This is a genomic window from Marinibactrum halimedae (assembly GCF_021234875.1).
Taxonomy (GTDB): domain Bacteria; phylum Pseudomonadota; class Gammaproteobacteria; order Pseudomonadales; family Cellvibrionaceae; genus Marinibactrum; species Marinibactrum halimedae.
Window position 1 is genome coordinate 1 of the sequence record NZ_JAJQVM010000026.1, and the last position, 57,671, is coordinate 57,671.

Here is a 57,671-nt window from a genome sequence, read left to right on the forward strand (position 1 = left end):
CGTTGGAACCACCTGAACCCATCCCGAACTCAGAAGTGAAACGACGCATCGCCGATGGTAGTGTGGGGTTTCCCCATGTGAGAGTAGGACATCGTCAAGCTTCTAATACTAGCCCTCTGGATCTTTGGTCCAGAGGGCTTTTTAGTTTTAAATAGTAGAAAATTAAAGTAACAATAAAATACAGAGGCAAATATGGTTATTTACCTCGACTCCTTTTAGGTGGCAAGAGTCGAGGAGGGAGTTTAACTAGATAAATATCTTTTTCTTTTATTACTTTTCATTTTAGAAAGGTCTGCGAGAAATAACCCGTCAATACAATCAGAAAAGTCTGGATCTATATTAAAAGCTAGGAGCTGAAACCCTCCATGTTCAAAAAGAGCTGCATATTGTTTAAATAGGATTGGCATTTTGGTATTTTTATTTGAAAAGGCGTTTTGTAACTTTTTTAGGCCACTTTCGAAATTGTCATTTTCGTATTTTTGTTGAAGAATTAATTGGGTTTCTAGAGGCAATTCATACGGCATTTTTCCGGTAGCGTAATTCATGCTACCCGTATAAAAACGAGTATAGTAATAAACTAATTCATCTACCAACGACTTTTCGTAATCTGCGCTGATGGACACTGGCCCGATAAGATATCGGATTTCTGGGTGATGATTTAAATAAGCCCCGATACCTTGCCATAAATAGTCTAAGCTTGCCTTTCCCCAGTAATTCGGGTTGACAAAACTACGTCCAAGTTCGGCAGTGTTGGGTAAAATTTTTTTCAAGTTTTCACTGAAGTGAAAAAGAGACGTTGTGTACAGCCCTCGTAGTCCAGCGTAGCTTAGAATTTTAGCGCATTTTCCAATTCGGTAAGAGCCGGCGACCTCTAACTGATCATGATTCCATAAAATAAGATGTTCATAATATTGATCGTAACCATCAATATCTCGCCTTGATCCTGTTCCCTCTCCCACTTTTCGAAAAGTTAATTCTCTAAGGCGTCCTATCTCTCTCATAAGAACTTGGTGATTAAAGTCAGAAAGGAAAATGGAGTTGTGATCTCTGGTTTCACCTAAAAGAAAAGTGTTTTTGAGCTCGTTCTGAAGCTCTTTTCGGTCTTCTGGGTGAGCAACAGTGCGTAGTGTTTCAAAGTTATATTTTTTGTTTCTCCCCAGTTTATAAACGTGCTTTTTCAAACGCTTTATCAGAGATTTGTCGTTAAGCTCTTGACTTGCCAAAGCGTCTGAAGGGATAGGTTCTCCAATTTTAAATTCAATTAAAGCTGAGCGTTTATTGAACATTTCTCTAGCAAGCAGCATTGTTCCAAGTGGCTTGAATAACATAGAGGCACTGTAAAACAATAATGAATTCTTCGCTTTGATATGAATAGGTAAGACGGGGGCACTTGCTTTTCGAGCAAAACTTAAAAAGCCTGGTCTCCATCGTACATCTTTAACACCAATAGGACTGGCTCTAGAGACTTCTCCGGCGGGAAAAATAATGACGGCTTCTTCGTTATTAAGTGCGTTGAGTACACACTTATAGGACTTTCGTGGACTGCCGCCGGTCATGTTATCCAATGGAATCAAGAGGCTTTGGATATTCTCAAATGTCATTAGCATGTCGTTTGCAACAATTTTAACGTCACGACGAACTTCACTGATAAGGCGGAGGATGGCTAGGCCATCAAGAGAGCCAATAGGGTGGTTAGCGATGATAACGACTCTCCCTTGAGATGGGATATTTTGTCGGTCTCGTGCTGAAACACGATAACTGAAATTGAAATACTCAAAGACTTGATCAATAAAGTCGAGTCCATGTAAATGCCCATGAGCCTCAAGAAATCGATTGATTTCCTGTTCGTGGGTCAGTTTTCTTAAGATAGAAAGAGTGGGTCTGCGGATCAGGGGGGGTTGATGAGCAAATCCAGGAAACTTATTGGTAACAGCTTGTTCTATATCGATCATGATGGCCACACTTTTGATTGCTACCATCAGACTATGAGCATGTTATGACAATTGGATGAAGTGCTTTTGTCACCTCTGTGACAATATAACAATGGTTAATAAATAAGAGATATTAACGACTCAATAAATATCCTATCGAAATAATACCTCTATTTTTCGATAGGTTGAATAGAGGTAAGAGTTTCTTCTAGCCTAATCATCTGATTGTCCAATAGTCTCTGACATTGTTCAACTAAGCTGTCAATTTCACACCACTCTTTGGAATCATGACGTATATTAATTTTGTCGGATAGGTTGAATGCCAGTGCTTTGTCTAATACCAAACGAGTAGAGGCTGTTTTTTCAAGTGTGAGTCTGTGTTTGATGGCCTGTTGAAGTGCTTCTAAGCGTGGACTGGTTACAACTGCATTGATACCAAGAGCGGTTGGTGATTTTTGGGCGAGTGCAAGTATAAGTTGTCCGCAGCAAAGAGCTTGAAATGCGGCTGTTTCAAAGTCCACCTGCTTAATTTCCAGGGTGGGTAGGATGTTGTCAAAAAAGCGGAGTTGTCCATCATAAAGAGTGGCGATAGCATTCAAGCTTTTGACGAGAAATGAGAGTGTTTTCTGACACTCGTCACTATCAGGGTTTTTGGCAAGCTCTTCTAAGTGAAGACTGTATAAGGAAAGGTAGGCTACTTCTTCTGCAGGCTCATTATCGGGTTGGTTATTGGCCTCTTCATAGGGTTCAGGGAGGTTATCGTCTTGGGCATAAGTTGGTGACGTCGCGATGGATGAGCGTAATGGTCTAACGTTTGCTGAAATAAAATACAGTAAAATGAGTGCGCCCAGAATGGCAAACCCGGAAATCCAATGAGAAATAACAGTAATATTATTGTCATTACCGTGAGTTGTGACAGTAACATACCCAGCAATATTATTATTTTGAGTGATGGGAAGACTGTGATGTACAGAGTTTTTCGAAGGTGGAGTATTGATGCTTTCAGCCAGAAGCCGGTTTTCGACATCGTGTACTGTCAGACTGCTAATGTTGGTTGCTTTCGAAATTTGTGAGGTGGCAACTTGGAGACTAATTAAGTCGTTGGCAAATAGGGGTTCTGTTGAATAAAGGGCTGCCAAGCGAGCAATGGATTCTCCGTAATGCTTGTGTTGTATAGCCTCTTGATGGGTAAAGATAAATCGAAAAATCATAGTGGCAGAGGCAATGCCTACTAATAACGTCATCAACACACACGTGAGTGCAAATTTGAGTTGGTGACGACTGTAGGTTGTGGAATCAACGTGGGTATTCATAACATCTCTATCTAACACATAGGCCCACAGTTTAGCTCAAAAAAACCCGTACTTTATACTACTATGGCAAGTTGTTTCTGGCTCTGGGATAAACTTAAATTAAACGAAGATGTGTGCGCTTGTGAAAACAACTTTTTTATTTCGGTGCTATGGGCACCTTAAAAACCAGAATGTAACCGATATTCTTACCTCTCTATCGGGTTTGCTCGTCAGTGGCGAAGGGCATATTCTCGATATCAAGCAGTCGATAACTCATGATTTTCTGACGGTATCTATTTTGTTTACCAGTATGAATAAGTCCAATGGTTTGGGCGTGAAGCTCGAGACTATGGCACAGTCTTTATCGATGAAATCTGACTTGGAGCAAGTGGCTGAAGAGGCATTGGACAACATACACGGTGATGGAAGCGCCCGTTATGTTGTCACAGTGTTATCTCGTTATGTTTCAATGGAGCACCTGCATCAAGTATTGGTGTTGTCTCAAGAACGTCATTTAAAAGTCGATAGTATTCGACAGCTAGCGACCTTGCCCGATGCACAACAGGCAGTTCAAAAACGTTCTGCTATAGAAATTGTGTTGATTGGAAAAGGTAATGTAGAGTCGTTACACCGTGATTTTCTCAGTCTATCTTCTGAGCTTAATATCGATATCGCATTTCAATTGGAGACACCTTTTCGGCGGGCACATAGGTTGGTGTGTTTTGATATGGACTCAACGTTAATTGCCACAGAAGTTATCGATGAGCTTGCCGCTGCTGCCGGAGTGGGCGAACAAGTGGCAGAAATTACCGAATCTGCAATGCGAGGTGAAATTGATTTTACGGAGAGCTTTCATAAGCGGATGGGGCTTTTAAAGGGGCTTGACGAATCCGTGCTTGAATCGATTGCTGAGCAATTACCCATTATGGAAGGGGCAGAGCGCCTCTTTACTGCACTGAATGCACTGGGCTATAAAACCGCGATATTGTCTGGTGGTTTTATGTATTTTGCACAGCACCTACAAAAGAAACTGGGCATTGATTACATTCACGCTAATGAATTAGAAGTCGTTGAAGGTAAAGTGACTGGTCGAGTGACTGGTCGAGTTGTTGATGGCCAACGCAAAGCAGAGCTTCTAGAGCGCATTGCTCAAGATCATGGTATCCCTCTTTCGCAAGTAGTGGCAGTTGGAGACGGTGCAAATGATTTACCGATGCTCTCAAAAGCCGGATTAGGAGTGGCCTTCCGCGCGAAGCCTCTTGTGCGTGAAAAAGCAAAGTACACGCTCTCAACACTAGGGTTGGATGGGTTGTTGTATATGTTGGGAATCGAGGATTGATGAAAGAAGGTGAGAACTTGATATCCACAAGCCAATGTGCAGGCTTGTGGACAATGAGTATTTTATAGAGTGCTTTATCCGTCTGAATTGAAATCGTAGTCCATCTGTGAATGAGGTTCTTGTAAATAATGTCCTTGAATATAATGAACACCCGCTTGCCATAGTTTGGATAGTTCAGTGGCATTTTCTACGAATGGGACTATCGTAATCTTTTTCAGTTCATGCAGTTGCTTAACCAATGATGTTAGCCCAGTAGACTCTGTATTTTCTTGCAATTCACGAGTATACGACCCATCTACCTTGACGTAGTCAAATGGCACATGTTTTAGATTATTCATGGGGTTGAGTGTGCAGCCAAAATTGGTAACGGAAACCACTCCACCGTTATTTTGTATCGACTTGACAAAGTGCTTAGCATGATTGATGTGTGAGCTAACGTGAGATTCTTGGATTTGGAAAATGACGGCATCAGGAGGTAAGTCTGCCGCTTTTAATGCTACCTTTAGCCATCCAGGCAAAGTGTCATCCAACAGTGCTTGCTCGCTGAGGTTGATGATAAGTTTGGTTTGATTGCCCTTTTCTCGATGGTCAGATAGCACTTTTACCGATTCCAATACCACCCAGCGATCTACTTTATTGATCATTTCCATCTCGCGCGCAACATCAAGAAAGTCAGAGGGAGAGATTTCTTGTCCATTTTTGTCCACCATTCGCAGCAGTACTTCGTACTTTTCTTCTTCAGACCCGCGAAGGCTGATAATGGGTTGGAACAATAAGCGAAAACGATCTTCGTTTAATGCAGTTTTAAGTTTGAGAGCCATGGATTTGTCGTGGTCGTCATTGGACTCTTCGGGCTCGTAAAGCTTCACTCCACCGGTATTGTCACTGTCCCCTTCGCGCAGCAGCTTTTGTGCTTTGCGTGCATACTCTACTACTTGGTCAACTTTTGTAGTGGCTTCTGTAATTAGCCCTATGCCGATTTGGAAACGCAGTTGTACCGTTTTGCCTTTGACTTCAATAACTGAGTCATTGATAAATTGATTTAATGCTTCACCTCGCTCTAAGGCACTGTTGGCGTTGCAGTTGATCATGACCAGTGCAAGAGTGCTGTCATTAAAGCGGGCTAGAAGTTCTGACTTGTCTGAAAACTCATGAATTCTGTTGGCCAATTCTTTTATGGCCAGTTCGCTGTGTCGGATACCGAGCGTATCGACAATGCGATTGTCAAAATCTGCAATGCTCATCAATAGCAGTGCATGAGTATTATCTTTACTGGTGGCGTTATCCAGTGCCTTTTCCAAGCTTTCAAGGAGACTATTGCGATTGGCTAAGCCTGTGGTGGTGTCTTTGGTTCGGAAGTGTTCTAGGTGTTGACGAAGTTTTGTATCTTTTAACCCATCTACGGCAGTATTGGAGGTCAGTGCATTTTGTACTCCACCTTCGGTGACGAGCATTTGAATGCAAGGTTCCTCTTCGTACATCGCAAGAGAAATTTGAGTAGTGATGGAGACCGGGTCATTACTTTCGGTAATCGCAGAAAATTGCAAAGGCGCGGTTTCTGCACTGTCTTTTTGCAGGCTGAATTTCTTAAAAAAAGCTTTTATGTTTTCTTGATCGTCATCCGACACCATGTCGATGATGGGCATACACTCTACATCGTCTCTTTCTGTATACCCCATGCGCTCGGCAAACGACTGATTGGCATAGAGGAACATGCCGTCTTGTACGTAGGCGATGGCGTCGCGAGAATTATCCAAAAGTCGTTGTGCTCGACGCTCGGCCTCTAACATTTTTCGATCAGCCAGCCGACGGGTTTGCCGGTGCTCTCGATTGGCTAATTCTCTTTGGATTACCAATAAGAGGTGTTGGTCTTGATCCAATTCCACCACTTCGGTAGCTCCCGCTTTTAACCCTTTTACGACAGATTGAGACCCCTCTTCTTCTGTCATGGAGATGACCGGGACATCTTTATTTAAGCGTTTGATGGTACGGATGGCGGACACAATTGGAAGGTTGTTGGTGCTTTCGTGGCCGATCAATAAATCCCAAGATTGTTCTTGTAAGAGTTTAGATAGGGCTTCTTCACTTTCAACGTGTTGGGCGCGGTTAGGGACACCGGCATTACGTAGCATGCTCAGTAGGCGTTCCACTTCGCTTCGTGAATCGTTAACAATCAACAGACGAATGGTTTCGTTAGGGCTCATTTAAGACAGCTTAATATTTTAATTGTCGAGGGCTTAGTGACAGAACTCACCGAAGGTAGTCAGTCGGTTGCTCTGGTCTCGTAGACGTGATTGCTTACCCAATGAGGGCTTTACATCCATCGTCTTATTTGTTTTTGCTTATTGCTACAGTGTTTAGTCTAAAGTTGTTAGTGCAACTTAGTTAGAACCTATTTGTCAGGCTCAATGTGTCGGAACAATGTTATCGGTTACAAAGACGATCGTTATTTAACATTGTACTGGCGATCACTCATTGTAAACACCCTACCTTTTGAGCTTCTTTCCTTTATCAGTAATGATGTTAGCGTCGAGAATAGGTATCTTATAACCTGATGCCTGTTTTATGAATTTTTTTTATAGGAATGTCTTATATATAAGAATTTCTTATCCGAAAATTTTCATTTGGCTAATCACATTTTGCCTTGTCGTTATATTCTCTTCACTTTTAAACGTTGTGCGCCACTTCGACTTCCATTTGCAGATGTCGTTTCGCTGTGTAATTGATGCAAAGTGTAACCGAACACATTTGTTCACCGAAGTCGGCCCTTGTTTTTATATTGTGAATTGTGTCACATTGATTTGTGATAAATGGTAAAAATTTCAAGATTAATTGCAGTTTAGTTCAGCTTTTTTACATGAAACTGTGAAAAAGAGCCTGTTGAAAACAGTGTATGCCCCAATTGCAACTGTTGAGTATCTCCGCGAGCACGTAGGGTAATGGTGCTTTGTTCTTGGAAGGGCATGGTCGCGGTCAGAAAGCTAGGCCGTGCGCCGGGTGTGGGTTCTGTGATCATAATGGCACGCATGAAATCGGTTTCGCCGCCGTGAGGGCTGACGGTGGATGCACCATAAGCTTCAATGGTATTACCTAAAAGCTCAAACCCGAGATCCAGAGAGGCGTTGACACGATGTTTTATCCAGCGAATAACGCCAATACGCCACATACGCTTACCTACTTCCCGAATGGCCATTAATTCGCCTGATCGTAAATGATGGGGCACCTTGTCATGCCATGTAATGCAATAACCGTTAGCACTGCTATTGTTGGATTTCACGGTGTAGATATTATGTAATTTCTTGTCATCATTCGAATCAGGAGAATGTGCTTCCCAGTTAGTCTCAAAATGCGGGTTTTGCATGATATTGGACTCACCGTACAGAAAGCTGTCGAATTTTTTCCCTTTAATCAATTGATTATGAATGTGGGTGAGCCCAACGCAAACTTCAAAGGTTTGAGAGTCCAAAGCCCTGTTGGCTTGTCGTTGCTGTTTGTGACCCCAGTGTGAGCGCAGATGATCTCGTAGGCTTTTCGAGAAGCCATGGGGGATATGAATAATATCCCCTTGTCCAAATTGTTCTTGTTTACTGAAAGCTCCAAGTAAATCATCAAAGTTAATAGAAAGCCCGGTTTCTAATAACCGCTTATGCGAAAAGTTGGCGGTGTAATCTGGGCCCCTGTCACTGTGGGTGTCTGTGCTGAATAGGCAAGGGGATTTTTGGTCAAAGGGAGGCGTGTGTATCAAGGCCGCCCAGTGCTCAAGTGCTTCAAATAGCACATTCATTTCGGTTAAGCGCAACTGGTAGGGGGAGGCGCAGGCGAGACTGATGCTGCGTATATAAAGAGTCTGACAACTGCTGGCAGTCTTACTGATGGGGTCTTTGATGGTATTCGAGTCCAGCTCCCATAGGTGGGAGGCTAGATATAATGTGTGGATATGCAACCAAATATCGTCTGGTACAGGAGAGTAAAGCTGATAATTCCTTAGCAAGAGCAAGCCATAGCCATTGAGGGCTCGGTGCAAGCAAAGATTCAGTGCTGAGGCGTTGGGCTTGCGCTCCAAGCTCAAATCCAAGGCAGCTCTGGAATACGCCATACTCAAGTGCTTTTGCAAAGCTTGGGAAATAATGACCGATTTAAGTTCGGCCTCAGTCAATGAAAGTGGGTGTTGAATCAGTGCGCGAGTTAATGTGTGTATACTATTTTGAACTAATGGACGCAGATACTCTAATATCTCTAGGCGTGTTTGAGCAGGCATGATGACGCGGCTTAATTCGGGTAGCGTTTGGTAAAAAAGTGCGCCGATGCGTTGTGCTTGTGTTGCGGGTAGATGTTTTGCCCATTGTTCGACTTTACTGAGTTTATTGCCTGCACAGAAGCTTAATTTGGCTGTATTGCACTCTGGCAATTGAAGTCGTTGCAGAGGATTATTTGTAGAAGCATCCAGATTGGAGGCTTGATGACCAAGTTTGTTACGAAACTTATCCAGCATGAAGGTTCACTCATATTTCGAAGGGTGCCTATTCGCACCTCAAATTTCCATGTAAATGGCTTTAACTAGCCGATCCATACGTTCACTTATATCGTTACTACTACAATCTGTACTACTACAAACTCGGTATCGTTGATACTTGCAGTCCTGTTTTTGCGTACTAATTTGCGTACTAATTTACGTACTAAAAATTTTAACATTGGTTATTGAAGTTGGCGCTTAAATTTCCTTTATTTAAAAATGAAGCCTTTCATTCCATGCTCTCATTTGATAGATACTCTCGTCTAATAATAGGTGCTAATGCACTGTTTGGCTGATTATTAGTGATACCTTGTGTTAGCCGCATTTTTAGAAAACGGAAATTGGAGTCTTGGATTCCTTTCCGGCAATTTCTCGGACTAGCTTTGGAACGAGAAACCCCGGCAGTTCACCCAACAAGGTTTTATAGAGTGTCTGAGCCTGTTTTTCAGAAACTTCAAAATGGGCTGCACCGGAAACTCGGTCAAGTAGATGAAGATAATAAGGCATGACACCGGCAGCGAATAAGGCTTCACTGAGCTCAGATAAGACATCAGCACAATCATTAATGCCTTTTAACAGTACTGTCTGGTTCAACAATGTGATTCCCGCTTGTTGTGCTTTATGCAGGCGTTTAGCAAGCCGCGTATCCAGTTCATTGGGGTGATTGGTATGAATCACTAATAGTGTCTTAAGCGTTGAGTTCGCTAAAGCTTCAATCAATGGTGTATCCAGGCGTTCAGGGATGACCACAGGTAGGCGAGTGTGGAATCGAACTCGTTTGATATGGGCAATGGTTTCGATGTCGTTGAGCATGTTAATAAGGGCGCGGTTGCCGATACTGAGTGGGTCTCCTCCGCTGAAGATCACCTCATTAACTTGGGGGTGTTGCTGAAGATAATGCAGCATTTTTGACCAGTGATTACCCTGAGAACGATTGTCTTCGTAGGGAAAATGGCGCCGAAAACAATAACGGCAATGGATGGCGCATTGGCTCGAAGTGACGATGAGTACACGGGAGCGATACTTGTGAATCAGGCCAGGTACGGGGTTGCTTTCGCTTTCTTCTAGTGGATCATAGGTGAATCCTGGGATGGCATCCTGTTCTTGATGAATAGGTAGCACTTGTTTCAGGAGAGGGTCGTTCAAATCTCCCTTCTTCATTTTCTCAATAAACGGGCGTGGTACTTTCAGCGGGAAGTCTTTTGCAGAGGCGAGTGCCCCTTGGAGCGCTTCTTCTGGTAATTCCAGTAGCGTGATGAGTTCTCTCGGGTCTGTAATCAAAGTTTGTAATGCTTCTTGCCAGCGACGATCTATCACCGTTGATGTTTCTGTTTCCGTTTGTAGGGAGGTGGCGATGGTATGGGTGCTCATGGTCTTAGCAGTTCTGAGAGAAGAAATTTTGATCGACGAGGTGTTGAGGTTGGTGGTCATCGGATTTTGAATGAATTCTACGGAGATAAATGTGCATGCAGTCGTGATTTATGTCGAGATTGTCTGGCGTAAAGTGTAACAGTGAAAGTAGATATGTTGAATTTTCGATATAGGAATCGTCCCATAAGTTATGGCTTGGGCCATGAATTCGGTATAATCCGCCGTTAGATCGTCGCAAGGTGGGGGTGTAGCCCAGCCTTGATCGATATCGCAGATTGACTGCGACTATTTCTGATTGAGTAAATGAGATTACGATATGGCTAGCTTTTCAACGAATGATTTTCGGGGTGGATTAAAAGTAATGTTGGATGGAGATCCTTGCTCCATTCTGGAAAACGAATACGTTAAGCCGGGTAAAGGCCAGGCCTTTAACCGGGTGAAATTGCGTAACCTGGCAACTGGCCGTGTGTTAGAGCGTACTTTCAAGTCTGGTGACTCTTTGGAAGGTGCGGATGTGATGGATCAAGAAATGGAATACCTCTACAACGATGGTGAGTTCTGGCATTTCATGGATCCTGCCAGCTATGAACAACACGCCGCTGATGCCAAAGCGGTTGGTGATGCACACAAGTGGCTGAAAGAGCAAGATGTATGCACGGTGACTTTGTACAACGGTTCGCCACTTGCTATTGCCCCGCCTAACCATGTTGAGTTGGAAATTGTGGAAACCGACCCTGGTTTGAAGGGCGATACCGCACAAGGCGGTAACAAGCCGGCGACCTTATCCACAGGCGCTGTGGTGAAGGTGCCTTTATTTATGTCTGTCGGTGAAGTGATTCGTGTTGATACTCGTACCGGTGAATATTTGGGTCGTGCCAACAAGTAGGTCGTGCTAACAAGTAAGTAGCATCACAGACACAGTTTGATTGAGTACAGTGTGTTTGATTGAGTATGTTCTAGTAATGAAAACGCCGATAGAACTTTTTCTATCGGCGTTTTTTATGGTACGAGTGTTTGTAAATTTTTATGCTTTTTGATGGTGTAGGTTGATGTCGAAGACTTCTTCTTTCTCGGCGTGGGCACCCAGCGCAACGCTAGACACTTTAAAAGCTCGCGCGTTATTGATGCGTGAGTTGCGTGGTTTCTTTTTTGATCGAGACGTTTTGGAAGTGGATGTACCGTTATTAAGCCGAGCAACGGTCACCGACCCAAATATCGAATCGATTCAGGCCATATGTAATCAAGAACCCGTTTTCTTGCAAACTTCTCCAGAATTCTTTCTTAAGCGTTTGTTATCCGCAGGCGTAGGCTCACTGTATTATCTGGGTAAAGCATTTCGCGACGGAGAGGCTGGTCGACGACATAACCCTGAATTCACTATGTTGGAATGGTACCGGGTGGGGTGGACGGCAGAAGAATTGATGAATGAAGTGGCAGCGCTCTTGCGAGTGGTATTAGGAGCAATGCCGGTGACCACTAAGCGTTATGGTCAAGTGTTTTTGGAAGCGCTAGGGGTGAATCCACACGAGCAAGATTCGATTCGTCTCTTGGCATCCTTAAAAGCTGTGGCAAAGGAAAAGCTCTCAGTCAGTTTCGATGATAATGACCCAAATGTGTGGATGGAATTACTCTTTAGCCATTGCATTGAACCGAATTTAAAGGGTATCACCTTAATTTATGATTTCCCGGCGTCTCAGGCGGCATTGGCGAAAATCGATCGTAATGACCATGGTGAGCCGGTGGCGTGCCGATTTGAAGCCTATGTTGATGGCATTGAGTTAGCCAATGGGTACTGGGAGCTGACGGATTCACAAGAGCAAGCACGGCGTTTTGAGAAAGATTTGCACAGGCGACAATCCACAGGTGCATATTTACCTCCTGTGGATAAGCACTTGTTGCATGCACTGCAAGCCGGAATGCCTGAATGTGCAGGTGTGGCGCTAGGTGTTGATCGACTTCTGATGCTGAAGCGGGGGGTGAAAAATATTGCGGACGTTGTGGCGTTTGATTTCTCCCGCTGTTAAAACGCATTCTTAAAAACGCCGTTAAAAAAGAGTAAAGGTGCTTGAAGGACTTATCTATATGGGCCGCTTGAATTTTTTTCGGGCGGCGTCGACTTTTTCTCGAATTACACATCCTTCAACGTGATCGTTAATCATCCCCATGGCCTGTAAAAAGGAATACACGGTGGTGGGGCCAACAAATTTCCAACCTTTCTTTTTGAGTGTTTTCGAAATCAGTGCCGAGGTAGGAGATTGCGATAGCGATTGGGGCTCTGGTATTTCAGCGGGATCAGGTTCATGACGCCAAAAGAAAGTGGCTAATGAGCCTTCTTCCTCGATTAATTCTTGTGCGCGTTGGGCGTTGTTAATCACAGCTTCAATTTTTCCACGATGCCGAACAATACCAGCATTACTCAGTAACCTTTCAACGTGTTTATCGGTGTACTTTGCCATTTTGTTAAAATCAAAATGATCAAAGGCGGCCCGAAAATTGTCTCGTTTATCTAAAATGGTGCGCCAGCTTAGTCCCGATTGAAAGCTTTCTAGGCACAGCTTTTCAAACAAGCGTTGATCATCATCAACGGGAAAACCCCATTCATTATCGTGATAGTCAAGAAAATTGGGGGCGCCCCCACACCATTGGCATCGAGGTTTATTATCTGGGCCTATAAAATATTCAGTCATTGAGTATCTCTCAATATCGTTTCCATTTATGCTTTTTGTATTGGTATCCCGAATGCACAATGTAAGCGAAACACTGCAAAGTTAACAATGGTTTCAAAAAAATGGCATCTCGAATTTTCACCTCCCCTGTTTTTTCTTCCAGTGCGGCATTAACGGCCAGTGCAGCATCAATCAATTATCGTCGAATACTTTTGATTCGAGCGTTGTTGATTGTGACGTTGTCATTGCTGTTAGGGGCGGCCATTTTATGGTTGAAAGAGCCATTGCCGTATTTGACAATATTATTGTGTTTGATATTACTGACTGGTGTGAGCGTCGGTTCGATTTGGCGGTTTTATTGGCGTAGGCCGATTCACGATGGGGATATTCTCTTTCAATTATTAATTGATGTAATTCTACTGAGTGCGATTTTGTACTGTTCCGGTGGGGTGAGTAATCCTCTTGTTTCTTACTTCCTTGTACCTATTTGTATTGCCGCAGCGACATTGCGCTGGGCGTATACATGGGTAGTTGCGGGTATCTCCATTCTTAGTTATTCATTCTTGCTCTTTTTTTATGTACCAGTGGTGGCGCTTAATCCTCATGGAATACCTCATGGTGCTCTTCAACATAATACCGAGGGTCATATTGGTCAGCATCATCAGCATGCACAGAGTGAAATCTCACCGGCTGTAAGGGAAGACGGAGAGGTAATGAGTCAGGAGGTAATGAGTCATAGCGTAGTGATGGATAACTCCTCAATGGCGCTCAATGCTCACTTAGTTGGAATGTGGTTGAATTTTGCACTGAGCGCACTGTTAATTACCTATTTTGTTGTTCCTATGGCTCGCTCTATTCGTCAACAGGCGGAAACTATTAATGAACTTCGGGAAGCGGATTTGAGGCAGGAGCAGGTTCTGGCTGTCGCAACTTTAGCAGCGGGTACAGCGCATCATTTAGGTACGCCTTTGTCTACTATTAAAACATTAGTCAGTAACGCTCTGATTCGGCTCGCAGAGGATCAATCTGGTAAGGCTGATGAGCAAACTCGTCCAGCATCAAACGTATCAGGTAAATTAAGTAAAGATTTACAGACAATTCAACAGCAAGTTTATGCCTGTCAGTCCACGTTAAAGCATTTGGTACAACAAGCCGAGCAGCCAAGTTTGAATAGCCCGCCTACCGTTGCTCTCTACGATTTTTGTGATGAATTGATTGAGCAGTGGTTAGTGATTCGCCCGGATGTGGAGGCGGATGTGCGTTTACCGACACACAGCCTTAATCCACAGGTCGACTGGCACAATACATTGCGTTTAGCCTTAATGAATTTATTCAATAACAGTGCAGATGCCTCTCCTACGGAGGTAGAGATAATGTTTGACTGGGGGGAGCACGAGTTTCGTGTGGATATTTTGGATCGTGGCCCAGGCGTTGATGATCGAGTCAAAGCCAATCTGGGTAAAGTCCCTGTATCGACTAAAGACAGCGGTTTGGGAATCGGTATGATGATTTCACAATCAACGATTTCACGTCACTCTGGGAAAGTCATGTTATTTGAGCGCTCTGGAGGAGGGACGCATACACAGGTTATATTGCCTATCCGTAATCCGTGAAAACGTTTTCTAGTACCGAGAACACCACAAATCGACAGAGAATAACAATGAGTGCCATATTATTGGTGGATGATGATGTGATTTTTCTAGAGGCGATGGCACGGGCGCTCGCTGCGTTGGGTTACGACCCTATTATCGCCGAAGATGAGCCCACTGCCTTGGCCACACTCGCGGGTGCTCAAGAGCGAGGCATTTCGGTCACAAAAGCCGTGGTGGATTTGCGCTTGGCGGCGTCATCGGGCTTGCATTTGATACCACAACTTAAGGGAATTACACCTCAGCTGGATATTATTTTGTTAACGGGGTATTCGAGTATTGCCACTGCCGTAGAGGCAATCAAGCTTGGAGCGAAGGACTATTTGTGTAAACCCGCAGACGCGCACGATGTGATTGCCGCGTTCAAAAAAGGTGGGGCTAACCCCAATATTGATATCCCCGTCTCACCACCGTCCGTTAATCGCCTTGAGTGGGAGCATATTCAGAAAGTATTAACTGAGCATGAGGGTAATATTTCTGCTACCGCTCGAGCGCTGGGTATGCATCGCAGAACCTTGCAGAGAAAACTTCAAAAGCGACCTGTAAAGAGTTAAAACACGACAATAATTGAGTCATAATTCAATACAGTTTGCTTGCTTATTTTCAACGGGTGTTCATTTTTTATAAGAGCACCAGTATTAAGAGTGCCAATAATAAGAGTGCCATAAGCGGTTGGAATATCAAAAATTATTTGAGTACCGCAAAGTGGGGCAGAAGCTTGACGGCAGAATGTTTGCTGGTCGGCGTGGTATGCTTCACAGTCCTTTATGTCGAAAATTGCGGTTAATAGACCTGCTTGCTACATTCAGCTTTGGACGACAGTTTTTGATCAATGTGACTTGTGGTCAGCAAGCTTGTAATTAGGTTTTGTGGTAGTTGGATTTTATAGTCAGGTTAGTGATTAGAGTGGCAGTAGTGGTTAGCGCTAATTAACATAACGCATAAAATCGTAGCGAAAAGCGAACTTTTAGGGGCATAAATAAACTATATCCACGCCTGTTTTAAACTTTCATGATATCGGCGATAAATAGCTATGGCGCAACCTGTGAACAAGGAAACACCTGAAACCTTAGGCCACGACTTACCGTTTACGATTTTAAAAGCCACGGTGAGCGGAAACTGCGTACGCATCATATTGGATCATATGCTGGATTTGGATATGAAACCCAATCCAGAAGACTTCTCGGTGGCGCTTCCTATTTCTGAATACCCGGAGCACGGTGCTTTAGAGCCAGCAGCATTAGATATCCAAATTCAGCCAGAAAAACACCCCAATCGTGCAGCGATTGTTTTGGTTATGGATGAGGCAATCCCGCCTGTGACCGAAGTAGAGCTTCACTATCATCCTCAGCAATGGTTAATGTGGTCGGTGACGATTGATGAGCCACTTGAAGCATTTGTCTTAGCGGTTCCTGTCGATTTTGTAGAAAGCGCCGGTGGGAATAATGTCAGTAATAAACTGATTCACAGTTTAAAGCAGCAGTCCCCAGAGGCGACTCCAGTTAAGCAAGAGGTGGTTCCTCTTGAGCCGGAAGTTCGACGTATCACCCCAACCACTTTAGACATTAGTCTCAATAAAGATTTGATTCAACACCAAGGGGTTTCAGTCAATGATTTTCGTGCAGAGGCTGAAGATTATTGGTTAACGGTAGTCGGTGCGGCCTTGTATCAACCGGCACCGACGGAGCCTCATCAAATTCGGCTGCAATTGCGTGAAGAGTTGACCGAGGGCGAGACGATTCGTATCGCCTTTAAAGCCAAACGTTACCCAATTACCACCCTTGATGGCACTAACATTACCAACTTTGAAGTCACTACCAAGGTGCTGTTTGAAAAAGTCGATAAAAAATCGAATAAAGATGAAATTGAGGAAGCTCCTGAAAATCCGTGGGCCAATTTTGGTTTAGCGATTGATTCTGATATCGACGAAAGTACTCTTAAGTATAAAATTTTAAATGCGCTTGGGTTGGTCAAAGAAGAGGTCTCGGACGAAGACGAGTCACGCAAAGTGTTGGCTCCGGCATTCACATGGCAATTGAAAGCCGCTTTTGCCAGCATTGGTGTGTTTACAGTTTGGATCGTTGCGGCTTTATTGAATTTGGTGGTGTGGTTACCAGCCGAATTGGATGAGGAATCGGCTTTGGGTAACATGAGTGCAGCACCGGTGAGTATGGCCAAGCCAAGCGCTAATACGAGTGCCGCAGCGAATAGTTCTCAGGGTAGCAATGACAATATGGCTGCCGCTGCACAGAGCAATAAATGTAATTTGAAGTTTGCCAGTGGTAACAGTTACCAAGGTGAATGTAACGCCAAAAGTCGTCCTCATGGTAAAGGTACGTATAAATGGACTTCAGGCAGTATCTATGTCGGCTATTTTGATAATGGCGCTCGTTCTGGTAAGGGACGAATGGATTACAGTTCTGGTTCTCGTTATGACGGAGAATGGAAAGCCGATAAGAAAAATGGTCAGGGATCTTATTGGAATGCTACCGGTGATCGTTTTGTCGGTGAATTTAAAGCTGGGAAAATGACCGCAAACGGTACTTGCTTTAAAGTGGATGGCACTAGCCACCAAGGGTTTTGTAAGCAAAACTGATTGTTGTTAAAACTGACCTTGTTGTTAAAACCCCCGATTTGTTGCTTTTAATGCCTGACATTAAAAGTAAGGGTGCTTAGGAGCTGTCCATTGATTGAAAAATTGACTCCCCACCGTTTTTCTTTCACTGCCATGGCCAGCCCTTGTGCCTTGCATCTTTATTCCTCATCTCAAGAGTACGCTAAATCCGTCGCGGATAAAGTTATAGAAGAAATCCGTCGCTTCGAAAAAAAATATTCCCGTTATCAGCCCGATAGTGTTGTAACCAAGATAAATGAATCGGCGGGAAAACAGGCCATTACCGTTGATGTAGAAACCGCTGCATTGTTGAATTACGCGAATGTTACCTGGGCAGAGAGTGACGGATTATTTGATATTACTTCTGGGTGCTTGCGTCGTATCTGGAATTTCAAAGAAAAAATCATCCCAAGCCAAGAGATCATTGAGCAAACCTTAGCCAATATTGGGTGGGAACACATTCAGTGGAGTGGCTCTGAATTGTATTTACCCATTGTTGGAATGGAGCTGGATTTCGGTGGTTTTGGAAAAGAATATGCCGCCGATATTGCAGGGTCGTTGTGTCGAAAGGCAGGGATTGAGCATGGCTTAATTGATTTGGGAGGCGACCTTGTTGCCATTGGTCCACACCCCGATGGCTCAGCATGGAAAGTGGGTATCCGCAATCCGAATCAACCCGGCCAAGCCGCAACCATAGTGGAGTTGTATCAAGGTGGGCTGGCAACGAGTGGCGATTACGAAAGAGGTTTTTCGTTAAATGGGCGCTACTACAGTCATATTCTTAACCCTAAAACCGGTTGGCCAGTCGAAGGTTTTGCCAGTGTCACCGTGATTGCCGATCAGGCATTAATTGCTGGAACGGCCACAACAGTAGCGATGTTAAAAGGTATTGAAAAAGGTAAAGCCTGGTTGGAAGAATTAAAGGTTAAACACTTATGTATTGAGCGACGATGATTGATCTTCCCTGATCAACAACGCTGCTTTATTTTTGAGGCTTTTTAGCTTTTCTTATTTCCTTTCTTTTTTTTCGTAGATTTCTTTTTGGTGCTCACCACTTTTTTTGCCTCTGATTTTTTACTGGCGCTTTTCTTGGTTGAAGGCCCTTTATTGAATTTGGCAGACATTTTTTTCTTATTGCTGCTTTTCTTTTTGGGTTTTTTCTTAGGGTGAGTAAACGTTTCTTCTTTTTCAGGTTTGCTTGTCTCTTGCTGACGAGCAAGCTTTCCTTCAGCAACCGGGCGCTTACGGGGTGACTTTCTACCGGATTTTTTGGCTTGTTGTTCGGCGTGCATTTCTGCCATGAACCGGGCTTTGGCGCTGACTTTTGTTCGGCGTGGTTTGCGTTTATTGCCTACTAATTCGAAATCAATTTTACGCTCATCCAAATTAACACTCGCCACCTGCACGCGGAGTTCGTCACCTAGACGATAGACAGTCCGTGTTTTTTCTCCAATTAAATGGTGTTTGGCCGGTTCGAAGTGATAATAATCTCCTGGCAAATTAGTAACGTGAATTAATCCTTCCACGTAGTAATCAGATAACTCGACAAACACCCCGAAGCCCGTCACGCTGGAGATGACACCATCGAATTCTTCCCCAATACGATCACTTAAAAATTCGCACTTCAGCCAACTGACGACTTCACGAGTGGCATCGTCGGCGCGGCGTTCGGTGAGTGAACATCGCTCCCCTAAAGCGAGCATGGCCTCAGTGTTATAAGGATACATAGCCTCTTTTTTCAGTACTGGGGCATTCTCGATGGGGGCAAGATGTCGTGCGACTTTTTGGGCGTAAGGAGCGGCGGCTTCGCCCCCCCGCAATAAAAAGCGAATAGCTCGATGAACCAATAAATCTGGGTAGCGACGAATAGGCGAGGTAAAGTGTGTGTAGGCGGTATAGGCCAGCCCGAAATGTCCTTCGTTATCGGGTTGATACACCGCTTGCGACATACTTCTGAGCATTACAGTTTGAATTAAATGGGCATCAGGACGATCTTTAATTTGCTGTAATATGGTTTGGTATTCTGCTGGCGTGGGGGTGCCTCTACCGCGCATAGAGAGCCCCATTTCCCCTAAAAATTGACGCAAATTATCGAGCTTTTCATCACTAGGCCCTTCATGCACACGGTACAGTGCATCAATTTCGGCTTTATCTAATAGTTTTGCGGCACATACATTGGCGGCGAGCATACACTCTTCAATGAGTTTGTGAGCGTCATTGCGTTGCACAGGAACAATGCGGCTGATTTTTCGGCTGTCATCGAAAATAATTCGCGTTTCAACGGATTCAAAATCAATGGCACCACGGGTATCTCTTGCCGCACGAAGCGTTTTATAAAGGTCATGCAGCGTATCAATAGGCTTTAATAAAGAAGCGTAATTTTTTCGAATACCGCTATTAATGTCATCCCGTTCTTCGATTATTTTACCCACTTTGGTATACGTTAAACGGGCATGAGAGTGGATAATGCCTTCGTAAAATTTATACCCGCTGATTCGGCCTGCTGCGCTGATGGTCATTTCACACACCATACATAGGCGGTCTACCTTCGGGTTCAGTGAGCATAAACCGTTAGACAGTGCTTCAGGTAACATTGGCACAACGAAGTCTGGGAAATAAACCGAATTACCGCGCTCTATGGCTTCACGGTCTAATGGAGAGTGGCAAGGTACATAGTGAGAAACGTCAGCAATGGCCACGTACAAACGCCAGCCGCCGGAGCGTTTGGTTTCGCAATAAACGGCATCATCGAAATCGCGAGCGTCTTCCCCGTCGATGGTCACAAAGGGCAATTCTCGCAGGTCAACGCGATGGGTTTTATCGGATTCATCGACTTCAGTGGGTAATTGGCCGGCTTGAGCGGTGACATCGCCAGGCCAAAGGTGGGGTATACCATGGCTGCGAATGGCCACATCAATTTCCATCCCCGGCGCCATATGGTCGCCCATCACTTCAATAATTTCACCGGTAGGGAGGTTGTTTCGACCGGGCTGCTGGGTAATGGCAACAACAACAAATTGGCCCTTTTTCGCATCGGCTAATTTTTCTGGTGGAATCAATACATCGTGAGCGAGGCGGGGGTTATCGGGGCGAACAAAATGTATACCCGATTCACTGAATACTCTCCCCACAATTTGATGGGTATTGTGCTGGATAACTTCGACAACATTTCCTTCTTTTCTGCCTCTGGGGTCACGACCAGAGACTTGCACATAGACCTCATCGCCATCCATCACGCGGCGCATTTGTCGGTTCGGTAGGTAAATATCTTCGCTGCCATCGCTGGGAATTAAAAAACCAAACCCATCCTTATGGCCTTGAATGCGGCCTCTAACCATATCCATTTTACTGATGGCCCCAAAGGCACCTTTGCGATTACTGAAAATTTGCCCATCTCGGGCCATGGCGATAAGACGGCGGCGAACGGCTTCAACAGGATCTTCCTCGGTTACCCCGAGTAAATCACACATTTCCGGATGTGTGACAGGGCCTTCAGCGTCTTCCAATAGTTGGAGTAAGTATTCGCGGCTAGGGATCGGGTTGGCGTAGTTTTTTGCTTCCCGCTGAGAGTGGGGGTCGTTTTTGAGATGTGTGGCAGAGGAGGTATTGGATGGCTCTGCTGGATCGGTATGTTTCGTAGTAGAGTTATTTTGTGCCGTTTCTCGGCCTTTTTTTTGTCTTGGCAATGTTCTATTCCTAATAATTCAAGCCCTTTTCTTAAAAGTGAGTATATACCTCAAAAGAGGTATTCCCTATTAACTTCTATTCAATCTGAATAAATTCAGTACAAAAATAGTGACTCTGTGAGTGTGATAGGCAGTGATTGTCTCATTAATTCACATAAGAGCAGTAGGGGAGGAGGCAAAAGAGGATGGGGAGTCAAAATCGCATCGACTATGTGATTCCTTCAATAACGTCTGTCACTGGTTACGTTCTGTTAGCCAGTTGTTCAAAAAACAGTGCTCGCAATCCATTGGATGATTTGTACTCAAATTTGTTTTCATCGGAAACAGTGTTATTTAATAGTATGACATTTTAATGACACTTTTGTTGCAATTTTGTTTGCTGTAGACTCCCGAGCCCTTTTGAAAACAATGATGATTTAAGGAATTGAACGAAATGACATTTCGTACACTTTGCGGTGTGACAGCCGCTTTTGCTATCAGTGCTTCAGGTCTTGTGGGTGCGGCAGACTTTTCTGTACCGTCTTTATCGCGTTGCTTAGACGATATGGGGTCAAGTAACACCTCAGACCCAAAGGTTTTTAATTTAAATGTCGATGATATTTATTACGATGCAGAAGATGTGCGCGACTTTGCTGTGCAAGCGGTTGTTAACATGACAGAAAATTTTGCTTCAGAGGGTTCTGAATGTCGGACCTTTTCACAACCTATGAACCGTGAGACGGTAACGTGTGAAGAGATTGGTGGGGTAGACGCGTGTATCATTCCCAGTGATGCGGGAGAATTTATCGTCGTGCGCGATTATGTTGATTCTGCCAATATTGTATTGACTGAATACGATAGCGACTATCGCTATTTTCCAAAAATAGACGCTAAAAATGATCAAGAGTCACTGTGGTTGCCGAACCCTTCATCGTGTTACTCAGAGTTGTTAGAAGGGTTGGTTGAAAGTGAGTATTTCTCAGATAGTCAGGCGTATTCTGTTGATGTGAGTAATTACACCTATTTTGATGATTTTCGTTACGTATTAGCGCGTTCAACGCGAGATGTTGTTGGTAACGTGGCTGCACAGAATGAGGCTTGCCATGTTGTAACGGAAGCGCATCCTGCGACAGAAGCGGAATGTTTATATCGAGAAGGCAAGCCATCTTTGTGTGGTATTACCTCAACCGATAGTGGGTTCTTTGTTTATATTTCCGATGCGGAAACCCAAATGCACGTGTTATTTAATCGTTGGGATTAATGTTTTACTAATTGCAAAAAGGCAAGGTATTTTTCCTTGCCTTTTTGGGGGTTTTACAGGCATAGCATTATTAATGAAAGCATTGCACAGAATTGTTGTCGAGTAAAAAACAGCTTGTTAATTCCCCTAGTGCAATATCAATGATAGAGGTCTCTGGAAATTTAATGAAAATTCCAGGGGCGGGGACGAAATTTTCTTTTTCATTGAATTTAGTTAAGTTAACCCTATCTGAATCAAAGGGTAATGGCTCCAAGGCAACTTTGATTCCCCAGCAACTTGCAGCCCCATTATTCAGTGCAACACAGGCGTGTTTCTCTGACATAACGATATCTTTTGCACCTAATGCATCCGGTAATGTAATGCTCTTTGCAGAAATCGAATAATCATCTGGAAAAGCACTTGGAATCGTGCCACTCCAGCACGATAGACCATGATTTGAATTTATTTTACAAAGGCCAGAGGAATAGTAATAACGAAAATTCAGTATATCTGAACCCTGCGTGTCTGGTATTGGAGAGCTTTGAGAGGGCTCTTCTATTTGAAGATAAAATAAAGGCTTTTCATTGCTGCGCATATCGAAGCATTCAACTAGGTTGTCTAAGTTCTGAATGCAGCTTATTACTTCGCCGGAAATGAACTGTTTTACATCTGGGCTTCCGCTGAGAAAGCTGATATGTTGTTGTGGGCAATTCAGTGTATTACCTTCATCGATGCTGCATATCGTACCATGCTTAGTCTGTAATGATTTTATTTTCCCTAATTGATTTTGTGCAGACTTTTTTAAGGGTATGGCATTAATGCGACCCTCACTCATTTCTGAAGTGGTTTCTTTTGAAAAAAGATCATTAAAGTGCAAAAGAGTGTCTTCATTAAGATCTCCCCAGCACCAAACATCATTATTTTCCATTAAAGCACAGGCGTGGTAACCGGTGTCGAAGTGATCGGAATCTCCAGACTGGCCATAGATACTAATGGCTTTGTTTTTTGAAAAATCCACTTTCGTTAATTGAGATAAGGATTTAACGCCTTTGCTGTTATTTTTCCAGCAGTAAACATCGCCTTCAGACATCAAGCAGCTTATCTCGTTTAGAGATATAAGTTGTTTGATTTTTTTATCCGATACGATAGATAGGTGAGTTGATGCCTGGCTACGGTGATTCTTTTCTTTGAAGTTATTCGCTTGCTGTTGGTTTGAATTACTTGCTTCGGTTATTCCATTGCAAGCCATTAAAAAACACATTGAAAAGACAGCAGCGCATATAAATTTTACCTGCGATTGTAATGCCATTGTTGGTTTCTCAGTCTATCTTTAACATCAAATATAACGGGTATCCAGTGATACTTTACCGATTAATGCCATGAAGATACCAGGCAAAAGTCACCAAAACCTAAATTTGAATAATGTAAATCACAATCTCTATTCATGCTGATTTGCAAAGGGGCAGGTGTGTATAGTGATTTAACTGGCGAGAGTAGCCCGAAGCGCACAACAATATACTTCTGTTGTCGGCTCTGAGTTTTTGGTCCAACACCCTTGTATTGATTGCCGGTGTAACCAAACAGTACACCACTTTTTTCTTTAGCTCTATCGCCTTGATAACGTGTATTCTCATTAGGTGTTGTTTTGAGTTTTATTTCCCCACCGCCAGACGGGTCAATAGCGCTGACGGTGCCATCGGCATTAGCTCTCACGATAAGAATCCAATGGTCACCTGTAGCGCTTTTTTTGTAATCTACATGGGCAATCACTGGATAGCCTTTCCCTAAGTGGGTTTTCAATGATAGTAAGTCTTGTTTGGTTAAATTGTTGTTCCGGCCATACTCTTCATAAACCATGCCTAAAGCGGCAGCACCATCTTTTACTACCATTTCCCCACTATTTTTAGCAAAAGCACCTGCCTTTTTAAGTATGTCATTCGCTTTTACTGGAGTTAAATCTTTTGGGAGTAAGTCCTCTGGCCAGTGTTCATTAGAGCTGCCAACTGCGGTGGCTGCCATGGTGAGTGAAGTTAATGTACAACCAATAGAGTAGATGGTATAGCTGCTGGAATTTCCAATGGTGTGTTTAGGGTAATTGAATTGGCTAAACGAGGTGTAGGTGCCATCTTTTTTAACAATATGTTTAGCATCTTCAACGTTACCGTTAAGGGCTCGCCAAGTTTTACCACCCACATCGACTCTTCCGTCTGGGTTGTGCCATTTGAGAGCAATTCGTTGAAACGTTTTAATTGCCGTTATCGTGGCGTTACCACAGTCATTATCTACTTTTAGTGGTCTTCTTGGTGCGTATATTTTTATTGAATTATCAAGGGCGGCTTTAAATGCAGAGTTTTTATTGTATTGAATATTAATTTTCTTTTGTATGATTCCAACATCTGGGCCCTTTATCGTTGCGCCCACGCCGACAGCTGTTTGAATGCCCATTTGGATTTCCTATTTTTTTCTCGACTCGATTCTAAAATTTAGAGAATTTGTGTACCGTTTCATTTCAATCACTTCTATAACCTATCAAATACATTTGCTTGGTTCTACCTCAAGTTGATGAAGTAAAGGACGATTTGGGAGCTTATGATAAATACCGAAAGCGATCTCTCACAAGAATGGCATAGCTGGATTTTAAAGAATCTTTGTTCAGGTATTCCGGAAAGCCGTTTAATACAAGAGCTTGACCATTATGACATCTCAAACCGAGACGCTGTGATCGCTGCTATTGTACAAGCAAGGAGTAACCCTTATGTTAAGGCGGCATGTGAGATACAGAATCAACTCGAAAAACGTCATTGGTTAATGGAGACGCTTCATGAACTTGCTCAGTTAGATTCTCGGTATCTAAAAAAAATTGATAAAAAGCCAGCGCCCGCTTTCAGTGACTTTGTTGTGCAGTATTACAGTAAGCAAATACCTCTTATTATTACTGATGGCATAAATCATTGGCGCGCAAAAAAACATTGGACACCAAAATACATAAAAGCATGTTATGGTAACCGAGAAGTCGAAGTGCAAATGGGGCGAAATCATGATTCGCAGTATGAGCGAAATGCATGTCACTATAAATATCGACTGCCATTGGGGGATTTTTGCGACAAAATATTGCATGGAGGTGTAACCAATGATTATTATCTCACCGCCAACAATAATGGTGCTAATGCTGAATCTTTGTCCGATTTAATGTCGGATGTGGGAGATTTTGCCAATGGTTATCGTCGTGATCCATCAAATTACTCACAATGTTATTTCTGGCTAGGCCCCGAAAGTGCTACGACTCAATTTCATCATGATTTAACTAACAATATGCTAGTTCAAATTTATGGTCATAAAAAAGTAACATTAGTGCCAGCATTACAAGTGGCTTATTTGTATAACGATAAAAGTGTTTATAGTGCAACAAGCTATCCAAAAGCTAATGATAATGAATGTTTTCCATTACTCAAAAAAGTGAGCTCAATAGAGGTCGTACTAGAGCCGGGGGAGGCGTTGTTTATTCCCATAGGATGGTGGCATGAAGTGGAAAGCCTTGATGTCACCATTGGTGTTAGCTTTACCGATTTTAATGTGCCTAATGAGTTTGCTCATCGGTATCCACAAGATAAATTGTAATAGTTCTCATAATGCATAAAAATTGTCACTCTTTTCTTTTTTATTTTAGGATATTGAAAGTTAACTATTCTCTTTATGTGTTAGTTCAATTTAAATAGTGTTTCTAAAGTTCTTATCTTCTTTGTTGTGTGAGCCATATGAAAGTTATGAGTGGCATACTGTATTAAGGAGATCGTAGAAAATCTCAGTCTTTTTCCGGTATTTAGCGGTCGTTAGGGTTTTTTGTATTAGATATTAAGGTTTTTGGTGTGAGTAAAATTGCTATTGAAAAAGGGCAGCATCGAGTTGTAGTGGAAAATATCGGAACGGCGAATGCGGATTGTGTTGCTGCATTGAGTAAAGCATTACAAACTAAGCCAGAGGCAATCGCGACTTGCTTATACCAAGCGCCACGAGTGTTGTTTGATAACTTATCTGAAAAAATAGCCAATGAAGTGGCATCATTACTTCGTAATTTAGGATTGGCGGCACAAAGCTCAGATCAATCATCATCATTAACACCTGGAACACCGGATTATGATGTGTGCCTACAGATACAAGATTATCAAAGTGTCTTATCATTAATCCTAGAGGTTTCCCGATTTTTGGGTATCCCCCCAGAATCCGCAAAGAAGCTTGTCATGCATTCCCCCAGTATTTTGCTTGGACAGGTTTCTTGCGCCACTGCAGAAGCAATTGCTGAACGTTTTTCCCCATTAGGGGCAGTAGTGAACAAGAATAAAACTCGCGATTCTCATTATCTTGTATTGATAAAGGGGAAAGGAACAAAAGCAGAGTTGGACAAACTCTTGAAGCAAAGTCAAATCCAGTTGGATTATGAACATGATCATGTCAATTGGATACAAGGTGGTTATGGGCGGTGTGGGTATGCTCAAGCGCAGCAATTGTGGAAAATTTTTCAGCCTTTGTCTGATAAAGTCCTGATTGTTGCTGAGAATTTTGTTTTAGTGGATGTGGTCTGTGAATCGGTTACAGACGTAAGCGAATTTAAGAATGTGGCCAGTATGTTAAGCATGCCGGATTCTGTTTTTGTGAAGTTATGTAAACAACCTAAGTTTTTGTTGAAGAAATCAGCTACTCTATCAGAGGTTCACTCTATTGTCGCCGCAGGCCGGCGGAGCGTGAAATGCATAACAATATTGCCGCAGCTCTTACAGTCTTTTGATGTTCGCATTGGTGAGACTTCTCTTAGCGATGAAATTTTACAATCGTTGTCGATTATTATTGATAAGCCAACGGAAGAAGTAAAAAAGCATCTTTATGGAGGCGGGGCTCGTGAAGGGATGGTGTGTCGTTCATTGAACTATAACCAAGCGAATTGGCTTCGAGTAAAGTTAAAAGAATATCAAATATCCGCTAAAATCACTGCTGTAGCATAACGATAATAAAAGCAGATTAGTCTTAACAGTATTTCGGTTTTTAGGAAAAATAAAAAATGGATAATGTAACTTCGCTTGATGAGATTGAGCCTCAGCAATCTCCCCGCTATCATTTGGGTATTGCAGAACAGGGAAAGTTGTATGCGATAGCCGGAGATCATAAAACCGCATTAAAATATTATCGATATGCCATTAAGTTAACCTCGGCATTAGGCCATCCAGAGGTATTCTTTCGGCATTATCTTGAGTGTGTTTTAGAATCTTTAGAGCATATGCAAGCCTATGATGAATTACTGGAGTATTGTGATAAAGCGGTCGCCCTTTTTGAAGAAACAGGAAAAAATGAAGTCATAGAAAATGGTGCTAATGATTCAGAAGAAGTGGATCTGATGCGATTGGATGTGGCCAGTATTTATCTTCGAAAAGGCATTGTTTTTTATAAAAAGAAAGACATTGATCAGGCTTGTGACTGTTTTCAACTTTGCAAGAATCATTTGAAGCATAGTAAACATACACTTCCTTTGTTGAGTGTAATGGAGCGATGGATAAAAGGCGGTTGGCATGTGGATGAGCATCGTATCAAGCAAGAGCAAGTCCGCCACAAATATTTTACCGTTGTAAAAGAGAATATTAAGTCGGCGTTGGCGATTACTTTACCGAATGACGTTCTGGCTAGTGCCTTCTAGCACTATAAAGTCGATTACATAGATAGCATTATTATTTCATATCATTGTTTTAGCACCACTGTAATTTGTGTCGTATCAATTTAATGCGGTATCAACATAATTTGATGGGGTTCTCATGGCAGCAGAAATCGATAGCAAACTGGTAGGCCAAGCATTAGCGGAATTGCCGCTCCACACGATGATTAAAGATACCGTGATCAGCTTGGCGCAGGCTCAAAAAGAGTTGGATGCAAATTCCTTTGAACAACTTAAGCTTGTAGCGGAAGAGAAAGTTGTTGTGCCGACACAAGCTGGTGGTTTGCAAGAGGTATCCTTACTTTCATTGGGATTGGTGCCCTCTTTCTACCATATGGCAGAATTTAATATCAGTGCTACCGTTAGTATCCGTTATGAAGTGAGTGATGAGAAAAAAGTGGGCATAGGCGCAGGATTTGGGTTGAGTTATTCCAATGGACGCGAAGTACAAAAATCTTGGGAGCGTGACCGCTTTGATCAATACGCAGCTATCAAAAACACCTATGGTGAATATGCATATTCTGCCTATATCAGTAACTACAACGAGCAGACAGGGGAGTTTACGTTTATTTCAAACGAAGTGATATTTGAAAAAAACGGTGATGAATTAACTCTCTATCTTAGTAAAGAACAAGTTGAAAATTATCGGTATAAGCATGAAGGGTTGTTATGGCGTCCTCGTATTTACTTCTTGAATAATAATGAAAAAATATATATAGCTGCATTAAAATTGGATGGCAGCGAAGGAAAGATAGTTGGTGTCTCTGATGCAACTTTGCAAGGAAAAACAGTGCTCAAAGTCACTGATTTTACTGGTCTTGGCCTTCCACAAGTTAATAAAGCAAGTGTGGCAGCTAGCGAGTACTCAATACCGAATTCTCCAACATTATTTTTAGAAGACCCACAGCAAGCAACTACCCCTATTTCTGTTAAGTATTCAGTGCAAGTTTATAGCAATGAACAGGGAACCCAGGCTCAAACTCATTCAGGAGGAAAGAGCTTGGAAGCGTTTAAAGCTGAAATTCACTATGGCATGATTTATTTTGGTTTTAGTGATACAGCAGGGCAAAGCTTGGCGGATATGGAAAGTGAACTTGAACCCTACCCTGAGAATGATTCTTCCTCCGATCCGGATGAGAAAGGCGGTGTTTTAGATGTAGGGCGTGGTTACAAGCAAGAAAATGCTATTTTATTAGATTCCCCTGCTCCTACAAATATTGACCAGTGTCGTGATAATAATACAGACTTAAAAAATGAGGATGAAGATTTCATTAGAAATGTCTTAGAAACTAAACACAGATTGGTAGCTTTTTGCAAATCCAATTCAGCAGGTGAGCTAAATATCTACGCTGGAAAGTATAAAGATGATCCAGGTAATAATAGAGATGCCTCTGAAAAAGATCGTATTGGCCATGGTTGTTACTATGATAAACGAAGTATTATTTCAGAAGATTTTTTTAAAAATATACCCAGTCCAGTAGCGGTCGACCCTATTCCTGTTCCCCCAAAGCAGGGCATAAGTGAGCAGATTTATGCACAAAAAGCTAGTGGAGCAGCGGTTTCAGGTTATGATCGTGAATCGGCTTCACAAAGTTTAAAAGACTCCAATAAACGATTTGCGGTAGCGGTAGCTGCGAATGTAGATGTGCAAACGGCACGACGCTATGAATTTGATATGAGCATGTGTATGAAATTGGATGCAAGAGTGAATGCGGTGAGTGCACCTATGCCACTACTCGAAAAATTTTCTCAGATGGAAGCCGCCGATAACGGGGAAGGCTAAGTCGTTACCCTAAATACATAATTATCTTTATTGAGAGTAAATTATGGACGGCGATAAAACCGTTAACTATCTACTAGAGTCTGCGCCACTTCCACAAATGATTGAAGGTTTAGGCAAATCTATTGCAAATGCACAATTTGCGCTAGATAAGTATGCAATTGATATTATGCGTGAAGCGGGAAAAAAAGAAGGAGCGGGTGTAAAGATTAATGATAATGAGTATTCCTTGTTAGATTTAGGATTAACACCGAGCTTTTATCATTTTTCAGAAGCGCGCTTAAGTGCCAAAGTTGCTTTTTCCGTAGGAAAAACATCAGAAAAATCATTGGAGGTTGAGGCATCGCTTACAGTTGATACGAAAGTGGTTATGTTTGCTGCATCAGTGAATGCATATTACAGCAATAAATATTCATTTAAGTCTGAAGGCTCAAGTGAAATTAATACCAAGTTAATCTCAGTGCCTCCTCCTACTGTTTTGGTTGAGATTTTGAATGAGGCGAGAGCAAAAAGCTAAAAGAATTGAATCAGGAGATTACTATGTCAATTGGTGGAATTAATGTTGGACGAGAACTATTAAATGTTCCCATGGGGGAAATGATTCGTTCGATGGCGATGGCTATTGCCGATGCGCAATGGGAGTTGGATAAGTCCAGTACGGTGGTCACGGAGTTAATGAGTGGTCAACGTTTATTGCGTGATATTGATACTGGTGAATTAATCAATGCTGATGGTTCAATTGCCTGGTTTGATCCGGTTGAGAACACCTATAAGAAAAAAGATATCGGTGGTGTAGTCACTAATGTGAATAGTGAGGGTACAATTAATCCTGTAGTAGTAGATTCTAGGGTTTTTTTTGGTTATACCTACGAAACGGATGAGGATAGTCAAGTTACTAAAAGAATTCCTCAGCGTTTAAGTATGATGGAATTAGGGTTTACCCCAACTTTCTATCAGTTTGTGGACACAATTATAGAAGTCAAAATTGCCATTAAAATTACACAAAATAACGATTATGAGCGGAAGAATGCTTATAAAAGCAGCTATGTAAACAAGGATTATGGTTATCGTTATAATGGTTGGTTTTCTTACTATCGTTTTGGTAATCGAACGACAACGTCGACTTCTCAGGTCGATGCCAATTATTCTAATCGGTACAGCTACAGTGTTGATGGTGCGTCGTTGTTAAGAACTAAGCTCGTACCCATTCCTCCTCCTGCTATCTTAGAAGATCGAATTCGTCAGCTTATGGAGCAGGAGGAAGCTATTGCAGATCAAGCTCTTAATGCCGCTGTAAAAAAGAAAAATGATGGAGATGGTGGAGATAGTAATACTGTCGTAGAAGATAACAATAATGGACTTAGTAATGATGGTCAATCGTAATGACTATAATAGAAAATATTGTTATGTAGTATCTATTCTAAAGTTTGTTTGAATCTTTTCTCGATATATTTATTAAGTAGGAGTCAGGTATGCCTAGCGCCAGCACAATAGGTCGCGACCTCTTGAACGTTCCATTTCCTGAAATGGTGAAGAGCCTTGGTATTGGAATTGCCGAAGCTCAACTTGAATTAGATCGGGTTAGCATGGAAATTGCTCAATTGATGAGTGGGCAAGATGAAGGAGCTCGCCCTACGTTACCGAGCGATGACACAAAAAAGTTTTTTACATTTGATGAAGATGAAGATGATGATAATGCAGAGGAGAAAAGGTCTACCAAAATAAGGTTTGGAGGACAGTACTATTCATTATTAGAGCTTGGTTTTACGCCAACATTTTATCAGTTTGTGGACACCATTATAGAGGTGAAAATGTCTATCTCTATGTCCCGTACTAAAGAGAGAAAAACCGAAACAAATAAAAGAAAGCTTAGTGGGAAATTGAGGCTATTTCGACGTTCTGCAGGAGTGAGTGCGACTTCAGTGACCGCAAGTTATGCCAGTAAGTACAGTTATAGTGCCGAGGGTTCTAGTCTTTTGCGTACTAAATTAGTTCCAGTGCCGCCCCCACCGATTCTTGAAGATCGTATAAGACGATTGTTAGATGATACAGCCGAAAATTCAACAAGTTAAAGATCAAGGATATTAACCTTGGCTTATTCAACTAATATTGATGAAGCGCTGACTCTATGATTGAGGATGACTTTGATTACACAAGTTGGGAGGATGAGCTTGAAGATTTTAATAAAGAGGCTAAGGCAGAAGATAATAAATTCAGGAAGCTCAGGGAAAAACAATCTCCCGAATTAAGAAAGTTAATAAGAGAAAGAGAGCTGTTAGAGAGAAGACTTGCTCAGTTGACCAGCCATGCCGATGGTCATGGGGAGCAGAGAGAAGGCGATGCTCGTTTTCAAGCTATGTATCCCATTCAAACTCATACTGTAGAATCTCGCATAGAAGAGCGTCGATTGAAGCGGCGTGATGAGAGGAAGAAATTTCAAGAAAAACGTTTGCTAGAAGCTGATCATGTCAAAAAGATAAAAGAGAAACAAGAAAAATTGAAGCAAGACTTTCTTAAGAGAGAGTCAATGCGACGCAACCGAATAAAAAATAAATATGAACAAGCATTAGCTGAAAAAAGAGAGCAGATTGCTGCGTTGAGGCGCAAAATTCAAGCTGCTGAAAAAAAGAATTACGAGAAATGGGAAGAAAGACAAGCGTTATTTAAGCGCTTAAAAGGAAGGGAAGATAAGTTGAAGAGATTGGTTCAACAAAAAAGACTAAGATCTCTGGAGGATATGAAGCAACGGTTGCTGAAAAAAAAGCGTCTCAAAGATTCAGAATTGGGGAAAAGCTATAGTAAAGTTAAAGATAAATTTCAGAACTATAAAAATAGAGGTAAAGAATATAAAAGCCTAGCAAGAGAGGCGAAAAGTATTATTTCTAAGCCGAGCAAGGGTGGGCTGGAGCGTCAGTTGATCCAGCAGCTGGATAGAAAGCTTGCAAGCACAAGCGAAATTTCTCCTTCTGAAGCGGAAGCTATTAAACAAAATATTGCGAATGACCCAATGGTTGGGGAAATTTCTAAATACTATGATATGGCTGAAAAAGCCAATCAAGTGCAAGCTTTAATGGGCAAGGCAAAAGCCCTAGCTGACAAAAGAAAGAAATCGAATGAAGAGGCTCGTTTAGACAACCGAAGAAGACTGTCTGCGCAAAGTTTGAAAGAAAAGAATGATGCTGAAAAATCACAAGAAATGTGGGATCGACGACGAGAAGCTCAAAAGGGTGCGATTTTAGCCGAAAAAAAGAGAGAAAAGCGTTTAGAGGAAAGGCGAGAAGCACGTCGAAGAGAGAGGCAGGGTGGATAGAAAAACCAATAAATTAGTATAAATGGAGTAAACGGAGTAAAGTGTGAGCAGCACAAACGAAATTACCGCGAGTATTGAAGACTATTTGTTGAGCTTAGCAGATAGCTTGCAAGATGCTCAACAACAACTGTCGCAGCGACAGGTTGCCAGCTTACCTGGTCAGCCTGCCATGGCATATCAACTGCCTAAATTGGACTTTCAGTTAAAAATTGCTCTGAATATGGAACAGCAAGATGCCAATATCGTGGGGGATACGCTGTTTCTGCCCATTGGCGACAGTCCGAGTGTGTTACCGCCGGTGACCAATAAGAAGTTAGTCTCTCAATCGGGAACGCTACATGAATATAATGTGAGCACAATCAGTGGCAGTTTTGTGGCAGTACCAGTAAAAGAGGTTCAGCAGGCGTATGTTATTCAATTAAACCATGCTGTAGCAGGTAACATGCGCTATGAGCTTACTTTCTTGATTAATCGGCAGAATAATTTAGAACCTGTTGAACGTTTGGGTGTGGAAGTCAATGTTGAGAAAGAGCGATTAAAGAATTTTAATGAGGGACTCTTTGAACAACTTCAATCTTTACAGGATAAAACAGAATTGGAGTTGGCATCTGAAATATCGCGTTGGTTTAGTTTTTCAGATACTACATTGATTTCGGATTCTTCCGGTGAGGTCTCATTTGGGGTGTCATTAATTATACCACCAGATTTGTCTAAAGAGGTTCTGTCTTCCGGTGATATACAACTTCCGTTAGTTGTGAGTGTTCGTGGTAATAATCAGCGTTTTATTTTGCCTTTTTCAGATGGGCCGTTAGGTTCCAAGGGTGATCCAAAATCTAATCCAAAATCTAAGAAATAGATACAGTATGATTTCCCAACCGGTTATTTTTCTACAATCAGTACAACGTTCGATTTATCAATTGAGAGATACCCTCAATGAGTTGCCTGCAATTCGTGAGGTGAGTTACTTTGCACCAGAAGTTCAAACGACGCCCCCTAATGTACAGTCGGTTCGTGACTATATTGATGAGCAACATTTGGTGGATGTTGATCGTCGCACTCGTGTGGGGTTGTATCGTTTTTATTTAATGTTATTTGAGAAACTTTCTTTTTGCTCTTTGAACAAGCCAATGAGTGTTGTAGGGTTTTTCGAACAACATGTTCAAATCTCGTTACAAGAAGAAGAGCGTAAAGCGCTTGGTGCGTTTTATCATGATTTTTCTCAACAAGTGGCAAACCTTACATTAACGTTAGAAGGGTTTTTGGCTCAGCTTTTTCTTCCTCATATGGATGCGATGGATGTTGGTTTGCCGCAAGGCGGTGAAAGCTTACGAGCTCAAATTTTTCAGAATTTTTTTAGCAAGTTACCAGGGGGGCTAGGATTCATTCATACACAGTTGGCTCGTCTGGCTCAATTGCTGACGCAGCTAAAAGGTCAGGTCGATACCCTTCAGGCGCAGACCCCTCAATTTGATTTTCCTGAATTCAAACAAGGTGCTTTTATTCAGTTTGATGAAGAGGGTGAATTTCTTCGTCAATCTCAAGCGTGCTTGACAGATCTATTGGATTGGGTTGAGAAATTGAATCTTACGTTAAGAGATGTATCTATTCCGGATTCAGTACCAGATAAGACTTCGATGCTGTTAGAAGCGTACTATTCTTTGAGTTACCAATTGTTGAGTTCTCGCCTTGAAATAACCGATCAGTTACAGACTTTCTTTTCGAAGCATCAAGAATTGTTACACTTTTTGGATACGCTGTCTTCGATTGATAAAGCGGATTTCCGACCCCTCCCGGCGCCGGAAAAAACCAATGCCAATAGTATTATTAGTGAGACTGGTCAGGTGTTGTCCCGTGTGAATAACACTATCGCACTCTCTGGCTATCAGGTGGCGAATGTAGACATGGAATTAAAAGTGGTTACCAATCAGCTTGGTGAGCCCGTTAGCATTTCCAGTTTAAAAGAAAAAGATCAATACACCTCAGATCAAGTCGGGACGATGAAGTTTTCGCTAGTGAAAAGCGGTGTTAATAAAGGGGCGCAATCTGAGCAAAAAGTGCCAGATGTGGTTGGAGACACAGAAAACTATGCGCGTTCTAAATTAATCCAATATGGATTTAAACCCTTTGTTCAATACCGTTTAACAAGAGACGACAGTCAAGATGGTCGAGTTATAGAACAATCGCCAGAGCCTCTCAGCGCAGCCAGCAGCGGTGCGTCGGTGGGTATCGAAATTGGTCGTTATGTTAGCGGTGGTTTGGCTCACTTCTCGTCAGATGAATAATGGATGATACCCGTCGGTTTTAAAAGGCCATTCTATGAACGACATTACCAAAAAAACGACTGAAGTTTTATCCGCCCCGCTTGGGGAATTAATTGCCGCTGTGGGAAAAGGCGTGGCGGAAGCACAAGAGGCGCTGGATACCCAAGCATTGGAAACGTTTCGTAAATTGTATCTGGATGATTCAGAGTTGTATGCGGAATTAAAGAAAGTGGGGTATCAACCTACTTGGTATCGTATTCCTGAAGCCGATGCGGAAATAAAATTGGTATTAACCGCCACGGAAACACAAGCCTCGGTGGGTACAGGCGAATTAACGGGAAAAAACCCAGTGGGCTTAAATGCCATGCCGATTGATGCCACTGTGGCAAATCAGTATAACTTTTCGTTGGCGGCCAGTAGCAGTTTGAAATTTAAAGTAGTGCCTGTGCCACCGCCCGCCTCATTAGAAGATCAGAGGGTGGTGCCAGAAGTGTTGGGTAAAACGGTTGATGCCGCGACGGAACTATTAACTGCGAATAATTTATCGTTAATTATTAAGAATGCTGACGAGTTAGCGGTAGAGGATGTGGGGGCGCTTAAAGTGGTTGGCCAAGTTCCAAACTCTGGTGCGTTATTGTCAAATGGCGCTCAAGTGCAAGTTACCGTGGCGGTAAATAACACATCAACCTTATCTGAATAAGTGACGACAGAGTAATGTCTACTGATGCCAAGACCACCAGTGTGGCCGAACTGATATCCAATGTTGCCCATGCTCTGGCAGACGCTCAAATGGCATTCGATCAATCCAGCACGAAAGTAGCGGAATTGTTTTCAGGGCGTACTCGGTTAGAAGATGGCGCGGTTGTGGATACGAGAGTACCGTTTGGGTACACCTATGAAAACGGTAAACGAATACCACAGCGTTTGAGTATGTTTGAGTTGGGTTTTGTGCCTCACTTTTACCAGTTTGTGGAAAACGTAGTTGATCTTAAAGTATGCATGCGTATAGCTCCAAGCCGTAATGGAAAGACTGAGGGATTTAGATTGATCTCGACTCCGGTGGATGCGAGCTATCAAAATACCTACGGCATAAAATCAGAACAGTGCAGTCGGCTTGCTTTTCAAATTCGGCCCGTCCCCCCTCCCAGTGAGTTAGTAAACTCCGTTGATTTATTGAATTCGGAAGAAGAGACAAGAGAGTCCGAATATCATACTGTGGCGTCAGCCATTCAATCACGAGTGCCGGTCGCGTTGATAGAAAGTTTATCCACAGAAACATTAAAAGGATTAGGAAAAAAAGCGGGTGAATCTCTCAGTAAAATGGGCGTTGACACGATTGCTCAGCTTCGTGAGTGGATGTTTTCGTCTAAAGCCAATGCTTTACCCTTTACGCCATTGGAATATGCGGCAGTGCGAAGTCAATTGCTGAATATTTTGATGGAGTCAGAATTGTCCAATCAATCGCGTGTGCTAGAGAAAAGTGAAGCTGCTTTATTAAGTCGCGATGGGAATACGTTGATTAAGTCAGTGACGGAGTGGATCGTTTCCGCTGAGTCGATAGCAGAAGGCGTGATCGATGACGCACTCATTGCGTGGTGCCAGCAATTAACGTTATGCCTCGATAAAAGTATGTTAGATCGAGTCTATGTGCAGCAGATGGGCAACGTATAATTTCTTGAGCATAAGCCGTATTCCATACCTATTTAGTGAGTAAACAGCTATGGCGAATGTAGTAACGATTCCAATTACATTATCCACTGGGTCTGATGTCGAAAAATTACTGGATAATCCACAGGCCATTTTTCGTATTGAATCCATCTCAATCGCCAGTGAGGTTCGAGCCGCTTTTGGTGGTATCCGCCCCGCGTTTTCTGTACTCGTGGCGGATGAACCCAATAGCGAGACTCTCGATATGGCCGGAACGTCTGAAGATGGTACTCGTTTAGAGCCCGTATCGTTGAGTGATATCAACATGCCCACCATGGGAATGGCTCCTACGGCTGCGATTGAATCAGTATCATTGCAAAATGCATCAATTGCTCAGGATACGTCAAAAGAGCAGTTGAGTCGCTCTCTTGATTTTGAACCCATTTCAGACCCGATCTTTATTCCTCCAACACCGGCACCTAACCCACCGGAATTTATTGATGAAATTCCGATAACACCTGCACCGATTGATGAGCCAGATCCCATCCTTCCACCCACTCCTGCACCTCCAATAGAACAGCCTGATCCTATTATTCCTCCAACCCCACCGCCACCGCCTCCAACCCCAGGCCCGTCGGTATCTCAACAGGTAGTGCGTTACAGTGCGGCGGGTGTGATGCAAACGCGAGAAGGGGAAACAACAATATTGATTGCAGCAGACAAGAATAGCGAAGGCTCGATTTTTTCAAATGAGGTCCTTCGAGTGCTTTATATTGATGTTGAAATGAGACGGGTGACAAACACGTACAGTCACACAGAGTCATACAGCAATAATGAATTGACTGCCTTTTATCGTATCGAATTGGATATGGATGAAATGAGTTATCGGCAAAATTACGAGCACGGCAAGATTATTACCTTTGCATTACAGCTTAAACAGCATTTTAATGCTACTCTTTTTGTATTGCCATGTTCTGCAGTGGATCGCTAATCATGAAGTGACGATGGCATAGTTTTTGTTTATTCGTAATCTTCTGCTGAATCAGCTATTGGTGGGAGGAGGTTAGTGAAATATTACTACTGTCGCTCTCTTTTATGTGTTGCTCTATTCGTGGTTGTAGTTCACTCTCAAAGCAGTGACCATGTTGACGGTGAGCTCCTTATTGATCACCCTGTTTCTGATTTAACCGATTTATTTGCGTTTGTTAGCCCCCACCAATCTAACCGATTGGTGGTGGTATTAAACTCATACCCCTTTGTGCCAAGAAATGGCCATTTCTCAGAGGTGTTGATGTATTCCATTCGAATACGTCCAGCCTCCATTGCAGGTATCAGAGAGCATCCAAAATTTAAAATCCACGATCCAGAATATCGTTTCAATTGTACTTTTAATTTATCTGATGATGTAAAAGAATCTACTGTAGAATGTAAAACTCCATCCCATAAAAGAATTGTTGCTCTATTAGAGAATAAAAAAAATAGCGAAAAAGGGATTCAAATTTTTGCAGGGCAAAGGCAAGATCCTTTTTTATTTAATAGCCAGTGGTTTGGTCAAGTGGTATTCGAAAATTGCATACCGCCTGCAGCCGCTAAAAATGACTTGGCCAATCTCAATGTATTAAGTTTGGTATTGGAATTTGATATTTATTCTGAATTGAAAGGTTTAAAGCAGAGCTATATCGCGATAGCGGGGGAGTTGAGCCGTAAAACGGAAGATTGGGAAAAAAGGAAAATTTTAGATCGCGTTGGTCGACCTGAGATCAGTAATGCCAGCTTGGCGGCCAGTAATACCAATGAGGATTTACGTTTTCATTACAACCAAAAAGATACGTTTAATTTGGATGATGAGGCGATTTCTTTATATTCAGGTAGAATCAAGGAAAATATTCATTACTATGATGCCATTGATGGCGTTATCGATTGGAATGATGAAAGCCGTCAATCACTTGCTGAGCTTTTAGTGCAAGATTTTTTAGTGTTAGATTATCGTAAGCCATTCAGTACGGGCTCTTACTTTTCCATTGAAAGAGCAATGCTGCGCGGGCAAATAAACACAAGAGGCGGCGGGCGAGTGCCAGGAGAAAGAGTGATTAACACCCTAGCTTCATTATTTATCAACGGGGGTTATGGCTCGGCGATTGTTGATGGTATCCCGGCAAAAAATATTCGTCATTCTCATTTCCCGTATTTAGAAAAGCCGGGTAGAGGGCCTTGGCCCTATTTAAAACAACGTTTGGCACCCAGAGTGGTTAAAGCGTTGTCGTTACGGAGACGAGTTGCCGGTGAGACGTGTAAATAGGGTCGTTTAAATAAAGTTGTTTAAATAGGGTCGTTTAAATAAAGTCGTTTAAATAGGGCCGCTTAAATTGTATCAATAAATCAACTTCGGTTGAGGTACGGTGCAAGTCCCTGAAGTATTATTTTTATAGATATGATGATGAGTAATGAGCGATAGGGCTCAATCCTTATCTAACTGCTTTTCTAAATGCACTTCATTGCGCTTGCCTGTTAGAATACGTGTAAAACCATTGGCGTCAAAAACATGCAGCATTGGACTGTTTTCAGGTAATACATAGGCGACCATTTTCTTTATTTTTCGACATTTAGCGATACTGGTCATTTCTTTGAGCAAGCGTGTTGCTAAACCTTTACCCTGATACTCTTCTCTGGTTATGAAAGCAACTTCGCAGGTGTTGTCTCTATCATTAAAATAATAACGACCGACGGCCATAATTTTAACCACAGAGGCGTATTGGTAAGCAATACATAGGGCTAAATCTTTTGTTTGATCCACACTCACTAGGTGAAAGGAGTTTTCACGAGTGAGTTGTTTTCGATATTGATTGTATCTTAATCGAATGGATTCTTCGGTATGAGAATAAAAAAACTCTTGCAGTGGTCTCTCATCTGCTGGATTCAGTGGCCTTAAAAAATAGTCTTTGCCGCTCTCTAGAATGGGCTTCATTTGGCTGTGTCCAAATTCAGGCACATCTTTGGGTGCTCTTTGGGCGTAGTCGGGCACCCAATATTTTTTCCTGACTTCCTCTAAAAGTCGTTGCCTGAAATTAGGATGGGCAATGCGAATTAACTCCAGAGCCCGCTCTCGAATACTTAACCCCTTCAATGATGCGATGCCGTATTCTGTTACGACATAATGAACGCTTGAGCGAGTAGTGACGACCCCAGATCCTTCACTTAAATGTGAAACAATACGTGAGACTTTTCCGTTTTGGGAGGTGGATGACATGGCAATAATGGGCATACCGCCTTTACTCTTTGCGGCCCCATTAATAAAGTCAACCTGGCTGCCAATACCCTTCAGGAAATTATACCCTTTAGATTCAGTGACCACTTGCCCACTTAAATCTACTTCGAGTGCTGTATTGATGGCGACCATATTATCGTTTCTGGCAATATTTGTCGGCGACTCTAGGTACCCGCTTGGGTAAAATTCAATATGAGGGTTGTTGTGTACAAAATCATATAAGGCTTGGCTGCCATAACAATAACCGGCCAGCATCTTGCCGGGGTGAAATGTTTTATTTCGGTTATTAATAACGCCTTTCTTGAACAAATCCATTATCCCATCACACAGCATTTCACCGTGTACTCCGAGATTCTTATGATTGCGTAAATACTTGAGTACGGAACTTGGCGCTTTGCCTTTACCAATATGTAAGGTTGCTCCGTGTTGGACTAGCATCGCCAAATATTGACCAATACGTTCAATTGCATCACTGCGCTCTGGTATTGGCATTTCTGGTAAGGCTTGTTCATGCTTAATGCACGCTGCAAACTCACTTAAGTGAATGTGAGTGTATCCGTTTGTGCTTGGCATGGCGGGATTGATTTGAGCGATGATTGTTTTTGCTTGGCGTGTGGCGGCCATAGTGATATCGACGGCTGCGCCCAGTGAACAATAACCATACTCGTCAGGAGGGCTAACCATTACCAATGCGGCATCTAGTGGAAGTGTATCGTCTGTAAATAAGGATGATATTTCCGACTGTTTGGTTGGCGTATAGTCGGCCCAACCTGCAGCAACGGCTTGCCTGACAATATCGTCACTGATATAAAAAGTATTGATGCTGAAAAGATTGCGGTATTTTTGATCGAACCAGCGATGCGGAGAAACGGTATACCCCTGAATCACCTCAATGTCGTGGAATTTTTTCGAGTGTTGTAACAGATCGTCGATGAGGGCATTGGGAACACCAACGCCAGATCCAATATAGATACGACTACCAGAGCGGATTAACTCTGCCCATACGGGGTGGGCGGGCAGGTCATGCATCATATAACGTATCCTTCTCTTTGTAAGCGGGTTCTCTCTAGGCGGATTTTTTAAACGCTTGCCCCTGTCGTTATTGTTAATAATACGCTATTTCGCTTTTAATGCGCGTCTTTGTTGGCATTGTTAAGTGCCGCATTAGTAATATGATGATAAAGATGGGCAACCTGAGCCACGATACGTTTAAATTCTGGGTGAAGCTCTGCAAAATGTTCACTACCTCGGCTATGCTCAATGCAGTCGGATAAAAATTGAAGATCATAGGTGTCTAATGTTGCACCTTCATCGACTTGCTTTTTCATATCCAGTAAGCGTGGTAATCGGTTGTGGTTAAAATCCAGTAGCACCGATTCCACTGTACCTAATTCCTTCTTTGTTAGCGTTTGTTTCTTTTTCATTACTTCCAACCTTCCATAACTGCCATATCAGGTGATTGATGATTTAGCAATCTAGACATATTTTTCCCCTAGCTAATGCGGCGTTGTGCTGATCGCTGGCTCGGGGCTTTGTTGAATAAAATACAGGTTAATGAAATTATGATAGTTTCTGCATTCTAATAAGTCATGGTTTTTTAACCTGACTCATTTATATTGAGCCTTAATCAAAGGGGGCGTCAGTTTGTTCACATTCAATGGCCAGTGTTTGGCATAGCTCTTTAGCCATTGTGATCAGTTCTTTTGAGGGTGTTTGAACATCCCCAATAATTCGCTCTACCAACATAATTGCTTGATGACGCTCTTCTTGAGAAGGCAATAATTTAGGTAAAGAATGTATTGCCTTCTCTGCCTCAAAACTCGCGTTGATCGTTTGTTCGTGCAAAACACGTTGACGTTGCTCCACAGACATATTGGAAAAGGGTTTCTCATGAGTAAAAATATAAGCCCAGCGATCCAGTATTTCTGCGCGAAAACTCTGATGAGCATCTGCCAGTAAAACGAGCATCCGAACAACCGCTTCTGCTATCCCTCCTTGCTCTATATGAGAGAGTATTGCATTCACTTCAGGTAAATGTCGTAAACGATTCGGATTAAGTAATTTTCGGCTCTTAGTACTCTTATTGGCTAACCCTATCGTGAAAGGATTGCCCCAAAGCCAATAGAATGTTGCCTCATAACAGGCGTCTCTTATGTCACGCCAAGTATCAATGTTCTGCTCAAACCACTTGGCCATTAAGGTTTCTAATTGCACAAAAAAATTATCGTTTATAGTTTGATTATGTTGGTTTTTAACTTTTTCTGCCCAGTCTTTGATTCCAACTACAAACGGTGACTGTGAAGAAAAAGCCTTTCGCTGTGTACGTAAAGGGTGCATGGTCCGTACAATATTGGCCATTGAGGGTGTGACTAGAGAGCGAATAATTGGGCGAAGAGTCGCTTCATATATGCTCGTCTGAATATCGGAGACATAAGCCACCGCTGCAAAACTGTCTTCATCTTTTTGGCCATCATCTAATGCGGCGACATCTTCCAATGTACGTTCAATAAGGCGCACTTCAAATTGCTTCTCTATCCCCTCTCCCTCAATTTTTCCAATCTGCATCTCGTAGAGGCCTGGAGCCATAGCTTCGACAATCTCTAGAATGGATGTCAGACTTGTTGTTTCTTTTCTCGCTACTTTGGACGATACAAAAATACCTAAATGCCCGACATCATCGTGCAGCATGTAGATAATGCGTTGGCCACGTACACGAATCTCCTGCTCGCCGGAATAAGTAGCTGCAATCCAGTTGAGCGCTTGCTGTGGTGGCGTAATATTATCGCCATGGCTGGCAAACACAAAAACAGGAGCGGTAACCGCTTTAATATCTACTGGTATGCCTGGCTCAAGTTGAGCTGTATTTTTTACTAAGCAGTTTCCTACAAATAATTGTTCAACAATCCAATGAATTTCCGCTTCATTTAAAATAAAGAAGCCTCCCCACCAGCGTTCAAAATCAATAAAACGTTGTCTTCCACCTTCAGGGTCACGATAAAGGTCATAATATTTTCCAAAGTAATTTCGGCTGGGGTTTAACTGTTCGAAATTCATGACCAGATTAGCGCCATCGAATTGTCCCCCTCCGAGGTCAGACCAAAGCATTGGCTGCCAGGTTCCTCCCAAAACACCTGCGTTGTATCGCATTGGATTTTCCCCGACTTCGCCTGACCAGGGAGCAATAGGGGCGCCATTTAAAACCAGTGGGCCTTTAATATCAGGGTTACACGCTGCCATCAATAATATGGCCCACCCCCCCTGGCAATTGCCAATGACCACCGGTTGAGGGGAGTTTGGATGACGCTGGCACACCTCCCGCACAAACTCTGCTTCAGCATACATAACATCCGCAAGGGTTTGCTCTGGTAGAGGATCTCGTCCAAAACTTACAAAATACACTGGGTGAGACTTAGCCAGTGCAACACCAACTTGGCTATCGGGTTTAAACCCACCAATACCACCGCCATGACCTGCGCGAGGATCAACAATAATATAAGGTCGAAAAGAAGCGTTTACATCGACACCCTTAGGAGGCTTTATTCTCAGTAACTGATAATTGCAAGGTCGCTTTAGTTTTGCTCCATCTACAATGACTTCATAATCGTAAACCAGTACGGGTGGGCAACCTGCTGCTTCATGTTCAATAAAAACATCTCCACGCTCTCGTAGAACATCAATCGTTAAAATTATACGATCACTCGCATCTTTAAAGTACTCTACCCAAGAAGTTGTTATGTTTAAAAATGGTAAATAATTGGTTAAATTAAGGGTATTTTCTGTCAATTTTACAGAATGATGGGTATGCTCAGATCGTATTTTTTGTGATTGCAAAATAATGGAACGAAAAAATAATTTCCATTGTTCGCTAGATTGACTCACAAGATTATTAAAGGGTTTTGCCATGTGTCCATAGAACATTATTGAGTCGTTGAGAATATTCGTCCCAAAGAAAAATTGATTGGCTTGCATGTTTTTTGACATTATAAAAACCAAGCTAGGTTAAATGATCCAAAGTCGTCGGTGAACGGGCTTTGGGCCTCAAGCGTATCCGCTAAAAAAATGCTTCTTGGTCGCAAATGGGCTCTCAAGATAAGATGCTCTCATTAAGAGCATTCATCTTTCCACTTGTAAAAGTAAATTTTAACCTATTTCTATAATTGTTATCAGAGTGAGTGGTAGTATCATTATCATTTGTGGCAGCTAATATCTCTTTGTAGTTTTGTGTGCCGATACTAAAGTAGAAACGTAGAGCTAATGAGTTAAGCTAAATTGATTTTCGTCAAAAAGTATTTAAAAAATCAGTGTTTATTTTGATGGTGCCTGTGATGAATACTTTCATTTATTCTTTGGCATATAAATCCTTTTGGCTTTAGTTTGGTAGAGGCTGCATAACGCGAATAAAAATATGTCGCCAATAGAGTAGGAAAATCAGTTTAGAAAAGTGTCAGGTTTGAGTTGACCAGTACAATTTGCAGAACATTTTTAAAGAACTGCCCAATGTCAATGATGTTGAGCAGGTGGAGGCTTTGTTGCCTTGGAATATCAAGGTGTAATTGGTTTGGTGTTTACGTTGAAGTGAGTCCGAGTGGTAGACCTTCTGATGTCGTTGCCAAACTCGCATGAAGTAAAACTCCGCAGGATTTATAGTCTCGCCCCAACTCTTCTGACCATTTTTTATTGATTGGAAGGCGATTAATATAGCCAATCCTTAAAAACACACCCTGGTAGTTCATCATTAATCCAATCAGCCATAATACTCCCCTCAAAAGTATCATGAAAAGTTACGATCTCATTCTATGTGCAAAATTGCAATATTTGTGGGTAATTAAATGATTGATTTGGCTTGGCGCTTGTGAATGAGTCAGTATAAATTTAGTTGGTTTGCAGATATTCTCTGATATTATTTTTATTTGATATTTCATTATTTCTGTTTATATTTATTGGAAATTATAATCTCAAATAGGCGCAAAATGCCTCTTTTTGTCGCCATAAAAACTACCAATCTATAGTTGTTTGATTATTATACATCGCTATATTCATCATTCTTTCTAGACAAATTAAAAATATATGACTGATCAATAATGGATGCCGCTATTCTTTTTGATTTTTCATAGATTTTATTGGTGGCTGTCATTTAGTTGAAAATCATAGAGTTGTCTGAGTAAATCCTATGATCTGGTTGGGTAAGCTATCTCTATTCTAATTATAAAAAGTAATCCCAAGGAGGATGAGGATGCATTTTCAGTTTGCATTACTTACTTTCGGCATAATTTTTTTACCAGTTAAAGGTTACTCAGCAAGTATCATTAAGAGTGTCATTGGGCTTTATCCGGAAAGCGTAGAGGTGAATTTCTCAGAGAATCCTCATGATGATTATACCTTTCCTTTATCAGTCAATACTTATGACGAAATCGAAAAGTTTGATTCGCTACCGCTAGCAGGGAGTCGTTCGGTTGGCGTCTACGAGGCTAAGGGGGAGATAAATTCCACCACTGTTTTTAAATCTCTGGTGAGTGGCATGGAAGAAGTAGGCGTTGAAAAGAAGATGTCTTGTGATCATGATGCTTGTGGTTATTTTTTCGTACGACAATTCATTGCCTCATATGCATATGAGGCTTACTACGCCTCTAGTTTTAATGAATTTAATAATCTCAATGGTCGAAATATTCATATTTATTCAGGCGTGTATCGTGAAGTAGATCAAGAAATTTATATTGTTTTGACAGTTGCAAAATCTGATTATTCAGAATATGTACAATATGCCTTTGATCTTTTAGAACCGAAAAAAATAAAAACAAAAGCGTTGGTACTTACAACAGAGGGTATGACTAAAGATATAGAAAATACCGGTAAAGTAGTACTTGATGGACTTTTTTTTGAGGCAAACTCTATAAAACTTGCTGATAAGTCGCAAGAAGCACTTGTCACAATTAGCGAATATTTAAAAGCAAACCCCAAAAAACGATTTTTGGTAGTAGGGCATACAGATACAGACGGTGCGTATGAGTATAACTGTAAACTCTCAGAAGGTCGTGCTAAATCGGTAAAAAGAACTTTGGTTGAAAGTTTTAATATTGCTTCTAATCGTCTTAAATCAGTAGGGATTTCATTTGCATCCCCCATGACCAGTAATGCTTCAGAAAAAGGTAGACAGTTAAATCGTCGAGTTGAGCTTGTAGAGGTGTCATTATAACTTTGTGATCTTTTGTGGTGGTTGTTTTTTTAGGTTTTAATGGTGGTTGTGTTGCTTCTTTTACAGTTGTTTGTAAGTGGTAAAATAATAATTTATAGGGGTTTTTCTGATTTTCAATGATAAAAATGAATTTTGTTGTTTTCTTTAAAAGGCGACAGCAAAAAAATCTGACGCTAGAATTTTATTTTACTTTTTCCTGGGGTGTTAAACCATTTTGGGGGTTATTGGTGAAATGATTTTGTGGGTTGGATGGTATCGTTGTATTTTTTTAAAATATACAGTTATAGCAATTCATATAAACTTTATTAGGGACTAATAAAATGAAAAAAGAAATGCAAAAAATTGCTCCTCATAAAATTGTTAACAAGAAAAAATCGCTTGGTCAGGGTATGACAGAGTATATTATCATAGTCGCACTCATTGCTATTGCTGCAATTGCAGTATTCCGTCTCTTCGGAGATACAGCACGTAATCAAGTTGCAGGAATGGCCATGGAGCTTGGTGGTCAAAATGGCGCCAACGCTCAAAAAGCTGCGAAAACCGCTGCAAAAGCTGCAGAAACCAAAGCCGCGACAGCCCGCAACTTAAATAACTATACGGGTAACAATTAATCTGATACGCCTGTAATTAAAAGGCGTCGTGGTGTTATGCCCGTCGCCTTTTATCTCTCCTTAATTAGGGAATGACGAGCAGGAGCATAAAGCGGTGAATAAGTCCTTTAAGTTAAAACAAGATGGTCAGGCCTTAGTTTATATAATCGCTCTTTTAATACCGATTGCTCTTGGAGGTGCTATTGTTTTTAATTCATTTAGTCTCTCTAACGAAAAAACCAGATTGCAGAATGCTGCTGATGCAGTAGCTTATAGTGTCGCAACAATAGAAGCTAGAGATCTAAATTTCAAAGCCTATACCAATAGGGCGATGGTGGCGAATCAAGTCGCTGTGGCGCAGGTAGTTGGTTTTGTTTCTTGGGTGCGTTGGATGCAAAATGTATCAAGAAACTTGTCTTTAGTTACGTCTTGGATTCCTTATGTTAATGCTGTAACAAGAGCTATTAACCAGGTTATGACTCAGGTTAGAAATGGTGTAGAGCGTGCAGCACCGGCTATCGCATCCGGTTTAGATTTACAAAATACGTTACTAACCAACGCCCAAAATATTATGCATGTAGGAACTGTTGCTGTTGCAGGCGAAACCGCTAGAGAAGTGGCAAGAGCGAATGATAGAAGTATTGACACAGGACTATCATTTTCTAATGCAGCATTATTCTCCGATTATGCAAGAAATCATGCTCGATTTTCACGAAGGTTTTCTCCTAATACAGTAAGAAACTCAAGAAGATACACGAGTACCTATCGTCAGCACTTTGAGCGTGTTGAAGAACTTCGTGAAATCACCATGGAATCTCGTGATCCCTTTAGTCGAAGCAGGAACTACGTTTGGTTTTCGCTAAGGTTGTGGCCTGTTCAATTTGAAATGCGACGTGCAGGAGGTACTGACTTGACTGGTCAAGATCGCAGGCATCGCTATGGTGGGTGGGTTGCAATGGATACGATGTCTTGGCACACCCGTAGATGGCGATGCAGTTTTCGTGGATGTGGTTGGCGTGGTTGGGGTGAGAGAATTCCCATTGGTTGGGGCGCTGCTAAGACTTCAACAAATAACGAAAATGTCAGTCTATGGCACAGGCATAACCGAGAAAATAACTCCATGGGCAGGACTTGGCGAACAAATCGTCGGGCATCAAATTTGGCCTCAACCGAATACAATGGTGCGAGAGAGGTTAAGCAAGGTGCTAGAGGGTATGGTGGTTTACGCCCCTTTTATGATCTTGCGTTAAACGGGCTAATTCAAAAAGCGCCGGGGATTAAAATTATTTTAAGTAAACCGCAAGGGAGCGTGCGAACAGCAAGAGGTACGGGTTATAACTCTGGTGCAATGAATATTGAACAAAATGCACGCTTTGTTCAAAATCGTATGTCCGCAATGTCTGAAGCCGTTCCCTATTTTGCAAGAGCGAATGACCTTAATGGCTATCGTCGATTGGATAATCGGCGTGAATATGGAAATCTTTATAATCCTTATTGGCAAGCAAGATTGGATACTATTTCCGATAATGAGCGTAGAACAATGCAAGTTATAGCTGGTGTACTGTAACGGATGATCAAATATGAATATTGTAAATTGTTTAGGGCAATTTCAGCATGGACAGGGCATGGTGGGATTTATCGTAGCAACTGCCTTTTTCATAATTCCTGTAACAATCAGTGTAAACTATTTGGCAAGAATTGGTGATGCTAAACATAAAACGCTAGAAGCTGCACGGTATGCTGCTTGGGAAAGGACTGTTTGGCATCAAAGTAATAATAATTACAATATAAAATCAAATATAGACATTAGTCGTGAAATTAATCAGCGTGTTTTTGGTGAGCAGAATAAAAGAGTTGACTCAGTTGAAGATCGTAGACGAATAGCACCTCAAAATATCGAATACGATGTATTCTTATATAACTGGGAAAGCAGTAATAATCCCAGAGCTACGATTATTGAAACACCAAGTGTAAGAAATGCTGAGCCTAATAGGCTGACATTAACAGATAGTCGTGCACCAGGAAATGTATCTGGTTCAATCAATCGTATAATTCAAATGCTTCCAGGAATTGAATCAAATGGTTTTTACAATGCACAAGTTAATATTCAATTACACAGAGATGAAAATATTCAAGGTGAGCTTAATAATGCTTTAGGGCGCACTAATAATAATCAAAATATCCTAAATGCAACGAGTAATAATGCCATGCTTGTCGGTGCATGGAATGCTAACGGCCCCTCTGCTGCAAGACGAACAACTCAAGGTGCAGTCTTAACATCATTATTAACAGGCGGGTTTCTTGGTGGTGCACTGAATACAGTACAAAGGATTGCTGGCTTTGGCTTTGAAGAAGTACGTCCAAATTCTCTTATTTTTGGTCATACTGATGTTGAGCGAGTACCATGTCATCGACTTAGGGTGGCTCCAACTAACCAGGGGCGTGGATGTTAAGTTTAATGATTGATTGTAAAAGATTATCTATAAATATCGAGCGAATTTTATTATTTTTTATGGTGTTTAGCTTGGGTGTCAAGGTTTGTGCTGAAAATTGGCCAGATATTCCTGTGCATAAAAAAGCAAAATTAATTGTTGTTGCCGAAGAGATGAAAATGAATGGGGTGGAAATGGTGATGTGGAAGTTAGAGTCATTTCTCTCTAAAGAAGCGATGATGTCTTTTTACAAAGAAGAATGGAAAAAGTCATTCATTGAGAATACTCCGGGTTATATTGAGTATGAAATGGGGCATTGGCAAGTCATTAGTCGAATGGAGGGTGGTTATCAAATTACCGTTCAGTTTGATCGGGAAGTAACCAAAAGTACTGATGGATTGGTTGGCATTTCCAAATTGCCTACGGAGGACAACCAGATAAGTTTGGGAAAAGGTTTTCCATCTGTAGGTAATATGGAATTTCTTAATGATATATATGCTGTTGATCAAAATAAGAAGTCAAGAACTATCGTGGCCGTCACCGACTCCTCCTTTAATAATAGTGTAAATTTCTATCGAAGAACCTATAGAAGAAAGGGGTGGGAAGAGCTCACTCAAAATTTAACAGATGAAGGGGACGAGCGTATTGGCTTAATGTTTAATCGTCGTGGTAAGGAACTCAATCTCACCATTATGCGAAGCGAAGGAAAAACAAATGTTGTAGCGGTATTGGTTGACCACTAGCAAAGGAGAATACTTAAAGTGAGGCAGCTTAAGTGTAAGAACCGTGAAGCTGGCACTGCAATAATAGAGTACGTCGTTGTCAGTTTTTTTCTTATGGCCGCAATAATGTGGACGCCAGTGCCCAGATCAATCGGTGGTGATGGTCGAAGTACTGCAGGAGAAATGCTTATAGACGCCATAAAAGAGAATTACCGAGCGTATGCGTGGGCGATGTCGGTGCCTATTTGAGGGCAATACAGAAATATCCGATGGAGTTGGAAAGTAAAAATGAAAAAATATACCTCGATTGGGCTACTCATTGTTGCCTTGATTTTTTCCGGTTTGGCAGCGGTAGCATCGATTAAATATCTAGAGAAAAGAGAGCAAGACCTTATCTCGAAGCTTGATCAAAAAAATGATACAGAAGTGATTGTTCCTTCAAGAGACCTTGTTGTCGGTGATGTGATAAGTACCGAAACGGTATCGGTGCGGGCGGTTCCGTCAACCTTTCTACCCAGTGGTGCATTATATCCTTCAGATTTTGATGCTATTGCAGGTTTGTCCATCAAAGAGCCGGTATTTTCAGGAAAACCGGTATTGCGAAGTCAGTTGGAAGGGCTTAGTGGAGTAGAAACCTTTTCAGAGCTTTTACAAGAAGGACAAAGGGCTATAACACTTCCAATTGATGAATTGCAATCTAATGAGAATATGTTGGTTCCTGGTGATTATGTTGATCTGCTGATTAAAATCAAGCATGAGGCTAGTGATAAAACTGGTGATAAGGAGACCGTTTCGGTCAATAGTCTTCTTCATCGTGTACTTATCTTGGCGACCGGTCCAATAACCATTGCCGATCCTTCTTATTATTATTCTACAACTCAAATGGAGGGGCAGGGTTACGGTACGATTACAATTGGTGTGAATTCGAAAGAAGTCCCCAAAATATTGGCAGCCAGTGAAATGGGTGAACTTATATATCTCATGAGAAATCCAGAGGATAAATCAAAAGGAAGATTTAACGAGGTTGGTGATGCTTGGGGCGTGGGTTGGGGGGAAGGTAATACGAGAAAAATACGAGTTTTTTCTGCAGAGAGTACTTCAAATGGCCTTATGGTAGATGAATTTCGGTCTATAGGGGAAGATAATAAAAATAATTGGGGCAACCCAATAGACCCCGGCCGATTATATAAAAAGTACAATAAAGATTTTTTAAAAAAAATCTTGGAAAATGAAAAAAACTCGGTGGAAGTTGGGCAGTTATAGGTTTTAAATACATCGTAATAAACGGATATTGATAAACTCAATTGGAATAGAGCTATCTTGTGAAAATTAATCAATTATTTCTTGGATTCTTTTTTTTGCTTTTTGCATCGAGCGTCATTGGGGAAAAACATACGGCGGTTAATATTCAAGTGGGAGAGGTGCGTATTATTGAGGTGCCTGATGTTGAGCAGGTGGCAATTGGAAACGAAAAAGTTTTTTCTTATCGTCCATTAGAAAATGGTGAGTTTGTTTTAATTGGTAATATTCCAGGTCGTTCATCATTGCATATTTGGCAAAAAGGCGGTCGCCAGCGAACCTATACAGTTAATGTGATCAGCTCGGAATCATCCGGAAATTTTCAATTGGCACGCTATCTTGCTAGTACCATATCAGGATTAAATGCCTATGAAAATGATGGGAAAATAATTTTTTCAGGCGATATTTCTGTCGAGCATAAAGAAAATTTTCTTTCCATATTGTCACAATTTGATAGTCCAATATCTCTGGTGACTTATAGTAGTTTCGAGCTTGCTCCGGTTGTTCGGCTTGATGTTATGCTTTTAGAAATAAAGCAGCGAGCAGTTAAAGATCTTGGTATTGATTGGGATGACGCGATTTCTGGGCCCGTTCTAGGGGTGCGTAAAATCTTTACTCGAAATGATTATTTTTCTTTTGTTCGCGAAGGACCAAATGAAACGAATGGTGGATTTTCTTCACTTTTTGGTGAAGGATCTACAGTGCCTAACGATTATAACTTTTATAAATACTCTGCTTTCACTAGTCATATTGGATCCATTATTAACCTCCTGCAAGAGTCGGGTGATGCAAAGGTCATATCCGCACCGAAGCTTATGGCAAAAAGCGGGGAATCCGCCTCATTTCTTAGTGGTGGTGAATTTCCTGTCTCAGTAGTAAATACCTTGGGACAATCTGAAATTGAATTTAAAGAGTATGGAGTAAGGCTCGACATTGCGCCAACAGTGGACGACAGAGAAAATATCAACACCTTTATTTTTACAGAACTAAGTTCTATTGACTTTGCAAACGCGGTGAATGGTGTTCCCGGTTTAATTGCGAGAAATTCTGAGACAACGATTAATCTAAGAAGCGGTGAAACTTTCGCTATTTCAGGCTTGTCACTTGCAGAAAAAGCTAGTCAAGAACGAAAATTACCCTTGCTGGGTGATATCCCTGTGTTAGGGAATTTATTTAAAAATGATAGTAATAACTCTGACTCAACAGAGCTGGTTATTCTTGTTACGCCTTATATATTGACTCCAAAATCGAAAAGAAATGAAGCACTAATAGAGGCTGGTAGTCCATTAAGAGACGAATTTAAAAAATTTAATTGGCGTATGAAGCTATTGGAGTAGGTTATGTATCAGGTATATGTTCACACAAAAAGCGGAACTAAGGTAGTGGCCTATGCTTGGGGTGAAGATGAATGCCAAATTGGCCGCTCAAAAAGCAATAATATTGTTCTGTCGGGCTGGAGAGTTAGTGGCGTACATGCTGTTTTAAGAAGCCACTCAGATGGACCTTTTGTTCGTGCTAGTGTTGATTCGCGTAATATTGTGGTGAATAGTAAGAAATTTACTGAGTATGGACCCATCAATGAAGATGACGTAATCAAGATTGGAGATTATCACATTCGTGTCAAACTTCGATCTACAGATGAAAGTACAATGAATGAGATTGAAGCTAGAGGTGAATTGCAAGATGAAGACGAAAAAGGCACTAGGGTAGAAGAAAAAGAAAGAGTGATTCAACAACAGAATAATGATGATGACATGATTGTTACCATTGATGATGTATTTTCAGGTGAGGTGGCAAGAAAAACGCTCTCTCACGAATGGCGGGTAAAAGTTCATCGTCAATTATTCCAGATCATGGATCTTCGCCGTGTCAATATTAGCGAAATGAAAGACCATGAACTGCGTGAATTTACCAACAAAACAATCACTGAAATTCTTGAGAAGGAGCAAGAATTTCCTTCAGATCTGGATAAAGATCAACTAGGAAAAGAGGTGCTATCGGAAGCTGTAGGACTTGGCCCACTTGAAGATCTATTGGATAACGAAAAAGTCAGTGAAGTGATGGTTAATGCCTGTGATGAAATATTTTATGAGGAGTCGGGGCAACTGAAAAAATCCAAAGTCACTTTTACAGATGATCGGTCTGTTATCGGTGCGATAGAACGGATTGTTGCACCGCTCGGAAGACGAATTGATGAAAGTTCTCCTATGGTGGATGCAAGGTTAAAAGACGGTTCGCGTGTTAATGCGATCATTCCACCGCTTGCGCTTAAAGGCCCGAGTATAACAATCCGAAAATTTATGAAGAATCGTCTTGAGGCAAAAGATCTTGTCAAATTTAATTCAGTGAATGCTGATATGGTAAGTTTTTTAGAAACCGCCATTGTTAGAAAACGTAATGTCGTTATTTCTGGAGGTACGGGGTCTGGCAAAACAACGTTATTAAATGTGCTTTCGAATTTCATTCCAGAAGATGAGCGAATCGTTACAGTAGAAGATGCCGCTGAGTTAAAGCTATATCAGCCAAATCTTGTTGGACTGGAAGCAAGGCCGCCTAACCAAGAAGGTAAAGGTGCGGTTCACATTAGGGATTTGGTCAAAAATTGTCTTCGTATGCGACCGGATAGAATTGTGGTTGGAGAGTGCCGTGGAGGAGAGGCATTGGATATGTTACAAGCTATGAATACTGGCCACGACGGTTCACTGACAACCATTCACTCAAATTCACCACGCGATTGTATCTCACGTATGGAAGTATTGGTATTGATGTCTGGAATGGATTTACCCGTTCGAGCCATACGAGAGCAAATATCCTCTGCAGTGCATCTAATTGTTCAGCAAACTCGTTTTTCCTGTGGTAGCCGTAAGGTAACCAGTATCACCGAGGTTACAGGTGTCGAAGGTGAGACAGTTCAGCTGTCTGAAATATTTCGCTTTAAACAGGTGGGTTACAACGAAAAAGGTAAGGTCGAAGGCTATTTCGAGGCAACAGGTTTGGTGCCAGAGTTTTATGAAGATCTGAGGCGTCGTGGAATCAAAGTGGACATGAGTATTTTTAGAACGGATCGTGACTGAAATGATAACGCCTATTCTCATTGCTGCTTCCGCGTTTATTGGGTCAATAATACTCATGTACCTTGGTTTTACACAATTAGTTTCGGCAGGCAATAAATACCAAAAAAACTTTACCGAAAAAGCCAGTGCTAGTTTGACTGACATGTTTATATTTATAGATCCTAAAAAGCTCTATATTTTGAATGTTTGTGTTTTGTCTGGAAGTTTTTTCCTGATTTGGCTGATTTCAGGCGTATGGGTATTAGCCTTAATAGTCTCTATTATTTTGAGTTTTTTACCAAAATTTATTTTGAATCGATTAAAAGAAGCCAGAAGAAACCGATTTTTATTGGAATTACCAGACACTTTGACTTCTTTATCTACGATGATGAAAGCCGGTTCCAATCTTAATATGGCTTTGGAGACGGTTGTGGCAGAAACGCCTGGGCCGATTGCCGATGAATTTGGTTTGTTGATGAGAGAACTGCGTATTGGGGTTGACTACAATCAGGCGCTAGACAACCTAAAGGAAAGAATGTCGATTCAGGAATTAGAGTTAGTGGTTGCTGGGATGAAAATTAGTCGAGAAATTGGTGGGAGTTTAGCAGAAGTACTTTATCGACTCGCTGATACCTTAAGAAGGAAGCTTGAAATGGAAGGTAAGATTAGAGCCCTTACCGCTCAAGGAAAGGCACAGGGTTACGTTATGACGGGGCTGCCCATTTTGTTGGCTTTGATTTTAATGAAAATTGAACCTGTCGCTATGAGTATGCTTTTTACAGAAATTTTTGGCTGGGTGACATGTGGAGTGTTTTTTATTTTCTTGGCTATTGGTTATAAATTCATTCAAAAGATAGTAAATATTGATGTTTGACTTAATAAATGACGCAGAAATTAAAATCTTAATAGGTTTTTGCTGTTTTTTATCGCTTGTTATGCTGATTTTTTCTGTGCAAGGTATTAAGCAAGATATGCCAGAAGATGACCGATTGTATATGGATCCACTGCCTGGATCATTGAGGAGCATTTGGTTGCTTGTCAATTTTTTTGCTTTTTATGTCGGTGATCGTATGCCGGTTGAAAGCCTTGTCAAAATTGGTAAACAACTCCAACAAAGTGGTCTTTCTTATCTTATGACGCCTGAACAGTATGTTGGTCTTAAGGTAGCTGGTTTATGCCTTGGTGTTATTTTCTTTTTTATTTTTATGTTGCTGCTAGGTTCATTTAGTTGGGTAGGGGTTTTTATTGGATCAATTCTGGGGTTCTTTTTGCCTACTATTACTTTGAGGGATCTTAAAAAAAAACGAGAAAAAGCAATAGTTCGAGCATTACCTACTTACCTAGATTTTTTAACGATGGCAGTTCAGGCTGGAATGAATATGACTGGAGCTATACAGCAGGCGGTGGATAAAGGGCCGTATGGTCCTTTGAATGTAGAGTATAGGAAAGTATTACGGGATGTAAAGGCAGGCATGCCTCGGCTGGATGCGATTAGAGAGTTTGCCGAGAGAAATGAGATAAGGGAGTTAAATGCGTTTGCAACAGCAGTGATTCAAGCTGAAAAAACAGGAGCGAGTATTGGCCAAAGTTTAAAGGTACAAGCAGATCAAAGACGAGTGGAAAGATTTCAAAAAGCAGAAAAATTGGCAATGGAAGCGCCGGTAAAGCTTATCTTTCCATTGGTTGCATTTATATTTCCAATGACATTTTTGGCACTTGGCTTTCCAATTGTAATGAAATTTTTGTATGACGTATAAAAATATTGATTTGAAAATCATGAAAAAAAATGGTGCCGAAGAAAAAATTTTATCTATTAAAATTGCGGATAACGTTTTTCAGCGGGCGAGAGGTTTGCTTTTTTATTCACCATTGGTTCATGGATCCGGTTTGGTGTTGTTTCCCTGTAATGCAATACATACATTTTTCATGACTTATTCAATAGATGTATATTTCTTAGATAAGGATAAAAGTGTAAAGAAAATATGCAAGAATATTTCACCTTGGCAGCAGGCGATATTTTTTTCAGCTAAGTATGTCTTGGAGACTTCCAAGGATGATCCAAATATGAAGAGTGTTAAAATTGGAACGAAATTAATTTGGTGATTAGGTTAACTACATGAATTTCATTGCACGTTGTAATAGTATTCGATTCTTAATCGTTATTGTTGTCTTTGTGATAGCGGGATGTTCGTCATATTCAACGAAAGAAAGATCGGCCGCTATGGAGCTTAAAATACTGATTGAAGAAGCGGATCGTTTCTATAAATTAGGTTTACTGTCTGATGCCGAAGGAAAATATCGAAAAATTATCGAAAAGTATCCAGATTATTACGAAGCGTGGCTCAAAATGGGCAATATTTTCATTCGAACAGATCAGTTAGATGCTGCGGTTTTAGCCTACGAAACTTGCACGGCGCAGGCACCAGAGGATGTAAGGTGCTGGAATAACCTTGCCTTAGCGAGAGTCAAACAGGGGGTTCATACTTTAGACAATGGCAAATCAAAAGTTTTAGTTGGTACACAAGCTTATATGGATCTTGATGAATTCCAGGTCAAGCTCATTAAGATACTCTCTTCTGAATAGTACGATTTCTTTTATTGAGTGTAAAAGGAGATAAATCTTATGTTGAGCATAAAATCTGCTAAGTGTCAGGCGGGGCAGGGCTTAGTTGAACATTTGATTCTATGGCCTTCATTGGTATTTGTTGTTTTTGGTGCCATTCAGTTATCACTTTTATACCGAACTAAAGCAACTTTCAATCACGTGGTATTTCAAGCCGCACGTCATGGTGCTACGCACAATGGTAATGTCAATGAAATGCATAAACATATGTTACGAGGCTTAATTCCGTTATATCTTAAGAGAGATCCGAGTGTTACGAATTATTTGCAGCATATGGTGACGATATACTTGGATAATCAAATTCGTCCAAATGGTCAGCGTATAGGTAATTCACCATTGCGAATGGAGGTGATCTCGCCTACTCAAGAAATTTTTAACGCATTTGCTCGAAATATGTATCAGCTTCAGGAGGAGTGTCCACGACCGCAACGTACGAATGGAAACGATCGTTCCCTTTGCACAGAGCAACGATTTAATCAAATACCAAATGATAATTTAAATATACGTTCATCGGCCAT

Annotated in this window: 47 protein-coding genes and 1 rRNA gene (1 of these 48 running past the window's edge); 36 read left to right on the forward strand and 12 right to left on the reverse strand. The window is 41.7% G+C overall.

Features of this window, described 5'->3' with window-relative positions; genetic code table 11:
* Window positions 1–100 (forward strand): 5S ribosomal RNA (gene rrf / locus LU351_RS14670); the annotation flags it as partial.
* 142 nt (window positions 101–242) lie between these two features.
* Here the strand turns inward: rrf and olsF are convergent.
* Together olsF and LU351_RS14680 are read right to left on the reverse strand one after the other, a co-directional pair.
* The gene (gene olsF, locus LU351_RS14675) at window positions 243–1,952 is read right to left on the reverse strand and encodes a bifunctional ornithine lipid synthase OlsF (protein WP_232594842.1); all 1,710 of its coding nucleotides are present in this window, start codon (window positions 1,950–1,952) and stop codon (window positions 243–245) included.
* 149 nt (window positions 1,953–2,101) lie between these two features.
* A complete protein-coding gene (locus tag LU351_RS14680; RefSeq protein ID WP_232594843.1) occupies window positions 2,102–3,244 on the reverse strand; it encodes a hypothetical protein in 1,143 nt (380 codons plus the stop codon).
* 121 nt (window positions 3,245–3,365) lie between these two features.
* Here LU351_RS14680 and serB point away from each other — a divergent pair, with 121 nt between their 5' ends.
* A complete protein-coding gene (gene serB / locus LU351_RS14685) occupies window positions 3,366–4,562 on the forward strand; it encodes a phosphoserine phosphatase SerB (protein ID WP_232594844.1) in 1,197 nt (398 codons plus the stop codon).
* Window positions 4,563–4,636: 74 nt separating this feature from the next.
* On the opposite strand, the gene LU351_RS14690 is transcribed toward serB, so the two are convergent.
* From LU351_RS14690 to epmB, 3 genes are all read right to left on the reverse strand, one after another.
* The gene (locus tag LU351_RS14690; RefSeq protein ID WP_232594845.1) at window positions 4,637–6,766 is read right to left on the reverse strand and encodes an EAL domain-containing protein; all 2,130 of its coding nucleotides are present in this window, start codon (window positions 6,764–6,766) and stop codon (window positions 4,637–4,639) included.
* A 635-nt stretch (window positions 6,767–7,401) separates the two neighbouring features.
* The gene (locus tag LU351_RS14695; RefSeq protein ID WP_232594846.1) at window positions 7,402–9,054 is read right to left on the reverse strand and encodes a hypothetical protein; all 1,653 of its coding nucleotides are present in this window, start codon (window positions 9,052–9,054) and stop codon (window positions 7,402–7,404) included.
* A 348-nt stretch (window positions 9,055–9,402) separates the two neighbouring features.
* Window positions 9,403–10,446, reverse strand: a complete 1,044-nt coding sequence (gene epmB / locus LU351_RS14700; protein ID WP_232594847.1) for an EF-P beta-lysylation protein EpmB — start codon at window positions 10,444–10,446, stop codon at window positions 9,403–9,405.
* A gap of 316 nt (window positions 10,447–10,762) precedes the next feature.
* Between epmB and efp the strand changes: the two genes are divergently transcribed.
* Both efp and epmA read left to right on the forward strand, forming a co-directional pair.
* Window positions 10,763–11,332 carry an elongation factor P gene (gene efp / locus LU351_RS14705; RefSeq protein WP_232594848.1) on the forward strand — a complete coding sequence of 190 codons (570 nt, stop codon included), beginning with the start codon at window positions 10,763–10,765 and terminating at the stop codon, window positions 11,330–11,332.
* A 163-nt stretch (window positions 11,333–11,495) separates the two neighbouring features.
* Window positions 11,496–12,470 carry an EF-P lysine aminoacylase EpmA gene (epmA, locus tag LU351_RS14710; protein WP_232594849.1) on the forward strand — a complete coding sequence of 325 codons (975 nt, stop codon included), beginning with the start codon at window positions 11,496–11,498 and terminating at the stop codon, window positions 12,468–12,470.
* A 54-nt stretch (window positions 12,471–12,524) separates the two neighbouring features.
* Here the strand turns inward: epmA and LU351_RS14715 are convergent, their stop codons facing one another.
* Window positions 12,525–13,133 (reverse strand): DNA-3-methyladenine glycosylase I, encoded by a 609-nt coding sequence (locus tag LU351_RS14715; RefSeq protein ID WP_232594850.1) that lies wholly within the window; start codon window positions 13,131–13,133, stop codon window positions 12,525–12,527.
* Window positions 13,134–13,234: 101 nt separating this feature from the next.
* On the opposite strand from LU351_RS14715, the gene LU351_RS14720 reads away from it, so the two are divergent.
* The 4 genes from LU351_RS14720 (at window position 13,235) to LU351_RS14735 (ending at window position 18,329) form a co-directional block, all read left to right on the forward strand.
* Window positions 13,235–14,725 (forward strand): sensor histidine kinase, encoded by a 1,491-nt coding sequence (locus LU351_RS14720; RefSeq protein ID WP_232594851.1) that lies wholly within the window; start codon window positions 13,235–13,237, stop codon window positions 14,723–14,725.
* Between the two features lie 47 nt (window positions 14,726–14,772).
* Window positions 14,773–15,315, forward strand: coding sequence for a response regulator transcription factor (locus LU351_RS14725; RefSeq protein WP_232594852.1), 543 nt, complete (start codon window positions 14,773–14,775; stop codon window positions 15,313–15,315).
* Between the two features lie 491 nt (window positions 15,316–15,806).
* Window positions 15,807–17,357: an MORN repeat-containing protein gene (locus LU351_RS20960; protein ID WP_232594853.1), complete on the forward strand. Its 1,551-nt coding sequence runs from the start codon at window positions 15,807–15,809 to the stop codon at window positions 17,355–17,357.
* Between the two features lie 90 nt (window positions 17,358–17,447).
* The gene (locus LU351_RS14735; RefSeq protein ID WP_232594854.1) at window positions 17,448–18,329 is read left to right on the forward strand and encodes an FAD:protein FMN transferase; all 882 of its coding nucleotides are present in this window, start codon (window positions 17,448–17,450) and stop codon (window positions 18,327–18,329) included.
* 44 nt (window positions 18,330–18,373) lie between these two features.
* On the opposite strand, the gene rnr is transcribed toward LU351_RS14735, so the two are convergent.
* Window positions 18,374–21,061 carry a ribonuclease R gene (gene rnr / locus LU351_RS14740; RefSeq protein WP_232594855.1) on the reverse strand — a complete coding sequence of 896 codons (2,688 nt, stop codon included), beginning with the start codon at window positions 21,059–21,061 and terminating at the stop codon, window positions 18,374–18,376.
* Window positions 21,062–21,494: 433 nt separating this feature from the next.
* Between rnr and LU351_RS14745 the strand changes: the two genes are divergently transcribed.
* Window positions 21,495–22,301 carry a hypothetical protein gene (locus LU351_RS14745; RefSeq protein WP_232594856.1) on the forward strand — a complete coding sequence of 269 codons (807 nt, stop codon included), beginning with the start codon at window positions 21,495–21,497 and terminating at the stop codon, window positions 22,299–22,301.
* 70 nt (window positions 22,302–22,371) lie between these two features.
* Here LU351_RS14745 and LU351_RS14750 read toward each other — a convergent pair whose 3' ends face one another.
* Together LU351_RS14750 and LU351_RS14755 are read right to left on the reverse strand one after the other, a co-directional pair.
* Entirely contained in the window at window positions 22,372–23,529 is a 1,158-nt protein-coding gene (locus LU351_RS14750) for an RCC1 domain-containing protein (RefSeq protein ID WP_232594857.1), read from the reverse strand.
* Between the two features lie 122 nt (window positions 23,530–23,651).
* On the reverse strand, window positions 23,652–24,725 hold the full coding sequence (locus LU351_RS14755) for a peptidoglycan-binding domain-containing protein (RefSeq protein ID WP_232594858.1): 1,074 nt from the start codon (window positions 24,723–24,725) through the stop codon (window positions 23,652–23,654).
* A gap of 144 nt (window positions 24,726–24,869) precedes the next feature.
* Between LU351_RS14755 and LU351_RS14760 the strand changes: the two genes are divergently transcribed.
* From LU351_RS14760 to LU351_RS14825, 14 genes are all read left to right on the forward strand, one after another.
* Window positions 24,870–25,898 carry a cupin-like domain-containing protein gene (locus tag LU351_RS14760; protein ID WP_232594859.1) on the forward strand — a complete coding sequence of 343 codons (1,029 nt, stop codon included), beginning with the start codon at window positions 24,870–24,872 and terminating at the stop codon, window positions 25,896–25,898.
* Window positions 25,899–26,146: 248 nt separating this feature from the next.
* Entirely contained in the window at window positions 26,147–27,277 is a 1,131-nt protein-coding gene (locus tag LU351_RS14765) for a hypothetical protein (protein WP_232594860.1), read from the forward strand.
* A 56-nt stretch (window positions 27,278–27,333) separates the two neighbouring features.
* Window positions 27,334–27,963 (forward strand): hypothetical protein, encoded by a 630-nt coding sequence (locus tag LU351_RS14770; protein ID WP_232594861.1) that lies wholly within the window; start codon window positions 27,334–27,336, stop codon window positions 27,961–27,963.
* Between the two features lie 115 nt (window positions 27,964–28,078).
* Window positions 28,079–29,761, forward strand: coding sequence for a hypothetical protein (locus LU351_RS14775; protein WP_232594862.1), 1,683 nt, complete (start codon window positions 28,079–28,081; stop codon window positions 29,759–29,761).
* Between the two features lie 43 nt (window positions 29,762–29,804).
* A complete protein-coding gene (locus tag LU351_RS14780) occupies window positions 29,805–30,275 on the forward strand; it encodes a hypothetical protein (protein ID WP_232594863.1) in 471 nt (156 codons plus the stop codon).
* Window positions 30,276–30,298: 23 nt separating this feature from the next.
* Window positions 30,299–31,141 (forward strand): hypothetical protein, encoded by an 843-nt coding sequence (locus tag LU351_RS14785; RefSeq protein ID WP_232594864.1) that lies wholly within the window; start codon window positions 30,299–30,301, stop codon window positions 31,139–31,141.
* Between the two features lie 89 nt (window positions 31,142–31,230).
* Window positions 31,231–31,830 (forward strand): hypothetical protein, encoded by a 600-nt coding sequence (locus LU351_RS14790; RefSeq protein ID WP_232594865.1) that lies wholly within the window; start codon window positions 31,231–31,233, stop codon window positions 31,828–31,830.
* A gap of 56 nt (window positions 31,831–31,886) precedes the next feature.
* A complete protein-coding gene (locus LU351_RS14795; RefSeq protein WP_232594866.1) occupies window positions 31,887–33,068 on the forward strand; it encodes a hypothetical protein in 1,182 nt (393 codons plus the stop codon).
* A gap of 43 nt (window positions 33,069–33,111) precedes the next feature.
* Window positions 33,112–33,924 carry a hypothetical protein gene (locus tag LU351_RS14800; RefSeq protein WP_232594867.1) on the forward strand — a complete coding sequence of 271 codons (813 nt, stop codon included), beginning with the start codon at window positions 33,112–33,114 and terminating at the stop codon, window positions 33,922–33,924.
* A 7-nt stretch (window positions 33,925–33,931) separates the two neighbouring features.
* Window positions 33,932–35,350 carry a PASTA domain-containing protein gene (locus LU351_RS14805; RefSeq protein WP_232594868.1) on the forward strand — a complete coding sequence of 473 codons (1,419 nt, stop codon included), beginning with the start codon at window positions 33,932–33,934 and terminating at the stop codon, window positions 35,348–35,350.
* 34 nt (window positions 35,351–35,384) lie between these two features.
* Window positions 35,385–36,029, forward strand: a complete 645-nt coding sequence (locus LU351_RS14810; RefSeq protein ID WP_232594869.1) for a PASTA domain-containing protein — start codon at window positions 35,385–35,387, stop codon at window positions 36,027–36,029.
* A gap of 14 nt (window positions 36,030–36,043) precedes the next feature.
* Window positions 36,044–37,000, forward strand: a complete 957-nt coding sequence (locus LU351_RS14815) for a hypothetical protein (protein ID WP_232594870.1) — start codon at window positions 36,044–36,046, stop codon at window positions 36,998–37,000.
* 49 nt (window positions 37,001–37,049) lie between these two features.
* A complete protein-coding gene (locus LU351_RS14820; RefSeq protein WP_232594871.1) occupies window positions 37,050–37,967 on the forward strand; it encodes a hypothetical protein in 918 nt (305 codons plus the stop codon).
* Window positions 37,968–38,042: 75 nt separating this feature from the next.
* A complete protein-coding gene (locus LU351_RS14825; protein ID WP_232594872.1) occupies window positions 38,043–39,275 on the forward strand; it encodes a DUF4331 family protein in 1,233 nt (410 codons plus the stop codon).
* 159 nt (window positions 39,276–39,434) lie between these two features.
* On the opposite strand, the gene LU351_RS14830 is transcribed toward LU351_RS14825, so the two are convergent.
* The 3 genes from LU351_RS14830 to LU351_RS14840 form a co-directional block, all read right to left on the reverse strand.
* Window positions 39,435–41,273: a GNAT family N-acetyltransferase gene (locus tag LU351_RS14830; RefSeq protein ID WP_232594873.1), complete on the reverse strand. Its 1,839-nt coding sequence runs from the start codon at window positions 41,271–41,273 to the stop codon at window positions 39,435–39,437.
* Between the two features lie 95 nt (window positions 41,274–41,368).
* Complete coding sequence (locus LU351_RS14835) at window positions 41,369–41,665, reverse strand: hypothetical protein (RefSeq protein WP_232594874.1); 297 nt, start codon at window positions 41,663–41,665, stop codon at window positions 41,369–41,371.
* A 199-nt stretch (window positions 41,666–41,864) separates the two neighbouring features.
* The gene (locus LU351_RS14840; RefSeq protein WP_232594875.1) at window positions 41,865–44,222 is read right to left on the reverse strand and encodes a DUF3141 domain-containing protein; all 2,358 of its coding nucleotides are present in this window, start codon (window positions 44,220–44,222) and stop codon (window positions 41,865–41,867) included.
* Window positions 44,223–45,474: 1,252 nt separating this feature from the next.
* Here LU351_RS14840 and LU351_RS14845 point away from each other — a divergent pair.
* From LU351_RS14845 to LU351_RS14905, 13 genes are all read left to right on the forward strand, one after another.
* Complete coding sequence (locus tag LU351_RS14845; RefSeq protein WP_232594876.1) at window positions 45,475–46,434, forward strand: OmpA family protein; 960 nt, start codon at window positions 45,475–45,477, stop codon at window positions 46,432–46,434.
* Window positions 46,435–46,754: 320 nt separating this feature from the next.
* Complete coding sequence (locus tag LU351_RS14850) at window positions 46,755–47,045, forward strand: pilus assembly protein (protein WP_232594877.1); 291 nt, start codon at window positions 46,755–46,757, stop codon at window positions 47,043–47,045.
* Between the two features lie 94 nt (window positions 47,046–47,139).
* Window positions 47,140–48,591, forward strand: coding sequence for a Tad domain-containing protein (locus LU351_RS14855; RefSeq protein ID WP_232594878.1), 1,452 nt, complete (start codon window positions 47,140–47,142; stop codon window positions 48,589–48,591).
* 13 nt (window positions 48,592–48,604) lie between these two features.
* The gene (locus LU351_RS14860) at window positions 48,605–49,477 is read left to right on the forward strand and encodes a hypothetical protein (protein WP_232594879.1); all 873 of its coding nucleotides are present in this window, start codon (window positions 48,605–48,607) and stop codon (window positions 49,475–49,477) included.
* Window positions 49,471–50,199, forward strand: a complete 729-nt coding sequence (locus LU351_RS14865; RefSeq protein ID WP_232594880.1) for a hypothetical protein — start codon at window positions 49,471–49,473, stop codon at window positions 50,197–50,199. The genes LU351_RS14860 and LU351_RS14865 overlap by 7 nt, the downstream gene beginning before the upstream one ends.
* A gap of 267 nt (window positions 50,200–50,466) precedes the next feature.
* Window positions 50,467–51,441, forward strand: a complete 975-nt coding sequence (gene cpaB, locus LU351_RS14870) for a Flp pilus assembly protein CpaB (protein ID WP_232594881.1) — start codon at window positions 50,467–50,469, stop codon at window positions 51,439–51,441.
* A 59-nt stretch (window positions 51,442–51,500) separates the two neighbouring features.
* The gene (locus LU351_RS14875; protein WP_232594882.1) at window positions 51,501–52,814 is read left to right on the forward strand and encodes a type II and III secretion system protein family protein; all 1,314 of its coding nucleotides are present in this window, start codon (window positions 51,501–51,503) and stop codon (window positions 52,812–52,814) included.
* A gap of 3 nt (window positions 52,815–52,817) precedes the next feature.
* Entirely contained in the window at window positions 52,818–54,551 is a 1,734-nt protein-coding gene (locus tag LU351_RS14880; RefSeq protein ID WP_232594883.1) for an ATPase, T2SS/T4P/T4SS family, read from the forward strand.
* A gap of 1 nt (window position 54,552) precedes the next feature.
* Window positions 54,553–55,404 carry a type II secretion system F family protein gene (locus LU351_RS14885; RefSeq protein WP_232594905.1) on the forward strand — a complete coding sequence of 284 codons (852 nt, stop codon included), beginning with the start codon at window positions 54,553–54,555 and terminating at the stop codon, window positions 55,402–55,404.
* A complete protein-coding gene (locus tag LU351_RS14890; RefSeq protein ID WP_232594884.1) occupies window positions 55,397–56,287 on the forward strand; it encodes a type II secretion system F family protein in 891 nt (296 codons plus the stop codon). Before LU351_RS14885 ends, LU351_RS14890 begins: the two co-directional genes overlap by 8 nt.
* Entirely contained in the window at window positions 56,277–56,633 is a 357-nt protein-coding gene (locus tag LU351_RS14895) for a DUF192 domain-containing protein (protein ID WP_232594885.1), read from the forward strand. Before LU351_RS14890 ends, LU351_RS14895 begins: the two co-directional genes overlap by 11 nt.
* A 13-nt stretch (window positions 56,634–56,646) precedes the next feature.
* The gene (locus LU351_RS14900) at window positions 56,647–57,114 is read left to right on the forward strand and encodes a tetratricopeptide repeat protein (RefSeq protein WP_232594886.1); all 468 of its coding nucleotides are present in this window, start codon (window positions 56,647–56,649) and stop codon (window positions 57,112–57,114) included.
* Window positions 57,115–57,153: 39 nt separating this feature from the next.
* On the forward strand, window positions 57,154–57,671 hold the 5' portion of the coding sequence (locus tag LU351_RS14905; RefSeq protein WP_232594887.1) for a TadE/TadG family type IV pilus assembly protein. Its footprint extends 340 nt past the window's final position; 518 of the gene's 858 nt are visible here — the first part of the coding sequence; the start codon lies at window positions 57,154–57,156; its stop codon lies beyond the right edge, outside the window.

Coding starts and splice junctions, on each gene's coding strand:
- LU351_RS14720 (WP_232594851.1), top strand. CDS start 13,235: ATGGCATCTCGAATTTTCACCTCCCCTGTTTTTTCTTCCAGTGCGGCA.
- LU351_RS14880 (WP_232594883.1), top strand. CDS start 52,818: ATGTATCAGGTATATGTTCACACAAAAAGCGGAACTAAGGTAGTGGCC.
- efp (WP_232594848.1), top strand. CDS start 10,763: ATGGCTAGCTTTTCAACGAATGATTTTCGGGGTGGATTAAAAGTAATG.
- LU351_RS14780 (WP_232594863.1), top strand. CDS start 29,805: ATGGACGGCGATAAAACCGTTAACTATCTACTAGAGTCTGCGCCACTT.
- cpaB (WP_232594881.1), top strand. CDS start 50,467: ATGAAAAAATATACCTCGATTGGGCTACTCATTGTTGCCTTGATTTTT.
- LU351_RS14820 (WP_232594871.1), top strand. CDS start 37,050: ATGGCGAATGTAGTAACGATTCCAATTACATTATCCACTGGGTCTGAT.
- LU351_RS14845 (WP_232594876.1), top strand. CDS start 45,475: ATGCATTTTCAGTTTGCATTACTTACTTTCGGCATAATTTTTTTACCA.
- LU351_RS14680 (WP_232594843.1), bottom strand. CDS start 3,244: ATGAATACCCACGTTGATTCCACAACCTACAGTCGTCACCAACTCAAA.
- LU351_RS14745 (WP_232594856.1), top strand. CDS start 21,495: ATGACATTTCGTACACTTTGCGGTGTGACAGCCGCTTTTGCTATCAGT.
- LU351_RS14775 (WP_232594862.1), top strand. CDS start 28,079: ATGGCAGCAGAAATCGATAGCAAACTGGTAGGCCAAGCATTAGCGGAA.
- LU351_RS14690 (WP_232594845.1), bottom strand. CDS start 6,766: ATGAGCCCTAACGAAACCATTCGTCTGTTGATTGTTAACGATTCACGA.
- LU351_RS14895 (WP_232594885.1), top strand. CDS start 56,277: ATGACGTATAAAAATATTGATTTGAAAATCATGAAAAAAAATGGTGCC.
- LU351_RS14890 (WP_232594884.1), top strand. CDS start 55,397: ATGTTTGACTTAATAAATGACGCAGAAATTAAAATCTTAATAGGTTTT.
- LU351_RS14725 (WP_232594852.1), top strand. CDS start 14,773: ATGAGTGCCATATTATTGGTGGATGATGATGTGATTTTTCTAGAGGCG.
- LU351_RS14760 (WP_232594859.1), top strand. CDS start 24,870: ATGATAAATACCGAAAGCGATCTCTCACAAGAATGGCATAGCTGGATT.
- LU351_RS14715 (WP_232594850.1), bottom strand. CDS start 13,133: ATGACTGAATATTTTATAGGCCCAGATAATAAACCTCGATGCCAATGG.
- LU351_RS14805 (WP_232594868.1), top strand. CDS start 33,932: ATGATTTCCCAACCGGTTATTTTTCTACAATCAGTACAACGTTCGATT.
- LU351_RS14840 (WP_232594875.1), bottom strand. CDS start 44,222: ATGTCAAAAAACATGCAAGCCAATCAATTTTTCTTTGGGACGAATATT.
- LU351_RS14815 (WP_232594870.1), top strand. CDS start 36,044: ATGTCTACTGATGCCAAGACCACCAGTGTGGCCGAACTGATATCCAAT.
- LU351_RS14790 (WP_232594865.1), top strand. CDS start 31,231: ATGCCTAGCGCCAGCACAATAGGTCGCGACCTCTTGAACGTTCCATTT.
- LU351_RS14830 (WP_232594873.1), bottom strand. CDS start 41,273: ATGATGCATGACCTGCCCGCCCACCCCGTATGGGCAGAGTTAATCCGC.
- epmA (WP_232594849.1), top strand. CDS start 11,496: ATGTCGAAGACTTCTTCTTTCTCGGCGTGGGCACCCAGCGCAACGCTA.
- LU351_RS14810 (WP_232594869.1), top strand. CDS start 35,385: ATGAACGACATTACCAAAAAAACGACTGAAGTTTTATCCGCCCCGCTT.
- LU351_RS14835 (WP_232594874.1), bottom strand. CDS start 41,665: ATGAAAAAGAAACAAACGCTAACAAAGAAGGAATTAGGTACAGTGGAA.
- epmB (WP_232594847.1), bottom strand. CDS start 10,446: ATGAGCACCCATACCATCGCCACCTCCCTACAAACGGAAACAGAAACA.
- LU351_RS14795 (WP_232594866.1), top strand. CDS start 31,887: ATGATTGAGGATGACTTTGATTACACAAGTTGGGAGGATGAGCTTGAA.
- LU351_RS14860 (WP_232594879.1), top strand. CDS start 48,605: ATGAATATTGTAAATTGTTTAGGGCAATTTCAGCATGGACAGGGCATG.
- LU351_RS14770 (WP_232594861.1), top strand. CDS start 27,334: ATGGATAATGTAACTTCGCTTGATGAGATTGAGCCTCAGCAATCTCCC.
- LU351_RS14865 (WP_232594880.1), top strand. CDS start 49,471: ATGTTAAGTTTAATGATTGATTGTAAAAGATTATCTATAAATATCGAG.
- LU351_RS14900 (WP_232594886.1), top strand. CDS start 56,647: ATGAATTTCATTGCACGTTGTAATAGTATTCGATTCTTAATCGTTATT.
- olsF (WP_232594842.1), bottom strand. CDS start 1,952: ATGATCGATATAGAACAAGCTGTTACCAATAAGTTTCCTGGATTTGCT.
- LU351_RS14750 (WP_232594857.1), bottom strand. CDS start 23,529: ATGGCTTGCAATGGAATAACCGAAGCAAGTAATTCAAACCAACAGCAA.
- LU351_RS14755 (WP_232594858.1), bottom strand. CDS start 24,725: ATGGGCATTCAAACAGCTGTCGGCGTGGGCGCAACGATAAAGGGCCCA.
- LU351_RS14785 (WP_232594864.1), top strand. CDS start 30,299: ATGTCAATTGGTGGAATTAATGTTGGACGAGAACTATTAAATGTTCCC.
- LU351_RS14885 (WP_232594905.1), top strand. CDS start 54,553: ATGATAACGCCTATTCTCATTGCTGCTTCCGCGTTTATTGGGTCAATA.
- LU351_RS14695 (WP_232594846.1), bottom strand. CDS start 9,054: ATGCTGGATAAGTTTCGTAACAAACTTGGTCATCAAGCCTCCAATCTG.
- LU351_RS14850 (WP_232594877.1), top strand. CDS start 46,755: ATGAAAAAAGAAATGCAAAAAATTGCTCCTCATAAAATTGTTAACAAG.